Raw genomic sequence first — 55,139 nt, 5'->3', positions numbered from 1 at the left:
CTGCAGCCACGGTGACAGCACGTTGCCCTCGAGTTGCTGCACGGCGAGGATGATCGCCAACACGATCAACGCGGTGACGACCCCGTTGGAGACCAGCGCGATGAGCACCGCCAGGCCGCCGGCGACGAACGCCCCCACGATGGGTACGAAACCGGCGATGAAGGTGATCACCGCCAACGCGTACGCCAGTGGCACCCCGAGGATCACCAGCCCCAGCCCGATGAAGAACGCGTCGACCAGACTCACGAGCGCCTGCGTGCGGATGAAGCCACCCAGGGTCTTCCACACCCGGGTGAGCATCTCCGCGAGGTGCGGCGCAGCGGGATTGCCGACCGAACGCCGCAGCCACGGCAGGAACCGCGGACCGTCCTTGAGAAGGAAGAAGATGACCACCAGCATCGTGAAAACGGTCACCAGAGCTGAGGTGACCGCGCCGACGCCGGTGAACAGCCCCGATGCGATCTGCTCGCTGCTCGACTGCAGACGGTCGGTGAGAGCGCTGACCGCGGTGTTCAGTTGGTCGTCACTGATCCGCAGCGGCGGGCCCTGCAGCCAGTCCTGTACCTGCACCACACCCGCCGAGGCGCGGTCGCCCAACTCGGTGGTCTGCTCGACGATGGACGGTGCGATCGCGGCGATGACGCCGGCGATCACGAGCGCGGATGCCAGCAACACGAGGAGCACCGCCCCGGCGGGCGGGACGCCCTTGGAGCGCAACCACCGCACCGGCGGCCACAGCACGGTGCACGCGATGACCGCCAGCACCACCGGCAGAAGGATCACCCACAACTCGCCGATCGACCATCCGATCAGCCACAGTGCTGCAGCGACCGCGACGATCTGCACCCCCACCACGGCGGCGGAGCGGAGGTGTCGCGCGTACACCGATCCCCGAGTCGGACGAGCCCCTACCTCTGCGCCATGCGGCATGGGTCAATCGTCACATACCGCTCAGTTCGCCACCGATCGGATCTTCTCGATGAGGTCGGACTCGCAGACGGCGAGGAAGGCGTCGACATCGGGCCCGGCGTTGAGCAGGGTCAGATGGTCGAAACCGGCGTCGGCGAACTCCTTCGCCGACGCGACGTGGGCGTCGACGTCCGGTCCACAGGACATCGCATCGGCGACGTCGGACGGTCGCACCAGCGAGGTGGCCGCCTCGAAGTTGATCGGGTTGGGCAACTCCGACTGCACCTTCCAGCCCGTGAGACCGAACCGGAACTTCTCGTGCGCCGACGCCACGGCGGTGTCGACGTCGTCGGCCCACGACATCGGGACCTCGGTGTAGCGGGCCCCGGTTCCGCCGGCGTCGCGGTAGGCGGCGATCAGGTCGGCATCGGGTTCGGTGGTGAACAACCCGTCACCGGAACGACCGGCGATCTCGGCGGCGTTCGTCCCGCCGGCGGCCACCACGATCTCGGGCAACTCGTCGGGGAGATCGAAGACGCGGGCGTCGTCGAGGGTGATATGGGTGCCCTGATAGGTGTGATACCCGCCCGACCACAGCAGACGGATCACCTCGATCGCCTCGCGCAGCATCTCGTGGCGGATGTGCGCCGAGGGCCAGGTGGCCCCGGTGACGTGTTCGTTGAGACGTTCACCCGACCCGAGCCCGAGGGTGAACCGACCGTCGGACAACAGGGCCGTGGTCGCCGCGGCCTGCGCGATGATCGCCGGGTGGTACCGGATGAACGGACAGGTGACACCGGTTGCGAGACCGAGGGTCTCGGTCTGTACGGCGATCGCCGCGAGCATCGACCAGGCGAACCCGGAGTGCTTGTGGCTGTAGAGCCACGGGTGATAGTGGTCGCTGATCTCGACGAAGTCGAAACCCGCGCGCTCGGCGGCCACGGCCTGACGGACGATCTCCTTCGGATCGAACGTCTCGGCCATCAACTTGAACCCGATCCGGGTGGCCACGGGTGTCAGCCCGCCGAGACGACCGCGGTGAGGCGATCGCAGAACGCCGGGAGGTCATCGGGGTTACGGCTGGTGATCAACGTGTTGGGGCCCGCCGAGCACTCGACGACCTCCTGATCGACCCAGGTCGCGCCGGAGTTGCGGATGTCGGTCTGCAGGCTCGGCCACGAGGTCAGGGTGCGTCCGGCGAGGACGCCGGCCTCGATCAGCGTCCACGGCGCGTGGCAGATCGCGGCGACGGGCTTGCCGAGGTCGAAGAACTTCGAGGTGAACGCGACGGCGGACTCCACGGTGCGCAGGTAGTCGGGGTTGGCGACACCACCCGGCAGCACCAGGGCGTCGAAGTCGGCGGCGCTGACGTCGCCGACGGTGGCGTCGACGTCGAAGGTGTCGGCCTTGTCGAGGTGGTTGAACCCCTGCACGGTCCCGGGGTCGGTCGACACCAGCTTCGGGGTGCCCCCGGCCTGCTTCACCGCGTCCCACGGCTGGGTCAGCTCCACCTGCTCGATGCCCTCGGGGGCAACCAGGAACGCAATCGTCTTGCCGGTCAGGTCATTCGACATGTGTCGTCTCCTCTAGTGCGAACGGAGCAGATCGATGAGATCGCTCTTGTTCTTGTCTGAATAGTTGTGCAGGCCGAGCTCTTTGGCCCGGTCACGCAGTTGCGCCACGGTCCACTCGTCGTAGGCCGGCGATGTGCCGCCGGAGTGCCCGACGGCCGCCCGCCCTCGCTTCGCCGCGGCATTGGAGATCCGCGCGGCCTTCTCCTTCGAATTGCCCTCGTCACGCAATTCCTCGTACAGGTCAGGGTCTTTCAGCGACGGGTTGTCCTTCTCGGACTTCTTGTCGGCCATGACGGGCCACCTCCACGACGGGTGCGGTTCGACTTCGAGACAACGCTGCGCGCCGGGCGAGCCGGTCCGCGGACAGTTCTCAGCGCGGGTTCTCGGCTGCACGGCCGACGCTACACGACGGAGCCCGACGCCCGGGCCGGGTTCGCACCGCCCCGACAGGCGGTCGCGCGCGTGTACCTTCGAGGAGGTGATCGCGTATCGGACAAAGCCGACCGCCCCCTTCCGTCGGGCCCTGCCCATGGCCGTGACGGCCCTGTCTGCCGCTCTGCTCCTCGCCTCCTGCTCCGACGCCGACTCCACCTCCTCACAGACCTCGAGCGGGACACCGGTGGCCGGGTCGTCGACGCCCGCGGTCGACGGTCAGGTCCGGGTGACCGAACTGATGACCGGGCTCGACCATCCGTGGGACGTCGCGATCGATCGCGCGGGCAACGTCGTCACCGGCGAACGCGGCGGCCGTATCGTGGTGCGACACAACGACGGTCGTGTCGCGGAGGTCTCCGCCGACACCTCCGACGTCCGCGCGCGCGGTGAGGGCGGGTTGATGGCGCTCACCCTCGCCACCGACTTCGACACCTCCCGCACGGTGTACACGTGCGCGGCGAGCAGTGCCGGCGACGTCCGCGTGGTCCGCTGGAGCGCAGCGGCCGACTGGTCGTCGATGCGCCAGACCGGCACCGTGCTGACCGGTATCCCCCTGGGCGAGTCCGGCCGACACAGCGGATGCCGGATCCTGCCCGCACCCGACGGCACCCTGTACGTCTCCACCGGTGACACCGCCGACCCCACCGCGCCGCAGGATCTGGCGAACCTCGGCGGCAAGGTGCTCCACATCGACGCCGACGGACGCCCGGCGTCGGGAACCTTCCCCGGCACACCCGTCCACAGCCTCGGCCACCGCAACCCGCAGGGCCTCGCGTTCGCGCCCGGCACCGATCGGCTCTACACGACCGAACACGGTCCGACCGTCGACGATGAGCTGAATCTCGAACGCCCGCAGGCGAACTACGGATGGGATCCGAACACCGGCAGCGGGTCGTACGACGAGAACGTCCCCATGACCGACGAGACACGCCATCCGGGATCGGTTCCGGCGGTGTGGTCTTCGGGAGATCCCACGCTGGCCGTCGCCGATCTCGAGTTCCTCGGACCGTCGTGGCGGGAGTACAACGGGATGATCGCGGTCGCCGCCCTCAAGGCTCAGCGCCTGGTACTGCTCCGTCTCGACGGCGCGGGAACCTCGACCACCGAGCGCGTCGATCTCCTGCAGGGTTCGCAGGGACGACTCCGGTCGATCACCACCGCACCCGACGGTTCGCTGCTGATCACCACCGACAACGGTGACGACAAGGACAAGGTGCTGCGCGTCAGCCTCGCCTGAGGCGTCAGCGACGCCGCAGTCGGCGCACCCGCGCGAGCATCGAGGTGACCGCATCGAACTCGGTCGCCTCGGTCGAACCGCCCGGCGCCGCGTCGGCGGGCGCGGCCACGGCAGGATCGGACGGTCGCGCTGCGTCACCGGCGTTTTCGGCGGCGAGCGCATCGCGCACCTGTTGTTCGCCGTAGAGACCCATCATGATCTCCAGGCCCCACCCCGGGAACTCCGCGAGCGACCGCTCGTCCCTCTTCTTCCGTGTTACGCGCATGTTACGAGGATGACACGCACGTTCGTGGCTGTCCGCGATTTCGCCGCGGATGGTCGAATTGCCCGCCCCCGATAACCGCCACGACACCGTCGGTATAGTGACGCGCGCCACACAATGGCCCCGCGTCGATGCCTCGGCACCGACTGCGACATCGGAGAGGACCCACGGTGACAACCACCCGAGAACGCCCGCACGACCCCGACATCGAGCTCATCACCACCGACCCCGCGCTGCCGCCCGTCGCCATCGTCGACCGCTCCCCGATCACGGTCGGCAAGCGGATCCTCTTCGCGATCATCGGTCTCGTCGGCGCGGTGTCGTGGGCCGTGATCGCCATCGTCCGCGGTGAGAACGTCAACGCCGTCTGGTTCGTCCTCGCCGCGGTGTGCACCTATGTCATCGCCTACCGCTTCTACGCTCGACTCATCGAGACCAAGGTCATCAAGCCCCGCGACGACCACGCGACACCGGCGGAGATCCTCGACAACGCCAAGGACTACATGCCGACCGACCGGCGGGTCCTGTTCGGTCACCACTTCGCGGCCATCGCCGGCGCAGGTCCCCTCGTGGGCCCCGTGCTGGCCGCGCAGATGGGGTATCTGCCCGGGACCATCTGGATCGTCGTCGGCGTGGTGTTCGCCGGCGCCGTCCAGGACTACCTGGTGCTGTCGATCTCCACACGACGTCGCGGCCGCAGCCTCGGCCAGATGGCCCGCGACGAATTGGGCAACGTGGGCGGCATCGCGGCGATCGTCGCCGTCTTCGTCATCATGATCATCCTGATCGCCGTCCTCGGCCTCGTCGTCGTCAACGCCTTGGCCGAGAGTCCCTGGGGCGTCTTCTCGCTCGCGATGACACTGCCGATCGCGGTGTTCATGGGCGTCTACCTGCGCTACCTGCGGCCGGGGCGGATCTCCGAGGTCTCCGCGATCGGCTTCGTCCTGTTGATGCTGGCCATCGTCTCCGGCGGCTGGGTCGCCGAGACCAGCTGGGGTGAGGACTGGTTCACGCTCTCACCGGTGTTCCTGAGTTGGGCCATCATCATCTACGGGTTCGCCGCGGCGGTCCTCCCGGTGTGGCTCGTGCTGGCACCCCGCGACTACCTGTCGACGTTCATGAAGGTCGGCACCATCGCCGTGCTCGCGGTGGGCATCCTCATCGCTCGACCGGTGATGAACGCGCCCGCGGTCAGCGAGTTCGCCTCCAACGGTCAGGGTCCCGCCTTCGCCGGGTCACTGTTCCCGTTCCTGTTCATCACGATCGCGTGCGGAGCACTCTCGGGCTTCCACGCACTCATCGCCTCGGGCACCACCCCGAAGCTGCTCGAAAAGGAGAGCCAGGCGCGCATCATCGGCTACGGCGGCATGCTCGTCGAGTCGTTCGTGGCGATCATGGCCCTGATCACCGCCTGCATCCTCGACCAGCACCTCTACTTCGCGATGAACGCCCCCAAGGGCGTCACGGGCGGAACAGCCGAGACCGCAGCGCAATACACCAACACCAAGCTCGGGCTGTCCGGACCGCCGACCTCGGCCGAACAGCTGCAGGCGTTCGCCGACGGCGTCGAGGAACCGTCGCTGATCTCCCGCACCGGTGGTGCGCCGACCCTGGCGATGGGCATGTCGGAGACACTGCAACAGGCCTTCGGCGGGGCGTCGCTCAAAGCGTTCTGGTACCACTTCGCGATCATGTTCGAGGCGCTGTTCATCCTCACCACCGTCGACGCCGGCACCCGGGTCGCCCGGTTCATGCTCTCCGACGGCCTGTCGAACGTGAAGGGCGGCAAGCGGTTCGCCGATCCGTCGTGGCGGGTCGGGGCCTGGGTGTGCACGTTCATCGTGGTCGCCGGATGGGGTTCGATCCTGCTGATGGGTGTCACCGATCCGCTCGGTGGCATCAACACGCTGTTCCCGCTGTTCGGCATCGCCAACCAGTTGCTCGCCGCCGTCGCCCTCACCGTGGTGCTCGTGGTCGTGGTGAAGAAGGGCCTGTTCCGGTGGGCCTGGATCCCGGGCCTGCCCCTCGTCTGGGACCTCGCGGTCACGATGACCGCGTCGTACCAGAAGATCTTCTCCTCGAACCCGGCAATCGGGTACTGGGCGAACCACAATCTGTTCCAGAGCGCGAAAGACCGTGGGGAGCAGATGTTCAAGACCGCGACGACTCCCGCCGAGATCGACGCCGTCATCCGCAACACCTTCATCCAGGGCACGCTGTCCATCGTGTTCGCGGCGCTGGTCATCATCGTCGCGCTCGCCGGACTGTGGGTGTGCATCAAGGCGTTCCGCGCCGGGGGTCTGCCCACCACCGAGGACGAGCCGGTGCCCTCGAAGCTGTTCGCCCCCAGCGGCATGATCGCGACCCCCACCGAGAAGGCGATCGAGAAGGAGTGGGCCGAGCACCGCGCGGCATCGGCAGACAATGCCCACCCCACGGAGTCGCTGCGGTGACCGCACGGGGTGACGGCCAGGCGGCGCGCGCCGCCGGCAACGGGCAGGCGACCTTCGCCGCGGCGATGAAGGCGGCATGGTCCTACATCGGTGCGGTGATGGGCGATCACGACTACCGCCGCTACGTCGCCCATCACAGCGCGCGCCACCCGGACACTCCCCCGCTCTCCGAACGCGCCTACTGGCGCATGCGGCACGACGAGCAGGAGGCGAACCCGCAGGGACGGTGCTGCTGAACTGCATCGACATCGCCGTGTCCGAAACCCGCCAGTGAGTCACCGGGTGGGCTGACACAGTGGAGTCATGACACCCGCGGTGGCCACAGCGCCCGACCTCGACTTCGAACGCTGCTATCGCGCGGTCTCCGCCCGCGACAGCAGGTTCGACGGTCAGTTCTTCGTCGCGGTCCGCACCACGGGCATCTACTGCCGTCCGTCGTGCCCGGCCGTCACCCCGCATGCCGAGAACGTCGACTTCGTGGTCACCGCCGCCGCGGCCCAGCAGGGCGGATTTCGCGCCTGCCGGAGGTGCCTGCCCGACGCGGTCCCGGGTTCACCCCGCTGGAACCTCTCCGGCGACCTCGCCTCGCGGGCGATGCGGCTCATCGGCGACGGGCTCGTGGACCGCGACGGTGTCGACGGGTTGTCGGCCGCCCTGGGGTATTCACCGCGGCACCTCACCCGGGTGCTCACCGAGGAACTCGGCGCCGGCCCGCTCGCCCTTGCGCGCGCCAACCGCGCGACCAACGCCCGGATCCTCATCGAGTGCACCGCGATGTCGATGGCGGACATCGCCTTCGCCTCCGGGTTCGCGAGTGTGGGGCAGTTCAACGACACCGTGCGCGAGGTGTTCGCACGAACACCGAGCGAGATGCGACGCCGCCGGTCGGGCACCGCCCTGCGCCGGGACACGACCGCCGACGCCGACCGACCGGCGCTGCGCGTGCGACTGAAACTGTCGGTCCGACAGCCGTTCTCGCCGGAATGGCTGACCTGGTTCCTCGCCGGCCACGTGATCGAGGGCCTCGAACACTTCGACGGCACCACCTATCACCGGTCACTGGCACTGCCCGCCGGCGCCGCGACCGCGTCGCTGACCATGCACCCCGACCACGTGAGCGCGGACATCAGCGGCGTCGACGTCCGCGATCTCGGCACCGCGGTCCACAGGTTGCGACGACTGCTCGACCTCGACGCCGACATCGTCGCCGTCGACGAGAGCCTCGGCAACGACCCCGATCTCGCTCCGCTGGTGGCGCGCCGTCCCGGAATCCGGGTACCCGGTGCGGTCGACGGTTTCGAGACGCTGATGCGCACCATGCTCGGCCAGCAGATCAGCCTCGCCGCCGCGCGAACCCATGGTCGACGACTCGTGGCCGCCCTCGGCGAGCCCCTCGACCCGGACATCACCGGCGCCCCGGTCACGCACCAGTTCCCCACACCCGCCGCCGTCGCCGAGCGCGGTCACACCGTGCTGACCGGACCGAAACGACGCGTCGCGTCGATCATCGCCGTCGCCCGGACGGTGGCCGAGAACGAGATCTCCCTGCACACCGGGGTCGCGGCCGAGGAGATGCGCGAGCACCTCATGGCCCTGCCCGGTATCGGACGCTGGACCGCCGACTACGTGGCGATGCGCGTCCTCGGCGATCCCGACGTCCTGCTCGACACCGACCTCATCCTGCGACGGCGAGCCGAGCATCTCGGCCTCGATCTCGCCGACACGCGGCGATGGTCGCCGTGGCGGTCATACGTGTCGATGCACCTGTGGCACGACGCGCTACGGGAGACGGAACCGTTGCTGCACGGCGAACGTCCGAGTACGACCACGACACACGAGGAGACATCATGACCACAGCCCACTGGTCGACCACCACCCTGGACACCGGCGCGTTCACCACCATCGTCCGCGCAGGCACCGTCCTGGCCTCGGGATGGACCGAGGATCCCGAATACCTCCGCGCCCTGATCAACGTCGAACTCCGGCCCGAGGAACTGGTCCACGTCGACGATCTCGGCGTCGTCACCACCGCCCTGCTCCGCTACGACGAGGGCGATCTGGCCGCCATCGACGAGATCCCGGTCCGTCAGCAGTCGGGGCCGTTCGTGACCCACGCGTGGGATGTCCTACGGAAGGTCACGCCCGGCGGACAGGTGACCTACGCCGAGCTCGCCGAACGCGCGGGCAACGGCAGTGCACACCGCGCGGCCGCCGCCACCTGTGCGCGCAACGCCGCGGCGCTGTTCGTGCCGTGTCACCGTGTGCAACGCCGCGACGGCACCCTCGGTGGTTTCCGCTACGGACTCGACATCAAGACGGCACTCATCGCCCATGAGGCGACGTTCGCGGGTGCGGCCGCGGGGTCGCCGGCGGCCTGATCGGACATTCGTTCCCGATCGACGTACACAGCGGTCACCGATCGCGGTCGACGCGTGCACAGTGCACGTGCCGAGGGATATCGGTGTCATCTGTGTCGGGGCCGGCGAGGAGGACGGGCGACGACCGCCACCCCGCCGCCACACACGCCCCATCTGTAACGAGCCGCCGCTACCGGTGATCTGTCGGACACGAGGGGCACGATGGCGCCATGAGTGTCACCACGGTCATCGCCGCAGTCATCGGCATCGTCATCGGGTTCGCCGCCGGGTGGTGGGTGTACGCCGCGCGGTCGGCGGCGATCCGCGAGAGCCACGCGCTGCTGTCGCAGGCGCTGGCCGCCGCGAGCGAGGACGCGGCCCGCCGGCAGTCCGGGGCGATCGGGACGCAGGTCGCCTCGATCGTCGAACCGTTGCACGACACCCTCGGCCGACTCGCCGAGGAACTCGCGCGCACCGAACGGTCCCGCATCAGCTCGTTCGCCGGACTGAGTGAACAGGTGAGCGGCATGCGGACCGCGTCGGCACAGCTGGGGTCGTACACGCAGCGGCTGGCCAACGCCCTGCACACCCCGCAGCTGCGCGGCCGGTGGGGCGAGATGCACCTGCAGAAGGTCGTGGAGGCATCCGGGATGACGCGGTACTGCGACTTCTCGCCGCAGTTCACCACCGAATCAGGGCTGCGTCCCGATCTCGTGGTGCACCTTCCGTCGGACCGCGACATCGTCGTCGACGCGAAGGTCCCGCTGCAGGCCTACCTCGACGCGGTGGCCACCGACGACGTCAGTCGCGAGCGACGGCTGCTCACCGATCACGCCGGGGCATTGCGCGCCCACGTCACCGCCCTGGCGGGCAAGCAGTACTGGCGGGCGGTGGCCCGCACGCCCGAGATGGTGGTGCTCTTCGTCCCCGGCGACCCCATCCTGGAGGCCGCGTGCCGGATGGATCCCGACCTCGTCGAGTACGCCTTCGGACGCAACGTGGTGATCGCGACGCCGTCGAGCCTCATCGCCCTGCTCAAGACCGTCGCGCTGACCTGGCGCGACGACGCCATGGCCCGCGACGCCGAGCAGATCCACGCGCTCGGTCGTGAGCTGTACCACCGGCTGGGCACCCTGACCGGCCACCTCGACCGCCTCGGCACCTCCATCGGCAAGGCGGTCGAGTCCTTCAACGCGACGGTCGGCGCGATGGAGTCCCGAGTGCTGGTCACCGCACGCAAACTCGGTGACCTCGACGCCTTCTACGGCGCGGCCGACGACGCGCCGCACACCACCCCGGCCGTCGACGCGACCATCAGGGCGGTCCGGAGCAGCGACGCCGGCTGACGTCGTAGGGCGCCCGACGCCGCGGGACGGGCACGGCGCGCGGGTCGGCCGGGGCCGTGATCGGCGATCCACCCGGTACCGTCTACCTGTGTTCTCTGCCCAACAGACGCGTTCGGGGATCCCCACCGAACAGCAATCGGTACTGCCGACGGTCCGCGGCGTGCCCTGGTGGGGTGCAGTCCTGATCGCCGTGGTGCCGACCGTCGCCGGTGCGATCATCGACGCCTCGAACACCGACGGACTGTCGACCACCTATCGGATCCTGTACTTCGTCGGCTGTGTCGCCGCCGTTCTCGCCGTGCGCCGTCGCTCTCTGTTCACCGCGATCTCACAGCCCCCGCTGATCGCCTTCGGCGTCGCACTCGTCACCCTCTACCTCCTCAAGGCCGACTCCGGGTCGGGCCTGCGGCAGCTGATCCTCAACGTCATGCTGCCCATCGCGAAGACCTTCCCCCTGATGGCGTGGACCTTCGTCGCCGTCGCCGTGCTCGGCGTGGGACGTGCACTGCTGACCCGAGGCCGGCCGGAATCCACCCCCAGGCGTTCGGCCCGCCACCACGCGACGAAGGCGGCCGGACGCCGCCGGACGCGACCCGCCACCACCCCCGGCGGCGAGCGATCGACGACCGATCCCGCCTCCCGTACGACCCGCCGGCCCGGCGCCCGCGGAGCCGCGGCCCGCACCGACGAGCCCGAACGCGCGCGGTCGCGCCGCATCGCCGACGAACCCACCCGCGTCACCAACCGCAGGCCGAATGCCGAACGCCCCGTCACCTCCGACCGCACCCCGCCCGGTCGCACCCCGTCCGAGCGAGGCCGCCCGGGCGCCGCGTCGCCCTCGGACCGTCGACGCACCGACGCCGCCCCGACACCGGCGTCACGATGGGACGCACCCGCACCGCGTCGATCCGCCGCCGACGACGCCGCCGCGCGCCGGGACGACGAGGCAGCCCGCCGCCGTGATGACGAGGCGGCCCGCCGCCGGCCGCCGCCGCGGGGCGAACGCGATCTGCTCGTCCCCCGCAGCGAACGCGAGGTGCCGCCGCGCAGCGACGGCACCGGCCGTCGTCGCCCGCCGCCGAGCCGCGACGAGGCGCAGCGCCCCGGTGACCTGCCGCCGATCCCCCGTGCCCGATACCGCGGGGTCAATCCCTGATCGTGCTCACAATCTGAGCACCGCACGCGCCGCCTCACCCAGCGCACGCCCGTAACCCGGCCCGTGGCCGGCGGCATGGACCGCGAGTGGGTGCATCTGGTGCAGGGCCACCCGGTCGCGCCACCCGGCTCGGAGCGGATGGACCTCGCCGTAGGCCTCGAGAACCGTCTCCCACTGCGGGCACCCGAACAGCGCCAGCATCGCCAGATCGGTCTCCCGATGACCACCGTGTGCGGCGGGATCTATCAGGACGACCCCGTCGGGCGTCCACATCACGTTGCCGTTCCACAGATCGCCGTGCAGCCGCGCCGGGGGTTCGTCGTCGTCGAGGACGCCGGAGGCGATGCGGTCGCACGCCGCCCGCGCGTCCCGCTCGTCGGTGGCGGTGAGGTTCCCGGCCTCGACGGCGATGTCGAGGAAATCGGCCACCCGCTGCGTCGCGTAGAACCGGCCCCACGACGCCTCGGGCCGACACTCCATCGGTCGGCTCCCGATGAACACCTGACCGTCGAAATCGGCCGGCTTGGCGCCGAACGATCCGGCGCCGGCATCGTGCACGGCGGCCAGCACGCGGCCGAACTCCGCCGCCGAAGCACGGTCGGGTCGCGCCTGCGCCAGGCGCGACAGCACGATCCGGTCCCGCCCCACGTCGATGACCTCGACCACGGGCGCACCGGCGGCGGCGAGCCAACGCAGTCCCGCGGCCTCGGCGGCGAAGAAGTCGGGGTGGGCATCGGTGCGGGTCTTGGTGTGCACGGGAGCCCGGTGATCTGCGTTCACGACCTCAGCGTGCCACGGCAACACTGGCTACCATGAAGTGATGCGGCCTCTCCAGAAGTCCATCATCGCCGAACTCGAGGTACTCCCCGAGATCGACCCCGACACCGAGATCAGGCGTCGCGTCGACTTCCTCACGGGCTACCTCGCGGCGAGCGGCGCAGCCGGTTTCGTTCTGGGAATCAGTGGTGGACAGGACAGTTCACTCGCCGGGAAACTGTGCCAGCAGGCCGTCGAGGAGATCCGTGCCGGCGGTGGCGAGGCCACCTTCGTGGCGGTCCGTCTGCCCTACGGCGAGCAGGCCGACGAGTCCGACGCACAGATCGCGTTGCGGTTCATCGGCCCCGACCGCACGGTCGTCACCAACATCAAACCCGGCTCCGACGCCATCGGGTCGGTCGCGGGCGAGGCTCTGGGCGAACCGCTGCGAGACTTCGTGCGCGGCAACATCAAAGCGCGCGTACGGATGGTGACGCAGTACGCCCTCGCCGGGCAGGACTCGCTGCTGGTGGTGGGCACCGACCACGCCGCGGAGGCGGTGAGCGGGTTCTTCACCAAGTTCGGCGACGGGGGTGTCGACCTCACCCCGTTGACCGGACTCACGAAGCGGCAGGGCGCGCAGATCCTGCGCCACCTCGGTGCCCCGGACTCGGTGACGGCGAAGGTCCCGACCGCCGACCTCGAGGACGACCGTCCGGCCCTCCCCGACGAGGAGGCGCTGGGCGTGACGTATGCCCAGATCGACGACTACCTCGAGGGGCACGACGTGCCCGACGACGTCGCCGAGACCGTCGAGGGACTGTTCGTCCGCACACGCCACAAGCGGACAGTGCCGGTCACTCCGTTCGACACGTGGTGGTCAGCGCCGCACTGATCGGTCATCCCGCGGCGCCGACGTCGACGTGACACGAGCGAGTCGATCGAACTGGTCGTTGGCGATGCGCATGCCGATCTCATAGGGCCACGCGAACTTTCGAGACAACCAATACCCGAGACGAATGTCGGTCGAGGTGTAGACCATCCACCGGTTGCGGGTGACACCGGCGATGATCGACGCCGCCGCACGCTCCGGGGAGACGGCGCGCTTCTCGAAACGCCGCACCGCGGCGACGATCCGCGGATCGCTGGTGTCGACACCCGCGATGTCGACGGTGCCGACGAGCGGTGTGGCCACCGCGCCGGGGCACACCAGCGAGACGCCGATCCCGTGCCGGCGGAGATCGAAGCGCAGGACCTCCGAGACGCCGCGGATACCGAACTTGCTGGCGCTGTAGGCGGCGTGCCACGGCAGCGCCATCAGGCCCGCCGCCGAGGACACGTTGACCAGGTGCCCGCCGGATCCGCGTCGGACCATCTGCGGGACAAAGCATTCGATGATGTGGATGGGGCCCATCAGGTTGATGTCGACCATCTTGCGCCACGTCTCGTGACGAAGGTTCTCCACCGTTCCCCACGCTGACACACCGGCGATGTTCATCACCACGTCCATCGTCCCGTGGTCGGCCTCGACCGACTCGGCGAACTCGCTGACCCACGCGTGGTCGCTGACGTCACCGGCCCGCGAGAACAGGACCACCCCGCCGCGTCCGGTGATCTCGGTGACCGCCTCGGTCAGGCGGGGGCCGTCGATGTCGGTGAGGACCAGCCGTGCACCGGCATCGGCCGCCGCGATCGCGGTGGCCCGCCCGATCCCGCTCGCCGCACCGGTGACGAGAACGGCGCGCCCGGCGACGGTCGGGACGGGTGTGCGCATGACAAGCAGATCCCGGACGCTCATGAGCCCAGCCTATCGGCACCGATGCCCGTCAGAAGGGGAGCTTCCCGCCGAAGATCGAGTAGACCACCGACAGCAGCGACTTGAGGATCTGCGACGACGCGTCCTGCCCCTGTCCCTGCAGCAGGGTGAGGATCGCCGTCGGATCCTTGCTGTCGATGAGCTGACCGATGAGCGGCACGATCGCCTGCAGACCACTGAGATCGATGCCGTTCGTGTTCGGTGTGGCCGGGGTCTCCCCGGTGGCCGGCGAGTTCTGGCTGCCCTGCGGCAGACTCGGGCTCAGCCGGTTCGCCGACGGCGTCGACAGCAGGTACTTCACGATGCCGTCGATGATCGCCACCGCGTACTTCACCTGACCCGACTTCGCGGCGAGGGCATCGGCCTCCTGCGGGTTCGAGAGGTTACCCATCTCGATGAACACCGCCGGGACCTTCGTCAGGTTGACCGCGGCGATGTCGGCGCGGGTCTGGATGCCGTTGACGACCCCGGCGTAGTTCGCGCCGGGGAATCCGGCCTTGAGGAACGCGTCGCGCATGAGGTTCGCGGCGGTACGACCGGTCGTCGCCTGCACGGCGCTGACCGTGGGGTCGGGTACCGGCAGCTGCGGCACGATGATGTGGAAACCCTTCTTGGCCGGGTCGGCGGCAGCCGAGGTCGAATCGGCGTGCACGCTCACCGCGACATCGGCCTTCGACGCGTTGGCGGCCGCTGCGCGCTCGTCGACACAGCCGCCCCATCCGGTGTCGTCGGGGCGGCTGAGCACGACCTTCGCGCCCTGGCTCTCCAGGCCCGCCTTCACCAGCGACACGACGTCCCAGTTCACGGTGTGCTCGGCGGCCTTGTTCACACCGGTCGCGCCGGTGGTCTGGCAGTCCTTCTTGCCGCCGCGCCCGTCGGGGACCTGCTTGCGCAGGTCGTTCCCGGCGGCGGAGCCCTGGTGGCCAGGGTCGAGGAAGACGGTCTTACCGGCGAGCGCGTCCTTCTTCTCGGGCGCGGGCGCCGCGGGCGCTGCCGGCGCCGAGGGCGCGGGGGCGGGTGCGGCCGGAGCCGCCGATGCCAGCGAGGGCACGCAGAGCATGGTCGCGGTGATCACCACGGCGGCCGCACCGATCACCGGACGTCGCGTGCGGACGGACTGGAGGGGGGAAGAGATCATGGGCGGGTGCGCAGCGACTCGAGCACGGTCGACTGCGGCGCTCCTCTCGTCGATCACGGTTTCCGACGGCACGCGTGAGTCACACGTGCCACATCAGTAACAGTGAACCAGTAGTCGAGAGTCAGGCCGCCACCCGTTCGCCCGCAGCGGGCTTTCGTTGCCCGGACGTGACCGAGACGATGCACGATCGTTGATCGCGCCGAGCGGTCGGCGTCAGTCGCGTGGTCGGCGGATGCGGATCGGACCGCGTGCCGTCGTCGGGTCGACGACCTCACCACGCTGGGTGATCTGCACCTCGCCCGCCTCGGTGAGCCGCGCGGCCGCCTGCCGGACCGGTTCCATCAGCGGCCGCCAGTCGTCGGGTCGCACCGCGCGGGCGACGTCGGACGGGCAGATCGACGAGGTGACCGCCCGCCGGTCGAGCAGGTCACGAATGGCCTGCTCGAGGTCCGGTCCCCCGTCCGTGGAACTCACGAGGCCCGCCGACGCGGCGTGCGATAGCGGGTCACGGCGAGCATCGACTGCCGGTCGACCGCCTCGTCCCCGCGGATCACCGTCGCGAGTTCACGGCGCACGGCATCGACGTCGAGCCCGGACCCTATGACGATCAGGTCGGTCGACCGGGGGTGGTCGGCGGGCATGTCGCCCACGGTCACGTGGCCTCCGACCGCGTGCACCGAGTAGGCGCCACGATGACCCGCGACGTCGAAGTGCGTCACCCCCTTCACCCGGTAGGTCCCGGCCGGCGGACGCTCGAGGAAGGCCGCGAGCCGACGGGGATCGAGCGGGGCGTCGACGGTCAACGCGACGGACTGGTAGCCGTCGTGGAGGTGTCGGTGGTCGTGCGTGGTGTCGTCGAGGAGATCGGCGAGCTCCAGTTGGCGCGGAACGGTGTCGGCGACGGGGGCGATCGGATCGAACAGCATGGCGGCGTCGACGGCGGCGTGATCGGTGACGTGCAGTGCCGCGGTCGGGTTCAGGTGACGCAACGACGCCGTCACGTCGTCGAGTACCTCGGTCGCGACACGGTCGGACTTGTTGACCAGGACGAGGTCGGCGATCGCGATGTGTCGATCCATCTCGGGGTGAAGCGCCCGGGTCTGCTCGATGTGCTCGGCATCGACCAGATAGACCAGTCCGCCGTAGGCGATGCGGTGGCCGGCGGCGGCGGTCACCATCCGCACCAGCGTCGTCGGTTCGGCGAGTCCGCTCGCCTCGATGACGACTGCGTCGAGGCCTGCCGACGGTGCCACCAGTTGCGCGAGGACGGTCTCGAGCGAGTCGGCGTCGACCGTGCAGCAGATGCACCCGTTGCCCAACGTGACCGCGCCGTCGACTGCCCCGGCGACCAACAGGGCATCGATGGACACCGCGCCGAAGTCGTTGACCACCACACCGATTCGACGTCCCGAGGCGGTGCGCAGCACATGGTTGAGAAGAGTGGTCTTACCCGCGCCGAGGAATCCCGCGACCACGACCACCGGGACGGGCCGGTTCCTCTGCGTGCTCACAGGGTCGAGGATACAAACGCCATCGGCCGTATGCTCGCAGGCACCAGAGCACACACAGACGCCGCAAACCGTCATCCACGACGTCCGAGGAGGACGACATGACACAACCGCCCTCCGACCCCGGGTCCGACGACAGCACCTACCGCCCGTCGCTGGACAAGCGATCCGACCCCGGCCGCGACGACCCGGCCGGCGCTCAGTCCGGATTCGGCTATCCCCCACCCCCGGACACCGGATACGGGTATCCGCAGAATGCCGGCGTCGCGGATCCAAATCCGACCTATGGACAGCCCTCGTACGGTCAGCCGCCCTACGATCAGTCCCCGTATGGACAGCCCGCATATGAACAAGCGCAGTACGGCGCGGCCCCGTATCCGCAGGCGGGGAACGGCGCACCGGCGTACCTGAACCCGTACGGGGCCCCGGTCGCGGCGACGACCAACGGCAAGGCGATCGCCGCACTCGTCTGCGGCATCGCGTCGTTCCTGACGTGCCTGCTGTTCGTCGGCATCCCGGCGGTCATCCTCGGCAACATGGCCATCGCGGAGATCGACGCCGCCAACGGGTCGCAGGAGGGCCGCGGAATGGCCGTGGCCGGTCGCGTCCTGGGGTGGATCGCGATCGCGCTGACGATCATCGTCCTCGTCATCGTGTTGATCGCACTGATCGCGGCGTCGTCGAGCGCCTGACGTCACCGCACACCCAGACGCCGAACGCCCGGACCCTCATGGGGGCCGGGCGTTCGGCGTACTACCGAGGTGGTCGGTCAGGCGGTGCGGGCGTGATCAGGGCGACGTGCGCCCGATCCGCCGCCGTGCGATGACGCCGACCGGCGACCGCGGCCACCGGCCGAGGAACCGCCGCCACCGCGACGACCCGAACCACCACGAGAACCGTTGCGCGGTGCGCCGCCCTGACGGGGACCGCCGGGGCGTCCGCGACCGGCCGCGACCTGGGTGCGGATGGGCTCGGGGGTCGGGGCGATGCGCTCGGCGATGTCACCCACGAGGTCGGTGACCGCGGCCGAGGATGCGGTGACGCGACTCGGGGCGACGTCGATCGCGGCCTTCTTCAGCAGGCGACGCAGGTCGGCGCGCTGTTCGGGCAGGGCGATGGTGACCACGTCACCGGCGTTGCCGGCGCGCGCGGTGCGGCCCGAGCGGTGCAGGTACGCCTTGTGCTCGGCCGGCGGGTCGACGTGGATGACGAGTTCGACGTCGTCGACGTGCACGCCGCGGGCGGCGACGTCGGTGGCGACGAGCACCTTCACCGAACCCTCGCCGAACGCGGCGAGGTTCCGGTCGCGCTGCGGCTGTGAGAGGTTCCCGTGCAGGTCGACGGCCGGGATGCCGGCGCTGGTGAGCTTCTTCGCGAGCTTCTTGGCCTGATGCTTGGTGCGCATGAACAGGATCCGGCGGCCGGTACCCGACGCCAGCACCTCCACGAGGTCGTTCTTGGCGCCGGTGTCGGCGACCTCGAACACGTGGTGGGTCATCGCGGCGACGGGCGAGTTCGCCTCGTCGACCGAATGCATCACCTGGTTGTGCATGAAGCGCTTGACGAGCTTGTCGACCCCGTTGTCGAGGGTCGCCGAGAACAGCAGGCGCTGTCCGTTGGCCGGTGTCTTGGACAGGATGCGCGCCACCGCGGGCAGGAAGCCGAGATCGGCCATGTGGTCGGCCTCGTCGATGACGGTCAGCTCGACCTCGTCGAGGGTGAGGTGCCGCTGCTCGAGGAGATCCTCGAGGCGACCGGGGCAGGCGACGACGATGTCCACGCCGCCGTTGAGGGCATCGACCTGTCGCTTCTGGTTGATGCCGCCGAAGATCGTGGTCGCGCGCATGCCGTAGACGGCGGCGAGCGGCTCGACGACGGCCGAGATCTGCGTCGCCAGTTCGCGGGTCGGGGCCAGCACGAGTGCGCGCGGGCGACCGCGACGACGGGTGCCACCGGTGCCGTCGGCCGCGATCCGCGCGACGAGCGGGATCGAGAACGCGAGGGTCTTGCCCGAGCCGGTCTTGCCGCGGCCGAGGACATCGCGGCCGGCGAGGGTGTCCGGGAGGGTGTCGACCTGGATGGGGAATGCGGTGGTCTTCCCGTCGGCCGCGAGCGCGGCGACGATGGGGGCGGGCACGCCGAGCGTGCTGAATTCGGTGTTGCTCACAAAAAGCCTTTCGGGCAGTGGACTCCACGGCGGCGCAACGGTGCGCTGGTGCGCACATGAAGTCAGTGGCGAACACGCAGGTGTGCGCGCTCGTTCGCCGTACGAAGGAATCGACTCACCGAGATATCGGCGGTGAAGAAGCGTTCTACGACGCAAGTCGCCCGGTGACGGGCGAAGCTTTCCCCATCACACTAGCCGACGATGGTCGTGTGCAGTCATCACCGGGGAGTCGCGTGCGACACACCACGGGACCGCTTCGCTATTCGGGACAACTGAGCAATAGTCCAGTTTTCTCATCCGCTTCGTACCATTCGTACGCGCGACGATGAATTGTTGTCCGCGGTTCTCGCACACTTCTGCAGTGACATCTCGATCATCGGCGACGCGCGATAAAAGCAATTGATTGCCGAAATGATTGTGGTCATCTAATCTTTTGCCTGACAGACCGAAGAACTTCGAAGGGATCCACCCGAGCATGGCCAAGAAGCAGATAGTTCAGTTCATTGACGACATCGACGGCAAGGTTCTGGACGAATTCGAAACGGTGCGGTGGTCGCTCGATGGTCGCCAGTACGAATTCGACACATCCCCCAAGCATGCGCAGCAGTTCCGCGATTCCCTGGAGAAGTACGCCGAGGTGTCGCGTTCGGTCGCCGGCCGGCGCGGGCTGAAGCGTCCGACCGCCACCGGTGGTGCCGCACGGTCCAAAGAGCAGACACAGGCAATTCGCGACTGGGCCAACAGCAATGGCTACGAGGTCAGCAATCGCGGCCGCATCCCGATCGAGGTCGTCGAGGCCTTCGAAGCCGCGCACTGACCGCACTGCGACAGCGACACGACGGCGAGCGCCGGGTCGCGCACATCGGCCATCCGACATCGTCTCGCGACGATTCGGATGGCCTTTTTGTCGAGCGGTTGTCGTCGATGTGGACAGTGCGGTCGCCGATGTGTCGAGAATGACCAAGCGTCCCGCGAAATCGCGTCCGGATTCTCAACAGGTGATGAGTCAGTGCATCCGCAGAAGAGTGATGAGAACGCCGCCGTCAACCGCTGATCCTCTGCGGTGACGGGTGAGTGAATCCGACGAAGACACGTCGGAGGAAGTGGAGCTAAGGGGACTCGAACCCCTGACCCCCACACTGCCAGTGTGGTGCGCTACCAGCTGCGCCATAGCCCCGTGTTCAGTTGTGTACACGCACCGTTTCCATCGCCGTTGCGTCCGTGGAGAAATTACACCATCGCGAGTCGGGCGACCAAATCCCCGCCCGGCACGACCGGGTGCCCGCTGGGCTCTACGACTTCCCGCCGACGAGCTGCTGCACCCACTGCGGACCGTCGAGGATGCCGGAGACGGCCTGGCCGCCGGAGAGCACCGTCGGTGTGCCCGCCTGGCCGCCCAGGGCCTTGCTGAGCTGGGTGAGTGACTGCTGGGCGGAGGTGTTCGCCTCCGGTACCGCCGACCCGTTCGCGATGCACTGCTGGGTCTGCGTCGAGGCTCCCACCGCGGCCGCCTTCTGGGCGAGGGCCGCGTTGTCGGGGTCGTCACCACCTTCGGCGGGCTGCTCGTCGTAGAGCTTGGTGTGGTACTTCAGGAACGTGTCCTGATCGCCTGCGCGCGCCACACAGAGCGCCGCACCTGCCGCCCGCGACGAGTAGTCACCCGAGCCGGAGTTGCGGTTGAGGAAGGTGAGCAGGTGGTAACGGACCCGCAGGGTCCCCGCCTTCGCGGCGTCGACCATGGCCTGTCCCGACGACGCCTCGAACTGCTTGCAGTACGGGCACTGGAAGTCCTCGAAGACGTCGATCGTGTGCGGCGCATCGGCCCGTCCGATGATGAGGCTCGCGTTCTGGGCGAGCACGTTCTGATCGGCACTGCCCTTGTCGCGCTGGCTGTTCCAGATCACCCCGCCGATGACGACCACGGCGATCACCACCACTGCGACCGCGACCAGCAGGTATGTGCTGCGGCTCGAGGTCGCACTGGGCTTGTAGCTCGGCCCACGCTTGACCGGCGGCCGGTTCGGCTTGCTCATGCCCACACGATAGACAACCCCGACTGAGAGGAATCTGAGTCCTCGCCCGCAGCCGACCGGTACCCGGCCGCGGGGTCGTGCGGTGCGTCGCTCAGGCTTGCAGCACCGAATCGACGAGCGCCTGGGCCTCGGACTGGACGGTGGCCAGATGCTCGGGACCGGTGAAGGATTCGGCGTAGATCTTGTACAGGTCCTCGGTGCCCGACGGTCGTGCGGCGAACCAGGCGTTCTCCGTGACGACCTTCAGTCCGCCGATCGCGGCGCCGTTGCCGGGCGCCTCGGTGAGGATCGCGGTGATCGGTTCACCGGCGAGCGACGTCGCCGACACCTGCGAGGCCGACAACCCCGCGAGCACGGCCTTCTGCGCGCGACTCGCCGGCGCGTCGATCCGCGCGTAGGAGGGGCTGCCGAACTCCTCGACCATCTCGGCATAACGCTGCGAGGGCGTCTTCCCCGTCACCGCCAGGATCTCCGAGGCCAGCAGCGCCATGATGATGCCGTCCTTGTCGGTCGACCACACGCCGCCGTCGCGCTGCAGGAACGAGGCCCCGGCGCTCTCCTCACCACCGAACGCGATGTCACCGGAGATGAGTCCCGGGACGAACCACTTGAACCCGACCGGCACCTCCACGAGGCGCCGACCGATCGACGCGACGACGCGGTCGATCATCGACGAACTCACCAGGGTCTTGCCGACCGCCGCGGAGGGGTTCCAGTCGGGGCGGTGGGTGAACAGGTAGTCGATGGCCACGGCCAGGAAGTGGTTCGGGTTCATCAACCCGCCATCGGGGGTGACGATGCCATGGCGGTCGGCGTCGGCGTCGTTACCGGTGGCGATGTCGTAGGTGTCCCGCACGGCGATGAGCGAGGCCATCGCGTTCGGCGACGAACAGTCCATCCGGATCTTGCCGTCGGTGTCGAGGGTCATGAAACCGAACTGCGGGTCGACCGTCGGGTTGACGACCGTCAACTCGGCCAGGCTGTACATGAAACCGATCTCGGCCCAGTACCCCACCGAGGCGCCACCGAGCGGGTCGGCGCCGATCCGTACGCCCGCCGACCGGATCGCATCCATGTCGACGACCTTCTTGAGGTTGTCGACGTAGGTGGTGCTGTACGGGAACTTCACGACCAGGTCGCCCGCGACCGCGCGTTCGAAGGGCGTTCGTGCGACGGCACCCACCCCCGAGCGCAGCAGTTCGTTCGCGCGGGCGGCGATCTGCGAGGTGATCGTGGAGTCGGCCGGTCCACCGTCGGGCGGGTTGTACTTGAACCCGCCGTCGCGGGGCGGGTTGTGCGACGGCGTCACCACGATGCCGTCGGCGCGCGGACCGGTGCCCGCGTTGTGCACGATGATGGCGTGGCTCAGCGCCGGCGTCGGGGTGTAACGGTCGAGGTCGTCGACCATCACCGTCACCCCCGCCGCGACGAGGACCTCGATCGCGGTGCGCCACGCCGGCCGCGACAGGGCGTGGGTGTCGAGTCCGATGAACAGCGGGCCGTCGATACCCGCGCTGCGCCGGTAGTCGACGATGGCCGCGGTGGTCGCGATGATGTGCGACTCGGTGAACGCGGCGTCGAAACTTGATCCACGGTGACCTGAGGTGCCGAACACGACCTGCTGCAGCGGATCGTCCGGATCGGGCACCGTCGAGTAGTAGGCGTCCTCGAGCGCGTCGATGTCGACGAGATCTTCGGGAAGTGCCGGTGTGCCGGCCCGCTCGTGCGCCATGGGGAGTCTGGTTCCTTCGCTCGTCGTCCGCGCGCGAACACAGCTGCGCTGGCGAGGATTCTGCCAAAGATCGCCACTCGGTAGTGTCGGCACACGGATACTGTCCGGCCAACGACAACCGGTGATGGTTGTGACCGTTCACGGCCGGCGCGCACACGAGGGGGGCGGCGATGACGCCGGAGGCGATCGTCCTGGTGCTGCCGGGAGGCACCGACATCAGTTATGCGCCCTCGTCGTGGCGGTCGCCGTCGGCGCTGCGGATGTATCCCTTCACCGGCTCCGTCGCCGCGCGGTTCGGCCGCCGGGTCGCGGTGCACCAGGTGCGCTACCGGGTCTACGGGTGGAACGGCGGGCAGAACAGCCCCATGCCCTACGCCCGCGCCGCGCTCGAGCGGATGACGCAACGCCATCCGGGTGTCCCCGTCCATCTGATCGGACATTCGATGGGTGGCCGGGTGGGCGCGCAGCTCGCCGACGACGAGCGGGTCCACGGTCTGCTGGCGTTGGCACCGTGGTGGCAGTTCGCCGACTGGCGACGGATCCACGACGGGGTCCGGGTGGTCGCGATGCACGGCACCGCCGACACCCGCACCTATCCGCACCGCACCGAGCGCGGCATCGTCGAACTCCGCGAACGCGGGCTGGACGCGACCTTCATACCGGTTCCCGACGGCGGTCACGCGATGCTCGACCATCTGTTCTGGTGGCAGCGGACCGCCCTCGACTTCGTGTCGCAGGCCCTCGCCGGTCACGACCGCGGCGGGCTGTGATCAGCCCCACCTCGATCGCGGCGTTTCCTTCCCGGATTCACAGCATCCGGTCAGCTGACGGTTGCATCATCATCAGGTGAGTTCTCTTCTCACGGTCGGTGCCGACCGTACGTCGTCGAATGGCGAGGTGACGAGTGTCCTGGCGTGGTCGTACACGCCCCCAGGGCACAGTTCCGGCATCGTGATCCACCTCCTGTCGGGCTGGTTCCCGACCGTCGTCGAGGTCGTGACCGTGGCGGTGGTCCTCGCCGCCATCGGTTGGCGGACCCGTCGCTGGCGCGTGCTGTGGGTACCGGTCGCGGCCGCGGTCGGCGCGGTCGTGGCGGTCATCGTCTATGTCGTCCTCGACGCGCGCGGCCTCTCCCCGGATTCGGCCCCGACGCTGTTCTGGGTGTGGACGGTGGTCGGTTCGGCGGTGCTGATGTTGACCATCATCGGCATCCGCTCGGGCCGGTGGTGGCAGCACGTGTCGATGGCCTTCGCGATCCCGCTCGCCGTGTTCTGCCTGGCCCTGTCGGTCAACCAGTGGTCGGGCTACTACCCCACGCTCGATCGCGCGGTCGCCGGCCTCACCGCGCAGCCGCTGCCGAACGAGACGACGGTGGCCAAGCTCGTCACCTTCCGCAACAAACCGGAGACGGTGAAGACCGGGCGGGTCGTCGCGATCCGCACCCCGAGTTCTGTCAGCCATTTCCATCCGCGGACCGAGTACGTGTACCTGCCCCCGGCCTGGTTCACCGGTGCGACTCCCCCACCCCTGCCCGCGGTGATCATGATCGGCGGTGTGGTGAACACCCCGCAGGACTGGGTGCGCAGCGGCGACGCGCTCGCCATCTCCGATGCCTACGCGCGCGACCACGGCGGTCGCGCACCGATCCTGGTGTTGGTCGACCCGAGCGGCAATCTCACCACCGACACCGAGTGCGTCGACGGCCCGCGCGGCAACGTCGACACCCACATCACCGACGAGGTCCGCCCGTACGTGATCTCGCATTTCGGGGCGGCCTCGGCCGCGCGGAACTGGGCCGTCGTCGGATGGTCTATGGGCGGGACCTGCGCGATCGATCTCGTGGTGCGCCATCCCGAGAAGTTCGCGACCTTCGTCGACATCTCCGGCGACATCGGGCCCAACGTCGGCGACAAGCAGAGCACCATCAACGCTCTCTACGGCGGAGACAGTCGGGCGTGGGATCGCTTCGATCCGGCCACGGTCATGCGCGCCCACGGCCGCTACACCGACGTCGCCGGGTGGTTCCGCTCCGAAGGCCACCGCAGCAGCAAGGACGGCGCGGTTGTCTCGAGTCAGGCCGAGGCGGCGCGAGAACTGTCGGCCATCGCCCGGTCGGTGGGCATCAGCACCTCCGAGCGCTATGCCGTCGGGCCGCACACCTGGGCGTTCGGCGCCCAGTCGTTCGCCGAGGCCCTGCCCTGGCTGCACAACCGGATCGACCCCGGCACCGTCGGCTGACCACCGCTCGTCTGAACGAGAACAGCGCCCCGACGTCGTGACGTCGGGGCGCTGTCGTTCGAGATGGGTCAGTCGGGCATGGGTCAGTCCGGGATGTAGTCGAACGTGTCGGGGTTCGGGCCGGTGCGGCCGTCCTCACCCTTGTCGAGACCGTCGAGCTTCGCGACGTCGTCGGCGGTCAGCTCGAAGTCGAAGATGTCGAAGTTGTCCTTCACCCGCGACTCGGTGACCGACTTCGGGAACACGATGTTGTCGTGCTGCAGGTGCCACCCCAGCGTGACCTGCGCGGTCGACTTGCCGACGCGGTCGGCGATGGCGCTGATCGTCTCGTCGTCGAGGACCTTGCCCTGCGCGATCGGCGACCATGCCTCGGTCGCGATGTTGTGGTCGGCGCCGTACCTCCGTGCCTCGGTGTTGGCGAAGTACGGGTGCACCTCGATCTGGTTCACCGCGGGAACGACGTCGGTCTCGGCCGCGAGGCGGTCGAGGTGCGCGGGCTGGAAGTTGGAGACGCCGATCGACTTCGCGCGTCCCTCCTTCTGGAACTCGATCAGGGTCTTCCACGTGGTGACGAAGTCGCCGTCGTACTGCGTCGGCAGCGGCCAGTGGATGAGGAACAAGTCGACGTGGTCGAGCCCGAGCTTGGACAGGCTCTCGTCGAACGAGCGCTTCGCATCGTCGGGACGGTGGAAACCGTTGTTCAGCTTCGTCGTCACCCAGATGTCGTCGCGAGCGATGCCCGAATCCCGCATGCCCTCGCCGACCTGCTGCTCGTTGCCGTACATCTGCGCCGTGTCGATGTGGCGGTAGCCGGTCTCGAGTGCGAGACGGGTGGCCTTCGCGGTGTCATCCGGCTCGATCTGGAACACACCGAACCCGAGCTGCGGGATGCTGCGTCCGTCGTTGAGGGCAATGGTCGGAACCGAGGTCATGAAGCGTCCTCCTAGTGCGTGGAACTCGGGGATCGAATCTCGAACCCCATGGTTGTGCCAACACGTCGGAGGGGACGCACATTCCGCACCTGCGGGCCGTGGGGTTCCACGGTGGGTGCGACGGAACCGCTAATCCAGGTGGAGCATCATCAGCTCGCCGCCGGCCGGTGCGAACCCGGCCCGCCGGTACAGCGGGATCGACGGGATGGTCGGCGACAGCACCACCTTGCGATATCCCCGCACTCGGGCCGTCGACACGACGTGCCTCACCAGACCTTCCCCGCGGCTCGACCCCCGCGCGTGCGGTGCCACGTAGAGGTGCCCGAGGTAACCCCACCGACCGCCCGACTGCGGACTCGGCATCCGTGTGTACTCGGTGAGCGCCACCATCCCCACCACGTCGGGGCCGCCGGGGGCGTCGATCCGGGTGGTCCACACCGAGCGGATCGGGTCGGCCATCCAGTCGGCGACCGCCTTCACGAAGTCCGGTGAGACCACGGGTTCGAGCGTCGGGTCGGTTTCCCGGGCCCACTGCCAGCGCAGTCGCGCCACGTCCGGGGCCGTTGCGGCGGTGATCACCCAGGGAACTCTAGGCACGGCGACGGACTTCGTCCGGCAGCGAGGTCACCTCCGGCAATGTGCCCGAGGTGGGCCTGTGTTCGGACGATCTCGGTGCACGTGTGCCGGGAAATGCAGAACGGACCAGGACTGCTGTCCTGGTCCGTTCTGTTCGGTGGAGCTGCCGGGAATCGAACCCGGGTCCTTCGTCATGTCAGTAGGGCTTCTCCGTGTGCAGTTCGCTACGCCTCTACTCGGATCTCTCGGTCCCGCGAACAAGCCGAGATGACGATCCCAGTCGCTGTTGGTTGTCCCGTCCGACTCCGCGACCGAGCGCAGACGGTGAGCTCCCTTGATGATGCCGGTACCCGGGGCGGGAGCACACCCGGGCCGACAGACCAGCACTCGCTCAGGCGGCGAGGGCGTAGTCGCGCTGATTGGAATCGGCGCTTAATTGGTTGCGATGACGCTCACGGTGGTCTCTCGCCTGCACCGACACGCTTCCCCTACATAGATGAACCAAGTCGAAACCGTTCAGCCCCGTAGGTGTCCGCTCCTGACGCAGCGAACATCTCATCCTAACAACCGTCACCGACGAATTCATTCCGATTTCATCGCGGGCCGGGCCGCGCGTTCTAACCCGGCATGCCCTTCACGCGGCGGCCGAGTTCGCGGGTGACCTCGCGAGCGGCGGTGCGTTCGGCGATCGCGCGTCGCTTGTCGTGGGCCTGCTTGCCCTGCGCGAGCGCGAGTTCGACCTTCACCTTGCCGTCGTTGAAATACATCGACAGCGGCACGAGGGTGAGGTTCCCGGTCTGGATCTTCCCGGTCAGTCCGTCGATCTCGCGGCGGTGCAGGAGCAGTTTGCGGTTACGGCGCACCGCGTGGTTCGTCCACGACCCGTTGCCGTACTCGGCGATGTGCAGGCCACGCAGCCACACCTCACCGTTGTCGATGGTCGCGAAGGCGTCGACGAGCGATGCCTTGCCCTCACGCAGGCTCTTCACCTCGGTGCCGAGCAGTGCGACACCGGCCTCGTAGGTGTCGATGATGAGGTAGTTGTGGCGCGCCTTGCGGTTGGTCGCGATGGCCCTGCGGCCCTTCTCCTTCGCCATGTCCTCACCTCTTCCGCCGACATTTGGTACGTGCCGTGTCGCGTATGTCGTGGTCGCATCGACCGAGTAGCCAGCCTACGACTCTCCCCGTGCCGGGGGTAATCGTCATCGCACCGTCGTGGCTGGGCATGGGGACAACGCACACGGGCGACCGATCCTTCCCTCCCGGACCGCCGGTGCGACTCGTCGTCGCTGCAGTCGCCGAGAGTGATGCGGTCAACCCGCGTCGGGGCTACCCCTGTCTCCGACACGAGACCGATCGTCCCGGTCGCGGTCAGGCCTCCAGCCACGCCGACAGACGATCGAGGGCCGCGACGCACGTCTCGATCTGCGCGATCTCGATGTATTCGTCGACCGTGTGCGCCTGGTCGATGCTGCCCGGCCCCCACAGGACGGTGGGCACTCCGAGTCGCTGGAAGATCCCGGCTTCGGTCCCGTATCGAACCGACCCGGCCGTGGTCTCGTCTGGCGACAACACGGCGATCAGCTCCGACACCACCCTGTCCGATCGGTCGGGCGCGGCTGCGGTCAGCGGCGGGACCCGCACAACCGTGTGGATCTCGGCGCCCGCTTGCGGGTGTTGAGCCCGCAGATCGGTGTCGACGCACGCGACCGCCCGACTCACCATCGCCTCGATCTCGCTTTCGACCGAGGAGCTGTCGCAGCGGAGTTCCATCGCCATGGTGCACGCGTCAGGCACAACGTTCTCTGCGGTCCCGCCGTTGATCGACGTCACCGTGACCGTGGCCCGGTCGGCGTTCTCTCGCGCGATCGACGTCAGCGCAGACAGCAGTGCGACGGCACCGTGTACGGCGTTGACCCCCAGCGCCGGATCGGAGGTGTGTGCGCCGACGCCGCGCACCGTCGTCGACCATCGTGTGCACCCACGGTGACTTGTCGCCACCTCGCATCCCGTCGGCTCGCCGACCACGCAGACCCGCGGGGCCAACTGTTCGATGTGCGGCGCAATGGCATGTGCCCCTGCGCATCCCGTCTCCTCGTCGTGGGTCAGCAAGAAATGCACAGGCCATCGCGGCCTGACGTGTGCGAACCGGGTGAGCCAGGCTGCCACGATCCCGCAGAAGGCTTTCATGTCCGCGGCCCCGCGTCCGATGATCCGCCCGTCCGCGATCGAGGCATCAAAAGGAGTTGCGGTCCACACCGCCGGCGCCGCGGGCACGACGTCGACGTGTCCGGACAGGAGGATCCCGCCGGTGGTCGCGCCATCCCGCCCCGGCACCGTCGCGATCAGATTGGCCTTCTGCGGATCGGTCGGGAACACCGTTGCCGAGACGCCGTGTTCATCGAGATAGTCGTGCACGAAGTCGAGGCAGTCGAGGTTCGACCGGCTGCTCGTCGTGTCGAATCCGATGAGGGATCTGATGACGTCGATGCTCTCGGCCATGACAGTCGTCATAGTGCCAGCGCGGCCATGCCCGCTCCCACCGCCACGAACACCAGGCAGGCGACCGTGTCGACGACTGTTGCCATCCGGTCGTATCGCGCGGCGAAGCCGCGGAACGATGCGGCGACCGCGACCCCGGTGAACCATGCGATGGCCATGGCCACCATGACCGCGAGAACGATCACGTAGTCGACGAAAGACGTTCGTTCGCCTATGAACTGGGCGAACAGCGCACCGAAGAAGACCAGCGCCTTCGGGTTCGCGATGTTCGTGACGAGACCTCGCGTGAACGATCCACCCGCGCGGTTCGACATCGCGTCGGGGCTCGGCTCGGAGGTGTTCCCGCGACTGCGGAAGATCTGCCATCCACCGACGCATCCGATCGCGACGAGCAGACAGCCGCCGACGATCTCGAGCGCACGTGAGATCGACGGGTTGCCGGCAACAACTGCCGACAACCCGAGCATCGCGACGACGATCCACACCGAGATCCCCGCGACCACCCCGAAGGCGGTGATGATCCCTGCCCGCCGCGAGTCGACGATCGATTGGCGTACCACCATCACGACGTCGGGGCCGGGCGAGACCAGGGCAACCGCCCACAACCCGACGAGACCGATACTCATGTCGCCGAATCCGCGGGCGACACAGCCAGTCCCGGCAGAATCCTGGCTCCGAGGTGTTCGACGATCGCCCGCGGGGAGACCGCGATCTTCACATCGCGTACACCGCCGCCGACGATCACCCACTCCTGCGCGAGCAGCTCATCGGCGATGAAGACCGGCACATCGGCAGGCCGCCCCATCGGGGTGATGGCGCCGAATTCCATTCCGGTGACCGCCGCTGCCGCCTCCGGCCGCGCGAACGACGTCTTGCCGCCCATCTCACGCTGGATCACCTTGGTCACGAGCCGGAGCGTCGCAGGAACCAGGGCCATGGCATATCGCCGATTCTCACCCTTGCCCGACGCCGTCACCAGGCAGTTCGCACAGCACGAGAGCGGTACGTGATACCGCCGCGCGAACTCGTCGGTGTCCGACGAATCCGGATCCACGACAAAGGCTCGGGAGCCGGTACGCACCACGTCACGTTCGACTGCTGGTTCCAGCCGTCCGACGAAGTCGTCGGCGCCGAGTAGTTCAGCACCCGGCACGGTCACGGTCATCGATTCACCCTCCGTGTCGTCGGACATTCAGGACCACATGATCATTCGACCGACGGCAGTGATGCCCAGGAAGAAGGACAGCGTCACTCGCCTGCCACCGGTGGACGACTCGACGCGGTGATAGTTCCGCGGGTCGAACAGAACGGCGTCGCCGGGTGCGGGCAGCACCGAGACCGTCGGCTCTCCGTCGACGACGCTGGACGAGTACCCGTACCCCTCACGCGACCCCTCGTCCTCGGGGCGCCAGCGCCGTCGGTACACCGTCGCCTCGCCACCGGTCTCGGGCATGCTGAGGTGGCAGTTGAAGGCCAGCTGGATGATGGGTGTCTCATCGAGAACTCCAGGGAACTCGCGCACGACCTCGTCGAAATGGATTCGCGCGCCCTGGTTTATCTCGCGGAGCATGCCGGCGAACAACTGGCGGCCGTCGACGGTGGCGGCGGTGACGCCGCCCGGCCATGCGGCCCTGATCGACCTCGTCGCACGGTCGAGTGGGTCGTCGTCGGACAGTGAGCGTCGCGTGCGGTGCGACTCCGCGGCGTGCTCCCAATAGTCGTCGGACAGCCCGTCGTCGAAGTAGTAGTCGTACGCCGCCGGACCGAGTTTCGCGATCCGGGGCCGAACCACCGTCTCGTCGTAGGATCCCATGTCGCAGGTCGCGAGCCGGTCGAGCAGGGACGAGCAGTAATCGGCGGGAAAGAAGTCGCGCACGCGAAGGACCGCCGTCGTTCCCGAGGCCAGGTCGACGAGGTCGCGGTACGTCAACCGTGGGGCGGTGCGCGCCTCGAACAAGGTGTGCACGGGCGTGGCCACACCTTCGGCGGAGGTCGTGTCCGCGGTCGGCGCGCTCAATGTCGTTGTCACGATGGCTTCTCCTGGTGATCGGATGATCTGGATCTGACGGGTGATCGAGCGTTATCCGGCGTCGGAACGCCGCAGAGGATGATCGGAGCCCGGGAGCGCGTCGAGAGCGACGGAACGCCACTGCGACGTCGTCGCGGCGACGATCGCGGTGGCGTGATCCCAGATGGCCTCGGTGTCGCACTCGAGGTTCTCGACGAGCCCCAGGTCGGCGAGCTGAACGGCGATCGCGTGCAGCATGTCTTCGCCACGAGCGGCCTCCGACCATCGGAATTCGCGCCCGAGCGCCGCGAAGTTCCCGAATCCGGACACCAGGGCCCGCGCGATGTCGGTTCGACGGATCACGGTCGCCTCCGGAAGGCGCGAGCCGGTGCCCTGCCGCATGAACCCGACGACGGTTGCGCGGACCTGCCCCTCCAGCGCGAGCAGCGCCGCGTCCTTCGCCTCCGACGGCTGCGCCTCGCGCATGCGGTGGATCGTCGCGAGCTTCCAGATCACCGGATTGCTGATGCTGTGCTGGAGATACGCCGACAGGATCAAGATCTTTCGCGCATCGGCGCTCAGTTCCACCTCCGCACATGCACCGAAGTAGCTGAGCTGCATCGCGGAGTTGATGCACGCCACGGCACTCCAGAGCTCGTCCACCGACGCGAAGTGGTTGTACCAGGTCGCTTTCGAGTAGTCGCTGCGTTCGGCCAGGTTGGCCAGAGTTGCGTGCGCCGCCCCGTGATCGGCGACGTAGGCCAGGAATTGCTCGATGAAGTCGAGATGTCGTTCCCGGATGCGGAGCTGGATGCGCGGTACCCGTACACCCGATGCGTCCGTCTCGGATCCTTCGCGCACGGACTCTGTATCGCTGACTGAATCTGACACTCCGTCAGTTTCACCATGGGACGCCGACCTGTCAAGGAGTTACGCGATGAACTGCACAAAAGCCGCGGTCGAGCGTGCATGGGCGCAACCCGATGATCGCCTTTTCTGACGAAATGTCATATCCTGACGATCAGTCACATTTGTTGTGGGGACCAGTCGAAGGGATACACGGTGACGGTGCTGGTGATCGATGATTCGTCGAGTGGTGCAGATCTGGTGCGCGCGCTGACCGCCCGCGGCGAACCGGTACAGGTCTATCGGGTCAGCGATCCGTTCGTGCTCCGCACAGGGGACTCGTGCCCGCCGATTCCCGACGACCTGTCTCGGATGTGTGCACGGCAACCCCCGCGCCTGGTGGTGGCCGGATCAGAGCAGGGCGTGAGCCTCGCCGACGTTGTCGCTCACCGACTCGGTCTGCCGCACAACAGGATCGAGCTTGCACACGCTCGGCGAAACAAGACCGAGATGATGCGCGCGCTGGCACGGCGGTCGGTGCCCTGCCCGAGGTCGGTCGAGATCACGGCATCTGGTGGTGCGGCCGTGAGGGATGCGCTCACCGGGATCCCGTTCCCGATCGTCGTCAAGCCGTCCACGAGCGGCGGGTCGGACATGTGCGCGATCTGCGACGACCTCGACTCCGCCGTCGCACAGGTGAATCGGATCATCGGGGCCACCAGCCTCCTCGGGCACATCAACATCGGGGCCACCGCGCAGGAGTATCTCCGCGGGCCACAGCTGTTCGTCAACACCGTGTCCGCCGAAGGCCGCCACCTCGTGACAGAGGTGTTCGAGTACACGCTCGACGAGTCGACCACCACGCCGACCATCCGCGCCGCCCACACGATCGACCCACGATGCGACGACGCCGAACGCGCGGTCGAGTACGTGCTGTCATGCCTCGATGCTCTCGGTGTCAGATTCGGCGCGGGCCACACCGAGGTGCGGATGACGACGGCCGGGCCGCGGCTCGTCGAGTTCAACGGGCGCATGATGGGCCCGTCCATCCCGGCCGACATCTATGGCGAGATTCGCGGGTACAGCCAGGCCGACGTGTTCGCCGAGGTGATTCGATGCGGATCGGTCGAGGAGGTGACCATCCCAGCCGGCCGACACGACGAGTTGGGCTGGTACATGCTCAGTGCAGACGTCTCCGGGACCATCCGGTCGGTGGACGCAACCCCGATCAGGGCGGTACCGGGGGTGGTGGCCGTAGGGGGACTTCCCCCGGCCGGAGCCACCGTCAGCGTCGACAACAGAGTGACCACCGGCAGTCTCGGGATGGTCTGGTTCCGCGCCGCCGACGCCCGCGCCGCACGCGGGATCGTCGAGGAGATCGCCACGCTGGAAGCGGCGGGCACCGTCTTCGACATCGAGGCCGCGGCGTGACAGGTCGGTCGCGGACGCCGGGCCCGGCCACCGTGGTACTCGCCGCGGTCGTCGGTCAGGGCGTGGGGAATTCGGTGGTGGGCAACAGTGTGACGCCGCGCCTGTCGGTGTGCGTCGTCTTCATCGCGTTCGCGCTCGCAGCCATCGTCGGATGCATCACCCGCGCGTGCGGGCAGTCGTCGACCGGACGGGCGAGCCGGCGCGACGTCTTCCTGATCAACGTCTACTCCGCAGGCGCGTTCGGGCTGTTCTATGTCTCGACCACGATGGCACTCCCGACCGCGATGACCGTCGTCGAGACATCGATGGCGCCTGTGGTTCTCGGCCTGATGGCGCTGTCGAGAACCCGGACGGGCCGTCGTCGCCACAGCGCGCTCGCCGCCTACGTCATCGCCGTCGGCTCGGCCATGGTGGTGGCGGTGGTCGCCGACTCGCACCGAGGAGACGCGATTCTCGGATGCACCATGGCGGCGATCGCGGGCGGGTGCGCCCTCGGTGTGCTGACCACGACCACACGGATGACCCGGCACGGGGCGACGACCGCGTATGTGAACTCCGTACGCTTCCATGGCTGCTGGGCAACCGCGGCCGCGCTGCTCGTGGCTCGTCCGGGCGGCGTCCCGACCGATCTGCACGCAGGCGTTGCACTCGTCCTCACGTCCGCGCTCTGCGTCACCGTGCCGATAGTCGCTCTCCAATACGGCATCGCGCGCGCGCCGATACATGTCTCGGCCGGGTTGATCTCGGCGCTTCCCGCGGTCGTCCTCGCCACAGATGCCGGTTTCGGGGCCGCGGACATCCTGGCGACGGGACCGGTGGCCGCAGCCACCGTCGCGTCCGTTCTCGCCACCCGGGCGCAGCTCCGCACGCGCCGCGAGGAGCCGGGACGTCCCCGTGTCGACGATTCCGCCGGGAGCCGCTGACATGCGGACGCGGGTGGGGATCGCAGGAGCGGGAGCCGCGGCGACGGCGATCGCTGCCCGTCTGGTCGACCGGCTCGACGATGTGGCGATCCACTGTTTCGACTCCTGGCGCCTCGGCAGCAGCCTCGCCTTCTCCACGACGGGTGTCGGGACCACGTGCAACACCTCCACGGCCGCCAACTCCGGGTACCTCTCGGCGCTGGGCGGGGCCCCTCGGGACCCTGCGGTCACACCCATGTCACCGTCGCGCGACTTCGTCGGTCGCGATGTCATCGGTCACGCTGTCGCCGCCACCGCACAGCGGTTACGGGACCGCCACCGGGGGGAGCTCCACGAAGCCCTGGGACCCGTGGTGAGCATCCGACGTGACGGCCGATCGCTGACCGTGGAGTCCGAAGGATCACGAGTCGACGGCCTGCGCGCGATGTTCCTGTGCCGCGGCCTGACCGAACCGACGGTTCCGCCCGAACTCCTCGACACACTCGCCGGTCTGGGCATCGACTCCGACCGCATCATTCCTTCGCCCTATCCCCTCGACACCCGACTGCGCGATGTCCACGATCAGCGCGTGCTCGTCATCGGTTCCGGTCTCAGTGCTGTCGAAGCCGCACTCGCCCTCGCCGAGTGCGGGTGCCGGGTGACCATCGCGTCGCGCTCAGGTCGACTTCCCAGCGTTCGGGCAACCCTGCCCGACGACCCGGAACTCGCCCGGTGGTTCTCCAGCCGGATCCGCGCCGAAGTTCCGTGCAACCCCGAACACATGACCCGACTGCTGTTTTCGTGGTTCGCCGAACTCGGCTACCCACTCCCCGACGGTGCCCCGACGCGATCGCTCGCCCGTGAGATCGACGAGTGCACCGCCCCACGGCACTGGGCGGTGCCGATCGTCCCGTTGTGTCGGGCGGTCAACGCGCTGCCACGCTTCCGGACGGTCTCGCGCGCCGCGCTCGAGGCGTTCCCGTTCCGCCGCCACACGAATGCGTTGAACCTCCCCTCCGCACTGCGGTTGAACCACCACATGATGCGGGGCGCAATCGATGTGGCACGTCTGGGTGACGTCATCGGACCTTCCGAACAGTTCGGACCACGCCGTACCCGCCTCCGCGACATCGACACGACAGTGCTCGCATGCGGGTGGCAGACACAGCCCGCGCCGTGGGCAGACGCATCGATTCCGACCACGAGCAGTGTCGACGCGGTCTGGTACCCCGAGCCACACATCGTTCGCATCGGCGTCGAAGCCCACGCGGACATCGCCGTGCCGAATGCTCTGTTCGCGCTCGATCAACAGCTCGCCGACCTCGATGCCGGACGCCACCGAAACCGACTCGGCGCGTGAGCATGTCCGAGGCGAGTGTGAGGTCTCCGACGCCGGTCGGGTCAGCGCAGCCCGTCCTAGATACGAACGTAGAACCGCAGCGTCGCGTATCCGGTGATCGTCGCGAGCCCGATACCGGCGATGACCAACCACGGTGACACGAACACGACGTCACCCAGGGTGATGCGGGCGAGGATGTTCACGCCGTAGAGATCGCCGAGCGCCCGGTCGAAGAACAAGATCTTCGCGCCGAACAGTCCGGCGACGGCGAGCAACGACCCGACGAACGCCGATGCCACCGCCTCGAGGAGGAACGGCAATTGCGTGTACCAGCGGGTGGCGCCGACGAGTCTCATGATCCCGACCTCGGTGCGGCGGGTGTACGCCGCGACCTGCACGGTGTTGGCGATCAACAGGATCGCCGCGAGCGCGAGCACGAGCGCGATGGTGAAGGCGGCGTTGCGGGCACCGTCGAGCACGCTGAAGATCCGTTTGACGAGTTCGCGTTGGTCGAGGACCCCGTCGACCCCGTTGGCGGTGCGGTACTTGTCGAGTACCGCGCCGAACCGGTTGGGGTCGGACATGCGCACCTTGAACGACGCGGGCAGCGTGTTCTCGCGGATCATCGACGCGATGTCGGGGCTGTTGGCGAAGGTCTTGGTCTTCGCGTCGCGGAACGCCTCGGCTCGGTCGACATAGGACACCGACTCGACACCCTGCTCGTTCTCGATCTGCTTGCGCAGGCTCGCGCAGGGATCGGCCCGGCACTCCGGGTCAGCGTCGGCGACGGTGTCGGAGATGAAGAACTGCATCTCGACCCGGTCGAGGAAGATGTCCTGACTCTTGTCGGCCATCTGCACCACCAGCAGTCCCCCGCCGAACATCGCGAGGGTGATCGCGGTGGTGAGGACCATCGCCATCGTCATGGTGACGTTGCGGCGCAGACCGTTGAGTACCTCGCTGAGGATGAAACTGGCGCGCATCAGCCGACCCCGTAGACGCCGCGCTGGTCGTCGCGCACGAGCCGCCCCATGTCGAACTCGAGCACCCGTCGTCGCATGGCGTCGACGATGTGACGGTCGTGGGTCGCCATCACCACGGTGGTGCCGCGGCGGTTCACCCGGTCGAGCACGTCGACGATCTCCTCACTGGTGGTCGGGTCGAGGTTGCCGGTCGGTTCGTCGGCGAGCAGCAGCAGTGGCCGGTTGACGATGGCGCGGGCGATCGCCACGCGCTGCATCTCGCCGCCGGAGAGCTCGTAGGGCATGCGGTCGGCCTTGCCCGCGAGGCCCACGTACTCGAGCACCTCGGGGACCACACGCTCGATGGTCGAGCGCGGTTTCCCGATCACCTCGAGGGCGAACGCCACGTTCGCGGCGACCGACTTCTGCTGAAGCAACCGGAAATCCTGGAAGACGCAGCCGATCGACTGCCGCAGCAGCGGCACCCGGCGGCTGGGCAGCTTGTTCACGTGGAACTGACCGACCTGGATCTCACCGCTGGTGGGTTTGTCCTCCTTCAGCAGCAGCCGGAAGAAGGTCGACTTCCCCGAGCCGGACGGGCCGATCAGGAAGGCGAACTCGCCCTTGTCGACGTCGAGGGTCAGGCCCTGCAGAGCGGGTCGGCCGGAGGCCTTGTACTTCATCGTGACGTTGTCCAGGCTGATCACGGCGGCCAGTCTAGCCACAACAGTCACACCGGAGACGTGTCCCGCACCGACGGACGCCGCCGGATGCGTCTGCTCAGCGCGCCGGGGTGGTGGTGGGCGTCTGCCCGGGCAACACGAGGCCGGGGATGGTCGGCAGCTGCAGGCCGGGTGTGGTGGTCGCCGTGGTCGGTTGCGAGCCGTCGGTCGACGACGTCTCGGCGCCGGTGCTCGAGGTGGTCGACGGAGCACTCGACGACGATCGCGGCGTGCTGCGGGTGGTGGCCGGCTCGGTGTACTCCGGTGTGTCCTCGGTGGTGCGCGGCGCGGCGGTCCGGGTCGCCGAGGCCGCGGCGGCCTCCTCATCGATGGTCTTGTAGTGATCCGCCCGCTGGCCGTAGAGCATCAGGACCCCGGCGAATGCGATCAGGAGGACCGCGGTCGTCGTGCGGAGCCGACCGCCGAACAGGTGGCTCGGGATCCGCTCGCGGATCGTCTTCGTGTGCGGCGTCTCGGTGCTGTCCGACGACGATGCGTTCGGGGTGGTCATGAACTCGTCTCCGACTGCGCGGGGGCACCCATCGCCCCGGTTTGGATGGTCTCCCCCGGCGCCAGCGAGATACCCGCTCGACCGAACGCGCGGACGATCCGCGAGCGCAGGTCTCGGCTCACCTCGAACTGCTTACCCGGCAGGGTGCGGGCGACGATGCGGACGGTCACCTCGTCGATCTCCATGTCCGTCACGCCCATCGGCGTGGGTGCGTCGAGCAGGAGCGGCCGCATCCGCGGATCGGCGAAGGTCTGTTCACCGATCGTGCTCAGGATCTCGTTGACCCGACTGATGTCGGCGCCGGCGGGCAGCGGGATGTCGACCACCGACCGGGCCCAGTCCTTCGAGAGGTTGATCGCCTTGATGATCTGCCCGTTGGGCACCGTGATGACCTCGCCGTCGGACGAGCGGATCTTGGTGACCCGGAGGGTGACGTCCTCCACGGTGCCCTCCGCGGGCGGGATACCGCCCGCGACCGCCAACTCGACCACATCCCCGAAGCCGTACTGCTTCTCGGTGATGATGAAGAAGCCGGACAACAGATCCTGGACGATACGTTGAGCTCCGAAACCGAGCGCGGCACCCAGAACCGTTGCCGGCGCCACGAATCCGGTGATGGGGACGTTCAGAAGTCGGATGATGTTGAACCCGACCACCAGATAGACGATCACGATGGCCACCCATGAGATCACCTGTGCGACCGAGTGGCGGTGCTTCTCCGATTCCGACCGGACCAGTTCGTCGCTGTTCTTGAAGCCCTGGTCGATGCGGCCGGTGATGCGCGCGGTGGCCCACTGGATGGCGCGGGTCGCGATCAGCGCTGCGAGGATCAGCAGGATGATCGGGAGTCCGCGCAACGACAACGTGCGCACCAGGTCGTCGGTACCGGCCGGCGTCCATGCGGTGATGTAGACGGATTCGCGCATCGCCGGTTCCTAGCTGTCCGCCGAGGCCATCCGCCACCGGATGCCGGACTCGATGAAGCCGTCGAGATCGCCGTCGAGGACCGCGGTGGGGTTGTTCACCTCGTACTCGGTCCGGAGATCCTTGACCATCTGATACGGGTGGAGCACGTAGGAACGCATCTGGTTGCCCCAGCTCGAACCGCCGTCACCCTTGAGGGCGTCCATCTCGGCGCGCTCCTCCTTGCGCTTGACCTCGAGCAGCTTGGCCTGCAACACCTTCATGGCGGCGACCTTGTTCTGCAGCTGGCTCTTCTCGTTCTGACAGGTCACCACGATGCCGGTCGGGACGTGCGTCAGACGCACCGCCGAGTCGGTGGTGTTGACCGACTGCCCACCCGGACCCGACGACCGGTAGACGTCGACGCGCAGGTCGTTCTCATCGATGTCGATGTGATCGGTCGTCTCGACGACGGGCAGCACCTCGACCTCGGCGAAGGAGGTCTGACGGCGGCCCTGGTTGTCGAACGGGCTGATCCGCACGAGGCGGTGCGTGCCCATCTCGATCGAGAGGGTGCCGTACATGTAGGGCCCCTTCACCGCGAACGTGGCGCTCTTGAGACCGGCCTCCTCGGCGTAGGAGGTGTCGTAGACCTCGACGCCGTAGTCGTGCTTCTCTGCCCAGCGGATGTACATGCGCATCAGCATCTCGGCCCAGTCCGCGGCGTCGACACCGCCGGCACCGGAACGGATGTTGACCAGGGCGTCGCGGGCGTCGTACTCGCCGGCGAGCATGGTCTTGACCTCCATCGCCTCGATGTCGGCGCGCAGCGAGGCGCGCTCGGCGTCGGCGTCGGCGAGGCCGGTGGTGCGGTCATCACCCTCCTCGTCCTCGGCGAGTTCGTAGAGGACGGGGAGATCGTCGAGGCGACTGCGCAGGGCGGTGACCCGACGGAACTCACCCTGGGCATGCGACAGCTCGCTGGTCACCTGCTGGGCGTGTTCCTGGTTGTTCCACAGCTCGGGATCGGCCGCCTGGTGCTCGAGTTCGTCGATGCGGCGGGCGAGTTCCTCGAGATCGAGCACCTTCTCGACCGTGGTCAGGGTGGTGTCGAGGGAGTCGAGGTCAGTCTGTACGTCGGGTTGCACGGTTCACCAGGCTACGTGTTGCGGGGCGACGCGCCGCCCACAGCGGGGTGACGGTCGGGGTCGAGCAGGGCCTCAGACGGCGGGCGGGACCTCGAGGCTGCCGAAACGCCAGCTGGTGTCGGTCTTGCCGGGCTTGTAGACGACCGGCATGTCGGCGCCGATCTGCGGCCACGGCGTCTTGCCGGTGACGACCATGTGCCCGTAGACGTTCGTCGGCGCGGTGTCGGGGCCGATGATCGTGCCCGAGACGGTGCAGTACATCTGATCGTTCCGGTCGCCCTCGTCGGGCCGGTCGCTCACGCCGGTGACGGTCAGCGTGCCCTGGACGAAGCCGGCACCGGCCCCGCCACCGCCGAACAGACCGCCGGTTCCGCCGGCGCGTCCCCGTCGCCACTGGAGCACCATGAACGTCAGCAACGCCGCGAACATGACGAACAACACGACCGAGACCATCTCCGGCGTCCACCTCTCCCTCGTCCCGGCCGATGCACCGGCGGGGTTCGATTCGGACAATTCGCCTCGCCCGAACTGCCCAGTAGCCTACCGGGCATGGCATCGCACCCGTCTGATCTGCAGTTGGCCCTCGAGATGGCCGACCGCGCCGACGCGATCACCACGGCCCGCTTCGGGGCACTGGATCTGCAGGTCTCCGACAAGCCCGACCTGACGCCGGTGTCGGACGCCGATCTCGCGGTGGAGACCGACGTGCGCGGCGTGCTCGCCGAGCACCGACCCGACGACGCCGTGCTGGGCGAGGAGTTCGGCGGCGCGGTGAGCCTCGCGGGTCGCCAGTGGGTGGTCGATCCGATCGACGGGACGAAGAACTTCGTGCGCGGCGTCCCGGTGTGGGCGACGTTGATCAGCCTGCTCGTCGACGGTCGGCCGGTGCTCGGTGTGGTGTCTGCCCCGGCACTGCACCGCCGGTGGTGGGCGTCCGACGGCGAGGGCGCATTCGCATGTGTCGACGGCGGTGAGCCACGGCGACTGACGGTGTCGAAGGTGGCCGAGATGGGGTCCTCGAGTCTGGCGTTCTCGAGCCTGAGCGGGTGGGCCGATCGCGGCGCCCGCGACCGGTTCATCGCCCTCACCGACGCCGTCTGGCGGGTGCGCGGATACGGCGACTTCTACAACTACTGCCTGGTGGCCGAGGGTGCCGTCGACATCGCCGCCGAACCCGAGGTGTCGCTGTGGGATCTCGCGGCCCTCGACGTGCTGGTCCGCGAGGCGGGCGGGGTGTTCACCGACCTCACCGGGGCGCCGGGACCGCACGGCGGCAGCGCGGTGGCCACGAACGGCCTGCTCCACGACGCCGTCGTCGAGGGCCTCGGGATCATCGCGGGACTCAGGTGACGGGCGGGAACCACCCGGTGCCGACGGCCGAGTCGATCGCCCGCGCCACCCCGTAGGCGATCCAGGCCCCGGCGACGAGCCACACCAGCGGATGCCGCACGACACCGACGACCCGACCGATCCGCGCGGGGCCGGCGAGGGCGACCGCGAGGGTCAGCGCGACCATCGCGGCGACGAACGCCATGCTGATGGGCCCGAAGGCGTTGTAGGAGAACGCGATACCGACATCGCCGTGTCCCAGGGCGATCCAGCTGCGGGTGAGGCCGCACCCGGGACAGGGCAGACCGGTGACCATCCGGAAAGGACACAACACCGGACCCGACGTGCTCATCGACCGGGGCAGCGACACGGCCGCGGCGATCGCTCCCGCACCGACGGCGGCGGCGATCAGCACCGACGCCCGCGCACCGACACCGCCGTCGCGGTCGACGTCGTGCCCGGTGTTCGCGGTGGTCGGGGCCGGCGCGGACGTCACCGCAGCGGGACGCCGTTCGAGTCGGGCACCTTGCGCAGGATGATCAGGATGAAATCGATCAGCGACCACACGCCGAGTCCACCACAGGTGATGAGCTTGAGGATGCCCAGACCGGTGTAGCCCAGCCAGAAGCGGTCGATGCCCAGGGACCCGAGGAAGAAGGAGATGAGGACGGTGGTCAGCCAGTCCTTGTCGGAGAACAGCCCCGGCACCTGCGAGACGGGGAACCACGAACTCGTGGTGGTGCGCACCTGCATCTCGGGCTTGAGCTGACCGGTGCGGGTGAGGTTCTGCAGGTCGAAGTAGGTCATCGGACCCTGCTCCTGGCCCAGGATCGCGGCGTAGAAGGTGTCGTTCTGGGGACCCGACGGCGGCTGCATCGGCTTGCCCATGGGTGGTTGCGTCATGCGCAACAGATTAAGACACCGAACCCCGGCAAATCGGCCGAGACGACACATTGGATCCCACCCAGATCACCGCACGTCGTCGAAATGGGTGGTGACATCTTCCTTACCGGTCGGTAAGGTACATCTTACTGCCGAGTAAGATCGGCATCGGCGCAAGTCGGGAGCCTTCGGGCCCGCCGGCGCGGCGCCGTCCAGCCCAGAACATCGACCACGAAACTGTAGGTGCGAAATGTCTACTCACACTGAGCCGCGCGACACCTCCGCGGTCGGCAAGAACCCCCCGAAGACGAATGCGATCGGCGCCGCGATGCGGTTCCTGACCGTTCTCACCGGATCGGACATCGCCGACCGCTTCGGCCTCCGCGAGCCGATCAACCGTGTCGCCTACCAGGGCACCAAGAGCGGTTTCCAGACCCTCGGCGCCGCGAGCCGCGCCTTCAAGTCGGTGCAGGGCGGCGGATCGCCCAAGCGACTGTCGACCCCGGGCAAGGACTACTTCAACATCGCCCCGGATGACGAGCAGAAGATGATCGCCGACACCGCGCGGGAGTTCTCGGAGGAGATCCTGCGTCCGGCCGCGCACGACGCCGATGAGGCAGCCACCGCGCCGGCCGAGCTGCTCACCCGTTTCGCCGAGCTCGGCATCACCACCATCAACGTCCCCGAGGAGTTCGACGGTGCGGCGAGTGAGCGCGGAGTCGTCACCAATGGTCTCGTCGCCGAGGCGATGTCCTACGGCGACATGGGTCTGGCCATCCCCCTGCTCGCGCCGAGCGGTGTCGCGACCACCCTGACGCAGTACGGCAGCGACGCACAGCAGAAGACCTACCTCCCCGACTACGCCGGGGAGAACGTCCCGCAGTCCTCGGTGATCATCGCCGAGCCCCGCGCCCTGTTCGACGCCTTCGACATCAAGACCAAGGCGACCCGTGCGCCCAGCGGTTACAAGCTCGACGGCGTGAAGTCGTTCGTTCCCGCCGCGGGCTCGTCGGAGCTGTTCGTCATCGGCGCCAACCTCGACGGCCGCCCGGCGCTCTTCCTCGTCGAGGCCGACACCGAGGGCCTCATCATCGAGGCGGACCCCGGCATGGGTGTGCGCGCGGCCGGGATGGGGCGCGTGGTGCTCAACAACGTGTCGGTCCCCAAGTCGGCTCTGCTCGGCGAGGAGGAGGGTGACGCGGCGTTCGCGGCCTACCGCGACGTGGTCCGTCTCGCCCGGCTCGGCTGGTCGTCGCTGGCCGTCGGCACCTCTCAGGCCGTGCTCGACTACGTGGTCCCCTACGTCAACGACCGTGTGGCCTTCGGCGAGCCGGTCTCCAACCGCCAGGGTGTCGCGTTCCCCGTCGCCGTGATGGCCACCGAACTCGACGCGCTGCGACTGGTCACCCAGCGCGGCACCTCGCGCGCCGAGCAGGGGCTGTCGTACGCCCGCGAGGCGGCGCTGGCCCGGAAGCTGGTGTCCGACAAGGGCATGCAGATCGGTTCCGACGGTGTGCAGCTGCTCGGTGGCCACGGCTTCACCAAGGAGCACCCGGTGGAGCGCTGGTACCGCGACCTGCGTGCGGCCTCCATCGGTGAAGGCATCGTCGTCCTGTAACCGTCCCGACTCCCCCAACGACTTCTTCCTCGAAAAGAGAAAACAATGGCAATCAATCTCGAGCTGCCCAAGAAGCTCCTGGTGACCGTCGATCAGGCACACCAGGCGGCGGCGAACATCTTCCGCCCCGTGTCGCGCAAGTACGACCTGCGCGAACACGACTACCCCATCGAGCTCGACACGCTGGCAAGCCTGTACGACGGCCTCACCGAGACCGGTCAGGCCGGCGCAGGCGCCGACGGCGGCCGCAAACAGCCGCAGAAAGAACTGCCCGAGGGTGCCGTCGCCAACGGCGGCAACATGGCGGCCTGCCTCAACGTCCTCGAGACGTCCTGGGGCGACGTGGGTCTGGTGTTGAGCATGCCGTTCCAGGGTCTCGGCAACGCCGCGATCTCGGCGGTCGCGACCGACGAGCAGCTCGAGAGCTTCGGCAAGGTGTGGGCCGCGATGGCCATCACCGAGCCCGGCTTCGGCTCCGACTCGGCGGCGGTGTCGACCACCGCCGTACTCGACGGTGACGAGTACGTCATCAACGGCGAGAAGATCTACGTCACCGCCGGTTCGCGCGCCACCCACATCGTCGTGTGGGCGACGGTGGACAAGAGCGCCGGCCGCGCCGCCATCAAGAGCTTCGTCGTGCCCCGTGAGCACCCCGGCGTCACCATCGAGCGGCTCGAGCACAAGCTGGGCATCAAGGTGTCCGACACCGCGCAGATCCGCTTCGAGAACTGCCGCATCCCGAAGGAGAACCTGCTCGGTTCCCCCGAGGTGGACACCAAGAAGGGGTTCGGCGGCGTCATGCAGACGTTCGACAACACCCGTCCGATGGTGGCCGCGATGGCCGTGGGCGTCACCCGTGCCGCCCTCGAGGAGATCCGTCGCCTGCTCGAGGAGGCCGGTGTCGAGATCGACTACGACAAGCCCGCTCAGTCCCAGCACGCCGCGGCCGCGGAGTTCATCCGCCTCGAGTCCGACTTCGAGGGCGCGTACCTGCTGATGCTGCGCGCCGCCTGGATGGCCGACAACAAGGAGCCGAACTCCAAGGAGGCGTCGATGTCGAAGGCCAAGGCCGGACGCACCGTCGTCGACGTCACCACCCGCGCGGTGGAGCTGGCCGGCACATTGGGCTACTCCGAGCACCTGCTCCTGGAGAAGTGGGCCCGCGACTCGAAGATCCTCGACATCTTCGAGGGCACCCAGCAGATCCAGAACCTGGTGATCGCTCGCCGCGTGCTCAACAAGACCAGCTCCGAACTGAAGTGAGGTCGTGCTGCCACCGCCGTCGGTGACAGCAGCAGAGGGGCCCGGACACACCGAGGGGTGCGTCCGGGCCCTTCTTCGTCTCTCCATGGGGCGGTGGTCGCCCGGCGCCTCCTGTCAGCCGACCTCGACCGGTGTCGCGACCGGTTCGGGAGCGTTCCCGGCGGACCGTCGGCGCTTCTCACCCTGCGTGAGCGCCATCAGCACCATCCCGACGCCCAGCAGGATCGCCGAGGCCCAGAACGTCTGCTGCACACCGGCGGTGAAGGCATGCAACGGCGTTCCCCCGGCCGCCGCACTCGCCGACCCGAACACCGTCACGAGAACGGCGAGTCCCAGCGTCCCGCCGAGCTGCTGCATCGCGTTGACCATCCCCGAGGCCGCGCCGGCGTCGGCCGGGGCCACCCCGCGCAACGCCGCGGTGGTCAGCGACAGGAACGACGTCCCACCGCCGAGACCGATGAGGATCATCGGGCCGATCAACTCGAGGTAGCTCGAGCCCTGGTGGATCTGGGTGAGCCACAGCATCCCGGCGATGGCCAGCCCGAAGCCGACCATGAGCAGAGCCCGGGCGGAGAACCGCACCGACGCGTAGCGCGCCGAGAACTGGGTCGCGGCGAACGTCGACGCGGTCATCGGCAGGTAGGCCAGACCGGTCTGCAGCGGGCCGTAGTGCAACACGTCCTGCAGGAACTGCGTGAGGAAGAACATCATCCCCATGAAGCCCGCGACCATCACCAGGCGTCCGGCGTACGACGCCGACCGTGGCACGCTGGCGAAGAGCCGCAGTGGCGTGATCGGTTGTGCCGCCTGCCGTTCGGCGACGACGAAGGCGGCCAGCAGCACGACACCCACGATCAGCGAGACGAGGGTGACCGCATCCGACCACCCCTTCTCGGCGGCGTTGACGAGGCCGTAGACGACCATGCCGATGCCGACCGTCGAGTAGAGCGCACCCTGCAGGTCGAACGGCTTGCGCGAGCGCTCGGTGGCGGGCAGCGACAGGGCTCCGGCGATGAGGACGACGATGCCGATGGGCACGTTGACGAACAGCACCCAGCGCCAGTTCAACCACTGCGTGAGCGCCCCGCCGAGCACGAGGCCGATCGAGAAGCCGCCGATGGAGACGGCGGTGAACAACCCGAGGGCTCGATTGCGTTCCCGCCCTTCGGGAAAACGCGTCATGAGCAGCGCGAGGGCCGCGGGCGCGGCGACCGCGGCGCCCACACCCTGCGCGGCACGGGCCGCCAGAAGCGCGACACCGTCGACGGCGAACCCGCCGGCCATCGAGGCGACGACGAACAATCCGAGTCCACCGAGGAACGTGCGACGGCGGCCGAGGATGTCGCCCATGCGCGCCCCCAGCAGCAGCAACCCGCCGAAGGTCAGGGTGTAGGCGTTGAGCACCCACGACAACGATGTGGACGAGAAGCCCAGTGCGCGTTGGATGTCGGGGAGAGCGACGTTCACGATGGTCGCGTCGACGACCACCATCAGTTGGCACCCCAGGACGCTGATGAGCACCAGCGTCCCGAGGTGGCGGGACAGTGCGCCGGGCACCCGGCCGGACATGGCCGGGGAACGGCGGATGGAGGGAATGGACATGTGTGGTCTCCCTAGGAGGTCGGAGTACACTCGAGCGCGAAACGGAAGCTTCCTCCGGATACAATACGGAGGCTCCCTCCGTTTGGCAACACCTCGCGTTGCCCGCATCGACAAGGAGGTCGGAGTGACGAAGGCGACCCCGGCCGTGCGCGCGCCCCGCGCCGACGCCGTCCGCAACCGCGACAAGCTGGTCGCGACGGCCCGTGCACTGTTCGCCGAGGGTGGCGTCGACACCCCGCTCGAGCGTGTCGCCGCCGAGGCCGGTGTCGGGATCGGCACCCTCTACCGCAACTTCCCCAGTCGCCAGTCCCTCATCGAGGCCGTCTATCGCAGCCAGTCCGAGGAGATCGTCGCCAACGGCAGACAGTTCGGCGAGACCATGGCCCCCGACGACGCGATGGTCGCCGTCTTCGACGAGTACCTCCGCACGGCGGCGTCCAAGCGCGGCATGAAAGAGGTCATCCTCGCCGAACTCGGCGCCGACGCGCCCGTGTTCGTCGACTCACGCGAGAACTCCCGCGCGATGATCGAGACGATCCTCGTGGCCGGGCAGCAGCAGGGTCTGTTCCGCGACGACGTGACCGCCGACCAGGTGTTCCGTCTCATCGGCGGACTGTCGATGACGTGTCAGGTGAACGGCGACCTCGCCGACAGTCGCCCGCTCGTCCGCGTGGTCATCGACGGGCTGCGCCGCACGGGCTGAGCCGTCGACGGGACGTGTCCCCGTTCACATGAACACGGTGTTCCTCGTCACGGAAACACCCGACCGGCCACCTGTCCATCGGACTGCCGACTCGCCGTGACGACCTGCCGCGGAGCCGATCCGACGCCGTCGCGAGGCCCGCCCCACCGGTTGCCCATCGGCCGGTTTCTCGATGTGACCGCACGCCGTGTCGGTTTGTAGCGTCGCCTCCGGTTCGAGATCGAGTGCATTCGTCGCCCCGCGCCGATGGTCTGCCGAGCAGGCCCGCACCCGGTCTCGACGACCGCCCGAGAGAGTCCACGGGCGGGAGAAGAACGTGAGCGCCGCGCACACCGACATCTCGACCGCGGCGCGTTGAGGAGGAACCCATGAGCACGACCATCCGCACCCTGACCCTGCGTGCAGGAGTCACCGGCGTCCTGGCCGCTGCGTCGTTGGGCCTGATGGCCGGCACCGCGTCCGCCGAGGGCGGGCACAACTGGGACGCCGTCGCCGCCTGCGAGAGCGGCGGCAACTGGGCGATCGACACCGGCAACGGCTTCTCCGGAGGCCTGCAGTTCACCCAGAGCACCTGGGAGGCCAACGGCGGCGCCGGCAGCCCCGCGGCCGCCAGCCGCGAAGAGCAGATCCGCGTCGCGGAGAACGTGCTCGCCTCGCAGGGACCCGGCGCGTGGCCGGTCTGCGGCAGCAACCTCTGACGAGTATTCGACGCCCGAACGGGCGACACGGGAACCCGGCTCCGCGAGCGGAGCCGGGTTTCGGCGTGTGTGGGGCAGAATGTGTGCATGTGAGCAGTTCCCGGCGCACACTGTGGATCAATAGTGATTCATTAGATATTGTCAACGTGGACCGCAGTCCACATCGGATTGCGTGAGGGTGAGGGATCGACAGATGAACACAGGCCGTGCCACGGTCGCGCGGGGTACCGGACGCGATGTACTACTCGATGCGACCCTGCGGCTGATCGGTGAGCGGGGACTCCACGCGATCACGCTGCGCGAGGTCGCAGCAGCGGCGGGACTGTCGCTGGGGTCGACGACCTACCACTTCGCCGACCGCGACGCCCTGCTGATCGCAGCCCTGTCGCGGTTCGCCGACTCGGTCGTCGAACAGTGCGACACCGCGTTGGCCCGGCCCGAGCTCGACACCATGACCCCGCGCGAACTGATGGCGGCGGTGTTCGCCGATTTCAGTGCGTCGTACTGCGAGCCGACCCGGATGCTGGCGCAGTTGGAGATGTACACCGAGTCGGCACGCAACCCGATCGTCGCCGCGATCTCCGACCGCTGCATGGCCGCCTACCGGCGCCTGCTGGTCCGTGCGTTCGCTGCAGCCGGTCTGCCCGACGCCGAGACCGACGCGCGGATCGCCCACGTGATGGTCTACGCCGACGGTCTCGCGTTGCAGAGCGCCGCGAAGGGCACCCCCTGCGAACTGCAGGCGGATGCACCGGCTGTCATCTGGGCGCTGGCCACCGCCTCGATCTGATCGGCGAGCCGCGTCAGAAGGCGACGCGGGTGATGGTCTCGGCGACCAACGAGGGTTTCGGGGCGTCGCGGACGGTGAGCGTCTGCGTGACCACCATCTCGACCATCCCGTCCTTCGTGGTCTGCGCCGAGGTCAGCACCGCGGTCAGCGCGACCTCGGAGCCGACGGGCACCGGCGCCGGGAATCGCACCTTGTTCGAGCCGTAGTTGATGCCCAGCTTGGCGTTTTCGATGCTGTAGAGCTGCCACGCGAGCATCGGCACCAGCGACAGCGTGAGGTATCCGTGGGCGATGGGCCCGCCGAACGGGCTCTCCGCCTTCGCCCGTTCGACGTCGACGTGGATCCACTGGTGGTCGCCGGTCGCCTCGGCGAACTGGTTCACCCGTTCCTGGGTGACGGTCAACCAGTCGGTGGTACCCAGGGTCTCCCCCGCCGCACCGAGGATGTCGTCTGCTGATGTGAACACTCGCATGGGCCAAACCTACCGCCGCCGGGCACGACGGCGACCCCGGTCAGCTGTTCGCGTAGGCGCGCAGTGGGCCCTGCGAACCGCTGTAGCGGTTCATGTCGGTGCGTCCGGGGATGCCGGGAACCGACGCACTGCTCGTGTACTGCCAGAACGCCCACCGGGTCCAGCCGCCGGGCAGAGGGCCCGGTGCCGACCGACCGTTGTAGTCGGCGATCCAGAGCGGGTAGCCGCGGAAGGCGTTCGTGTTCGCCATCGCCGTACGCCAGAAGTTCGGATACGTGTAGATGATCGGCATCCTGCCGGTGAGCAGTCGGACGGTGTCGAGGTACTGCTGCGTCCACGCGATCAGCGCGGCGGGCCCCAGACCACCGGTCTTCTCCAGGTCGAGAACGGGTGGCAGATCGCCGTAACCGTTGATGCCGAGGGTCACGGTGGAGAACAGCGCCGCCTGCGGCGCCGCCGGAAGCGCCGGGTCGGCGTAGTGGTACGAACCGCGGGCGACCCCGGCCAGCCGCATGCCGATCGAATCGGGCACGAAGTACGGGTTCACGTAGCTCAGTCCCTCGGTGGCCTTCACCATGGCCATGTCCTGACCCGACGCCTTCACCGCGAACCAGTTGATGAGCGTGCCGTTCACGTGCTGCCACGACGAGACATCGGGCCCGGTGTCGGCAGCCGCCTGCACCGCCGGTGCCGCCGCGACCATCGCCATCACCGCGGAAAAGGTGGCGACACACCGCCGCAGTCGTTGACTTCGCATCACTCGCATGCTGTGACGGTAGGGCATGAAGTGGCTTGAGGTACAGGTGTGATCCTGTCCGGGCGGCCACGACCGCTCAGTAGGCTGGTCCCATGGACGAGGATTTCTGGAACGCCCGGTACGACGAGGACGACCGGGTGTGGAGCGGCGATCCGAACGGCGCGCTGGTCGACGAGATGGGCGCGGTGACACCCGGGCGGGCACTCGATCTGGGCAGCGGCGAGGGTGACGACGCGCGGTGGCTGGCCGCCCAGGGGTGGCAGGTGACGGCCGTCGACATCTCGAGCGTCGCGATCGACCGGGCTCGCGCGCTCGGTGCGCAGGACTCGATCACCTGGGAGCAGCGCGACGTCGCCGCCGACGGTCCCCCCGCCGGCACCTTCGACCTGGTCTCGATGCAGTACTTCCCGATGATCCGCGTCGAGGGGGACGCCCCGATGCGTGCGCTGCTCGACATCGTCGCCCCCGGCGGCACGCTACTGTGGGTCGCCCACGACATGACCGACATCCACCGCCACCAGGCCGAACACGCCGAGACGGCGTCGGGTGACGACAACCGTTGGCGAGGGCCTGATCTCGACAGCATCTACCACACCGACCACGTCGCGGCCCTCCTCGGCGACGGGTGGACGGTGGTGCGCAACGAGTTGCGGCCGCGACGCCACAGTGGTGTCGGCGGCGGGGCCCATCACGTCAACGACGTCGTCCTGCGGGCCGTGCGCGCCTGACGCGGCGCGCAGCCGATCAGCCCAGCGGGTTGGAACCCGGTGTCGCGGCGGTCATGTCGGTGACCGTCGACCACTGAGCACGGAGGTCGTCGACCGATGGCGGGGTGTCGAAGTGGACGCCGGCGTTGTGGAAGATCTGGGCGCGGGCGACCTGCCCACCGCCGACCTCGAAGATCGAGCCGGTGTCGGCGCATTCCTCGCTCATGAGTTGCGCGACGACCGGTGCGACGAACGCGGGCGAGAGCTTCTCGAGCATCTCCGCGGGGGCGATGTCCTCGGTCATACGCGTGGCGGCGAGCGGCGCGACGGCGTTGGCCGTGATGGAGTACTTCGCCCCCTCGACGGCGAGGGTGTTGATGAGCCCGACCAGGCCGAGCTTCGCCGCGCCGTAGTTGGCCTGACCGAAGTTGCCGTACAGACCGCTGGTCGAGGTGGCGACCACCACGCGACCGAAACGTTGCTCGCGGAAGTGCGGCCACGCCGCGCGGGTGACGTTGTATCCGCCGTAGAGGTGCACCTTGATGACGGCGTCGAAGTTCTCGTCACTCATCTTGTGGAAGGACCCGTCACGCAGGATGCCCGCGTTGTTCACGACACCGTGGATCGCGCCGAAGGTGTCGAGGGCGGTCTGCACCAGTGCCTGTGCGCCTTCCGCGGTGGCGACGGAGTCGTAGTTGGCGACCGCACGGCCACCGGCGTCGGTGATCTCACCGACCACGGTGTCGGCCATCGTCGATCCCGATCCGGATCCGTCGCGGGCTCCGCCGAGGTCGTTGACCACCACGAGCGCACCCTCGGCCGCGAGCAGCTTCGCGTACTCGCGTCCCAGTCCACCGCCGGCGCCGGTCACCACGACCACCCGGTCCTCGACTCCACTCATCGCTGCGCTCCTCCTCGTACCCGGACCCATCTGTCCCGATGCTGTCGCTCCCGTGTCTACCGCAACGCCCGTCGGTGTCACCGCGCGGCTCGCCTCGGCGAACTACATTCGTCGACATGCGCCTGTTCCTGACGTGTCTCGGCGTCGACGGTCACGACGATCTGCTGGTGTCGGTGACCGGGCGCGGGGCGCGGGTCGGCGTGGTGCTCAACGCGATCGACGACCGGCCGTCCGATCGTGTGCTCGCCGGGGAGATCGAGCGGGGCGAGATCGGGCGCCTCGGGCTCCGGCCGGTCGAACTCGACCTGCGCGACGCCGCCGACGTCGCATGCCTCGCCGCTGTCGACGCGCTGTGGGTGCGTGGCGGCAACACGTTCGCGCTGCGGTCGGCGATGGCGACACATGGCGCCGACGCCGTGATCGCCCGCCGGATCGACGACGGTTCGCTCGGGTACGCCGGGTACAGCGCGGGCGCCGCCGTGCTGGCGCCGGACCTCGATGCCGTCGCCGAGGTGGACGACCCCGGCGTGGTCGACGTCCCGATCATGAGCGGGCTCGGCATTCTGGACCGGCCGCTCGTCCCCCACGTCGGCGGGACCTATGGCGAGGGCGCCGCCTGTACCGAGCTGAGCCGACGTCTCACCGCCGACGGCGTCGCACATCACGCACTGCGCGACGGCGACGCCCTGGTGACCCTCGGCGGTGACCTCCGCCTGGTTCCCCGCCGCTGATCGCCGCTCACGCCTCGAACAGGTCGACGAGGTCGTCGTGGCCCAGGTGACGCGCCCATTGCGCCGGCGTCGAGTCGAAACGGGCGTCGGCGATCGAGGGATCGGCGCCGAGGTCGAGAAGACGGGCCACCATCGAGGCGTCGTCGCGTTCGACCGCGGTGTGCAGCGCAGTCTGCCACGGCTGATCGACCTCGACGTCCGACCTGCCCATCGCGTCGATGTCGAACCCGTTGTCGCAGAGCATGTTCGCGGCGTCGACCCGACCGTGCGCGGCAGCCCACACCATCAGGGCCGGTCGCGCGGCACGAACCGCGGACACCACCTCCGCCGACGTGTCGGCCACGGCGGCCGTGTCGCCGGCCAACACCGCCGCGACGAAGGCCTCCTCCGGTGTCAGCGTCGGCATCGCGGCACCGAGCGCGGTGAGGCGATGAGCGAGCGCCGCATGTCCGTTGCCGACGGCCACGTCGATCGGACGTCGTCCGTCGGGCAGCGGAGCTGCGACATCGATGCCGTGGGACGCCAGCAGCTCGACGCGGTCGCGTTGATCGTGGGTCACCGCCCACGCGAGCAACCCGCCGACGATGTCCGCGGGTGCGGGCAGGACGTCGGGAAGTGCTGCGCGCCAGGGGCCGCCGTCGCCGCGGCCGAGTCCGTGGTCGAGCAGCAGTGCGTACACCGTGTCGTCGGTGTCGAACATGCGGTTGTAGACGGCCTGACCGTCGTTGGCGTCGGCTCCCGCCTCGAGAAGCAGTCGCGCGAGGTGCAGGACGTGTGGGTGGGGTGGCTGGTCTCGCTCTCCCCCGCCGCAGACTCCGGTGAGAACGGTGAACGGGGTGGCCAGGCCCGCGAAGAACCGACCGTCGTTCACCTCCGCGCCGGCGGCGAGCAGCAGGCGCGCGGACTCGAGGCAGTCGCCGAGGTCGGTGTCGAGACGGCCGTAGGCGAGATACATCAGCGGCGTCCAGCCGAAAGGTCCCACCGTCTTCCGTGCGGCAGAGGGATCGCGCGCCAACAACTCTCGGAGGGCGGGCACGTCGGCGGTGACGGCGGCCGTCGCCACGTTCGCGGCGCGCAGGTGCGGCGCCGACGCGAGCATCTCGTGTGCACGGTGGGCATTGCCCGACTCGTCGCGTTGGTAGGTGAGGCAGGCGAGGTCGAGGAAGGTGTCCGCCGCGGTGTCGGCGGGACGAGTCTCGTCGAGTGTCCATCGGCGGGCCACGACGGTCTGCACGTGTCGCACGAGGCGCGGCCAACTGGCGAAGCCGTGCTCGCGGGCCAGGTCCCGCTGTGCGCTCGTCAACGCGTAACCGGGGTCGTCGCGGCGGATGGCTCGTTGCAGTTCGCGTGCGCGCGTGCGCAGTTGATCGAGATCGGGATTGTCGGGAAGGTGTGCCACGGCAGGCTCCTCTCGTCGCCTGCGGTCCGCGGGGCAGGCCGAAAGGAGTGGGCGTGTGGGTACTCCGGTGGCGCACACCGAGTGGGCTCAGCCCTGTCCGCGAACCCGGAGGCGCCTCGGCGAGCGCCTGCCGACGATGGTAGCGGCTGCGCGCGGAGTTATCGAGAGCGTGCGGCGGGTTGGCTGCCGGCGAGCAGGATTGACGCGATCAGCCCCGGATTGTCCGACATGGGAACGTGTCCCACGCCGGGCACCGAGATGATGCGGGCGTGGGGGAAGTGGGCGGACACATTGTGGCGGTCGCGGTGCGGGAGGATCAGGTCGCGTGTTCCCCACGCAACGGTCACCGGCACCGGCGGCGAGGTCAGCGGCGGCAGATCGAACGGCGCGTCGACGCCGCCGGCGAGTGTCGTGTTGGTGAGCAGCGAACCGACGTCGATCACCGCGTTCTCGTACGAGATGCGGCTGGGGTGGGCGAAGAACGGCGCCAGCGACGGGTAGCGAATAAGCTTGCTGCGGAATGCTTTCGGCGCCTGATCGCCCATCGCGCCCGCGGCTGCGCGCAGCGCACGGAACTTGACGAGGCTGCGGGCCTGGGCGGCGTGGTTCTTCCAGAAACCGGCCGGTGACAGCGCCGTCGCCGAGGCGACGTCGCCGCGGGCTGCGAGCGCCAGTGCCAGGTATCCACCGAGCGAGTTGCCCGCGATGTGGACCGGCCCGTTCGAATTCTGCTCGGTGACCAACTCCGAGAGTCGTTCGATGAACACCGGCAGCCGTTCCGCGGCGAGGACGTCGACGTCGTCGGACTCCCCGTGGCCGGGGAGGTCGACGGCCACCACCCGTCGGTACGGGGTCAGCAGGTCGAGCACCGGATCCCACGCCTGCCTGCGGTGAACGACGCCGTGGACCAGGACAAGTGTCGGGCCCTCGCCGGCCACGTCGTATCGCAGACTCATGCGCAGAAGAGTAGACGCACGATTGCGCTCCCCCTCGTCGCGTGTCAGAACGGCGGTGGGTCGTCTGCTTCCGCCTCGCGCGCGGCCTGCTGTTCGGCGTCGCGGATGCGGCGGTTGTGTTCGCGTTCGGTCTGTCGGTGGGCGTGTTTGTCGGCCAGGCGTGGTCGGCGTCTGGTGGGTGCAGGTTCTGCTTCGTGGGAAGTGGTGGGTGGTGCGTGTTCGGGGGCGGTGAACTGGATGTCTTTGAGTGCGGGGAACAGGTCGGTGCCGTCGAACGCGGGACCGGGCACGGTGCGGCCTTCGGGAGTGATGATGACCCGTTCGGTGCGTCCGTCGCGGCCGGTGGTCTGGTCGTCAAGGAACGTCGTGTGGGTTTTGAGGTTGTGGTGGAACCGGCATTTCGATCCGGTGTTCCCCGGGCAGGTCTGTCCA

At 68.5% G+C, this 55,139-nt stretch carries 58 protein-coding genes, 1 tRNA gene, 1 other RNA gene and 1 pseudogene (1 of these 61 running past the window's edge); 23 read left to right on the top strand and 38 right to left on the bottom strand.

Going from position 1 to position 55,139, the window contains the following annotated elements; translation table 11 throughout:
- The 4 genes in view from ACQ7HM_RS14830 to ACQ7HM_RS14815 are tightly spaced (at most 21 nt apart) and all read right to left on the bottom strand, a layout consistent with a single transcriptional unit that may run on beyond the window.
- Positions 1–930, bottom strand: the 5' portion of a protein-coding gene (locus ACQ7HM_RS14830) for an AI-2E family transporter (protein ID WP_434217023.1). It extends 315 nt beyond the left edge of the window; 930 of the gene's 1,245 nt are visible here — the first part of the coding sequence; it begins with the start codon at positions 928–930; the stop codon falls past the left edge of the window.
- Positions 931–951: 21 nt separating this feature from the next.
- The gene (locus ACQ7HM_RS14825) at positions 952–1,920 is read right to left on the bottom strand and encodes a TIGR03557 family F420-dependent LLM class oxidoreductase (protein WP_434217022.1); all 969 of its coding nucleotides are present in this window, start codon (positions 1,918–1,920) and stop codon (positions 952–954) included.
- A gap of 5 nt (positions 1,921–1,925) precedes the next feature.
- Positions 1,926–2,483 (bottom strand): type 1 glutamine amidotransferase domain-containing protein, encoded by a 558-nt coding sequence (locus tag ACQ7HM_RS14820; protein WP_434217021.1) that lies wholly within the window; start codon positions 2,481–2,483, stop codon positions 1,926–1,928.
- 12 nt (positions 2,484–2,495) lie between these two features.
- Positions 2,496–2,774 carry a DUF7218 family protein gene (locus tag ACQ7HM_RS14815; RefSeq protein ID WP_434217020.1) on the bottom strand — a complete coding sequence of 93 codons (279 nt, stop codon included), beginning with the start codon at positions 2,772–2,774 and terminating at the stop codon, positions 2,496–2,498.
- A 187-nt stretch (positions 2,775–2,961) separates the two neighbouring features.
- Between ACQ7HM_RS14815 and ACQ7HM_RS14810 the strand changes: the two genes are divergently transcribed.
- Positions 2,962–4,155, top strand: coding sequence for a PQQ-dependent sugar dehydrogenase (locus tag ACQ7HM_RS14810; protein ID WP_434217019.1), 1,194 nt, complete (start codon positions 2,962–2,964; stop codon positions 4,153–4,155).
- A gap of 4 nt (positions 4,156–4,159) precedes the next feature.
- On the opposite strand, the gene ACQ7HM_RS14805 is transcribed toward ACQ7HM_RS14810, so the two are convergent.
- A complete protein-coding gene (locus ACQ7HM_RS14805) occupies positions 4,160–4,420 on the bottom strand; it encodes a hypothetical protein (RefSeq protein WP_434217018.1) in 261 nt (86 codons plus the stop codon).
- Between the two features lie 128 nt (positions 4,421–4,548).
- Here ACQ7HM_RS14805 and ACQ7HM_RS14800 point away from each other — a divergent pair, with 128 nt between their 5' ends.
- From ACQ7HM_RS14800 to ACQ7HM_RS14775, 6 genes are all read left to right on the top strand, one after another.
- Positions 4,549–6,870, top strand: coding sequence for a carbon starvation CstA family protein (locus ACQ7HM_RS14800; RefSeq protein ID WP_434217017.1), 2,322 nt, complete (start codon positions 4,549–4,551; stop codon positions 6,868–6,870).
- Complete coding sequence (locus ACQ7HM_RS14795) at positions 6,867–7,106, top strand: YbdD/YjiX family protein (protein ID WP_434217016.1); 240 nt, start codon at positions 6,867–6,869, stop codon at positions 7,104–7,106. Before ACQ7HM_RS14800 ends, ACQ7HM_RS14795 begins: the two co-directional genes overlap by 4 nt.
- Before the next feature lie 67 nt (positions 7,107–7,173).
- Positions 7,174–8,721: an AlkA N-terminal domain-containing protein gene (locus ACQ7HM_RS14790; RefSeq protein ID WP_434217015.1), complete on the top strand. Its 1,548-nt coding sequence runs from the start codon at positions 7,174–7,176 to the stop codon at positions 8,719–8,721.
- Complete coding sequence (locus ACQ7HM_RS14785) at positions 8,718–9,248, top strand: methylated-DNA--[protein]-cysteine S-methyltransferase (RefSeq protein ID WP_434217014.1); 531 nt, start codon at positions 8,718–8,720, stop codon at positions 9,246–9,248. The genes ACQ7HM_RS14790 and ACQ7HM_RS14785 overlap by 4 nt, the downstream gene beginning before the upstream one ends.
- Positions 9,249–9,457: 209 nt before the next feature.
- Positions 9,458–10,573 carry a DNA recombination protein RmuC gene (locus tag ACQ7HM_RS14780; RefSeq protein ID WP_434217013.1) on the top strand — a complete coding sequence of 372 codons (1,116 nt, stop codon included), beginning with the start codon at positions 9,458–9,460 and terminating at the stop codon, positions 10,571–10,573.
- Positions 10,574–10,661: 88 nt separating this feature from the next.
- Positions 10,662–11,729 carry a DUF6542 domain-containing protein gene (locus ACQ7HM_RS14775; RefSeq protein WP_434217012.1) on the top strand — a complete coding sequence of 356 codons (1,068 nt, stop codon included), beginning with the start codon at positions 10,662–10,664 and terminating at the stop codon, positions 11,727–11,729.
- 6 nt (positions 11,730–11,735) lie between these two features.
- Here the strand turns inward: ACQ7HM_RS14775 and ACQ7HM_RS14770 are convergent, their stop codons facing one another.
- Positions 11,736–12,509, bottom strand: a complete 774-nt coding sequence (locus ACQ7HM_RS14770) for a fructosamine kinase family protein (RefSeq protein WP_434217011.1) — start codon at positions 12,507–12,509, stop codon at positions 11,736–11,738.
- A gap of 40 nt (positions 12,510–12,549) precedes the next feature.
- Here ACQ7HM_RS14770 and nadE point away from each other — a divergent pair, with 40 nt between their 5' ends.
- Entirely contained in the window at positions 12,550–13,380 is an 831-nt protein-coding gene (nadE, locus tag ACQ7HM_RS14765) for an ammonia-dependent NAD(+) synthetase (RefSeq protein ID WP_434217010.1), read from the top strand.
- On the opposite strand, the gene ACQ7HM_RS14760 is transcribed toward nadE, so the two are convergent.
- The 4 genes from ACQ7HM_RS14760 to ACQ7HM_RS14745 form a co-directional block, all read right to left on the bottom strand.
- The gene (locus tag ACQ7HM_RS14760) at positions 13,366–14,283 is read right to left on the bottom strand and encodes an SDR family oxidoreductase (protein ID WP_434217009.1); all 918 of its coding nucleotides are present in this window, start codon (positions 14,281–14,283) and stop codon (positions 13,366–13,368) included. The genes nadE and ACQ7HM_RS14760 overlap by 15 nt on opposite strands.
- Before the next feature lie 28 nt (positions 14,284–14,311).
- Positions 14,312–15,361: an N-acetylmuramoyl-L-alanine amidase gene (locus ACQ7HM_RS14755; protein ID WP_434217475.1), complete on the bottom strand. Its 1,050-nt coding sequence runs from the start codon at positions 15,359–15,361 to the stop codon at positions 14,312–14,314.
- A 291-nt stretch (positions 15,362–15,652) separates the two neighbouring features.
- The gene (locus tag ACQ7HM_RS14750) at positions 15,653–15,913 is read right to left on the bottom strand and encodes a DUF3253 domain-containing protein (protein ID WP_434217008.1); all 261 of its coding nucleotides are present in this window, start codon (positions 15,911–15,913) and stop codon (positions 15,653–15,655) included.
- Complete coding sequence (locus tag ACQ7HM_RS14745) at positions 15,910–16,950, bottom strand: CobW family GTP-binding protein (RefSeq protein ID WP_434217007.1); 1,041 nt, start codon at positions 16,948–16,950, stop codon at positions 15,910–15,912. Before ACQ7HM_RS14745 ends, ACQ7HM_RS14750 begins: the two co-directional genes overlap by 4 nt.
- A gap of 98 nt (positions 16,951–17,048) precedes the next feature.
- On the opposite strand from ACQ7HM_RS14745, the gene ACQ7HM_RS14740 reads away from it, so the two are divergent.
- Complete coding sequence (locus tag ACQ7HM_RS14740; protein WP_434217006.1) at positions 17,049–17,639, top strand: DUF4190 domain-containing protein; 591 nt, start codon at positions 17,049–17,051, stop codon at positions 17,637–17,639.
- Between the two features lie 77 nt (positions 17,640–17,716).
- Here ACQ7HM_RS14740 and ACQ7HM_RS14735 read toward each other — a convergent pair whose 3' ends face one another.
- Positions 17,717–19,114 carry a DEAD/DEAH box helicase gene (locus ACQ7HM_RS14735; RefSeq protein WP_434217005.1) on the bottom strand — a complete coding sequence of 466 codons (1,398 nt, stop codon included), beginning with the start codon at positions 19,112–19,114 and terminating at the stop codon, positions 17,717–17,719.
- Positions 19,115–19,589: 475 nt separating this feature from the next.
- On the opposite strand from ACQ7HM_RS14735, the gene ACQ7HM_RS14730 reads away from it, so the two are divergent.
- Complete coding sequence (locus ACQ7HM_RS14730; RefSeq protein ID WP_434217004.1) at positions 19,590–19,931, top strand: histone-like nucleoid-structuring protein Lsr2; 342 nt, start codon at positions 19,590–19,592, stop codon at positions 19,929–19,931.
- Between the two features lie 287 nt (positions 19,932–20,218).
- On the opposite strand, the gene ACQ7HM_RS14725 is transcribed toward ACQ7HM_RS14730, so the two are convergent.
- From ACQ7HM_RS14725 to pgm, 3 genes are all read right to left on the bottom strand, one after another.
- Positions 20,219–20,291: transfer RNA gene (locus ACQ7HM_RS14725), tRNA-Ala, on the bottom strand.
- A gap of 115 nt (positions 20,292–20,406) precedes the next feature.
- Entirely contained in the window at positions 20,407–21,147 is a 741-nt protein-coding gene (locus tag ACQ7HM_RS14720; RefSeq protein WP_434217003.1) for a DsbA family protein, read from the bottom strand.
- 91 nt (positions 21,148–21,238) lie between these two features.
- Positions 21,239–22,879 carry a phosphoglucomutase (alpha-D-glucose-1,6-bisphosphate-dependent) gene (gene pgm, locus ACQ7HM_RS14715; protein ID WP_434217002.1) on the bottom strand — a complete coding sequence of 547 codons (1,641 nt, stop codon included), beginning with the start codon at positions 22,877–22,879 and terminating at the stop codon, positions 21,239–21,241.
- Between the two features lie 170 nt (positions 22,880–23,049).
- Between pgm and ACQ7HM_RS14710 the strand changes: the two genes are divergently transcribed.
- Both ACQ7HM_RS14710 and ACQ7HM_RS14705 read left to right on the top strand, forming a co-directional pair.
- A complete protein-coding gene (locus tag ACQ7HM_RS14710; RefSeq protein ID WP_434217001.1) occupies positions 23,050–23,649 on the top strand; it encodes an alpha/beta hydrolase in 600 nt (199 codons plus the stop codon).
- A 76-nt stretch (positions 23,650–23,725) separates the two neighbouring features.
- Entirely contained in the window at positions 23,726–25,117 is a 1,392-nt protein-coding gene (locus ACQ7HM_RS14705) for an alpha/beta hydrolase (RefSeq protein ID WP_434217000.1), read from the top strand.
- 83 nt (positions 25,118–25,200) lie between these two features.
- Here ACQ7HM_RS14705 and ACQ7HM_RS14700 read toward each other — a convergent pair whose 3' ends face one another.
- The 9 genes from ACQ7HM_RS14700 to ACQ7HM_RS14660 all read right to left on the bottom strand — a co-directional run bounded on the left by ACQ7HM_RS14700 (position 25,201) and on the right by ACQ7HM_RS14660 (position 31,996).
- Complete coding sequence (locus ACQ7HM_RS14700) at positions 25,201–26,049, bottom strand: aldo/keto reductase (protein ID WP_434216999.1); 849 nt, start codon at positions 26,047–26,049, stop codon at positions 25,201–25,203.
- A 129-nt stretch (positions 26,050–26,178) separates the two neighbouring features.
- Complete coding sequence (locus ACQ7HM_RS14695; RefSeq protein ID WP_434216998.1) at positions 26,179–26,628, bottom strand: GNAT family N-acetyltransferase; 450 nt, start codon at positions 26,626–26,628, stop codon at positions 26,179–26,181.
- A gap of 152 nt (positions 26,629–26,780) precedes the next feature.
- Positions 26,781–27,149: a transfer-messenger RNA gene (ssrA, locus tag ACQ7HM_RS14690) on the bottom strand.
- Between the two features lie 93 nt (positions 27,150–27,242).
- Positions 27,243–27,722: an SsrA-binding protein SmpB gene (smpB, locus tag ACQ7HM_RS14685; RefSeq protein ID WP_434216997.1), complete on the bottom strand. Its 480-nt coding sequence runs from the start codon at positions 27,720–27,722 to the stop codon at positions 27,243–27,245.
- A gap of 274 nt (positions 27,723–27,996) precedes the next feature.
- Positions 27,997–29,127, bottom strand: a complete 1,131-nt coding sequence (locus ACQ7HM_RS14680; RefSeq protein ID WP_434216996.1) for a M20/M25/M40 family metallo-hydrolase — start codon at positions 29,125–29,127, stop codon at positions 27,997–27,999.
- 8 nt (positions 29,128–29,135) lie between these two features.
- Entirely contained in the window at positions 29,136–29,753 is a 618-nt protein-coding gene (locus ACQ7HM_RS14675) for a LysE family translocator (protein WP_434216995.1), read from the bottom strand.
- The gene (locus tag ACQ7HM_RS14670) at positions 29,750–30,292 is read right to left on the bottom strand and encodes a YbaK/EbsC family protein (RefSeq protein WP_434216994.1); all 543 of its coding nucleotides are present in this window, start codon (positions 30,290–30,292) and stop codon (positions 29,750–29,752) included. The genes ACQ7HM_RS14675 and ACQ7HM_RS14670 overlap by 4 nt, the downstream gene beginning before the upstream one ends.
- 27 nt (positions 30,293–30,319) lie before the next feature.
- Positions 30,320–31,156 (bottom strand): 2OG-Fe(II) oxygenase, encoded by an 837-nt coding sequence (locus ACQ7HM_RS14665; RefSeq protein WP_434216993.1) that lies wholly within the window; start codon positions 31,154–31,156, stop codon positions 30,320–30,322.
- Between the two features lie 51 nt (positions 31,157–31,207).
- Positions 31,208–31,996: a TetR/AcrR family transcriptional regulator gene (locus ACQ7HM_RS14660; RefSeq protein ID WP_434216992.1), complete on the bottom strand. Its 789-nt coding sequence runs from the start codon at positions 31,994–31,996 to the stop codon at positions 31,208–31,210.
- A gap of 570 nt (positions 31,997–32,566) precedes the next feature.
- On the opposite strand from ACQ7HM_RS14660, the gene ACQ7HM_RS14655 reads away from it, so the two are divergent.
- From ACQ7HM_RS14655 to ACQ7HM_RS14645, 3 genes are read left to right on the top strand one after another with little or no spacing between them, the layout of a single operon-like run.
- Positions 32,567–33,412, top strand: a complete 846-nt coding sequence (locus ACQ7HM_RS14655; RefSeq protein ID WP_434216991.1) for a hypothetical protein — start codon at positions 32,567–32,569, stop codon at positions 33,410–33,412.
- Complete coding sequence (locus tag ACQ7HM_RS14650) at positions 33,409–34,335, top strand: hypothetical protein (RefSeq protein WP_434216990.1); 927 nt, start codon at positions 33,409–33,411, stop codon at positions 34,333–34,335. Before ACQ7HM_RS14655 ends, ACQ7HM_RS14650 begins: the two co-directional genes overlap by 4 nt.
- A 1-nt stretch (position 34,336) precedes the next feature.
- A complete protein-coding gene (locus ACQ7HM_RS14645; protein WP_434216989.1) occupies positions 34,337–35,674 on the top strand; it encodes an FAD-dependent oxidoreductase in 1,338 nt (445 codons plus the stop codon).
- Positions 35,675–35,730: 56 nt separating this feature from the next.
- On the opposite strand, the gene ftsX is transcribed toward ACQ7HM_RS14645, so the two are convergent.
- The 6 genes from ftsX to ACQ7HM_RS14615 form a co-directional block, all read right to left on the bottom strand.
- A complete protein-coding gene (gene ftsX / locus ACQ7HM_RS14640; RefSeq protein WP_434216988.1) occupies positions 35,731–36,636 on the bottom strand; it encodes a permease-like cell division protein FtsX in 906 nt (301 codons plus the stop codon).
- Complete coding sequence (gene ftsE / locus ACQ7HM_RS14635) at positions 36,636–37,322, bottom strand: cell division ATP-binding protein FtsE (RefSeq protein WP_434216987.1); 687 nt, start codon at positions 37,320–37,322, stop codon at positions 36,636–36,638. Before ftsE ends, ftsX begins: the two co-directional genes overlap by 1 nt.
- 73 nt (positions 37,323–37,395) lie before the next feature.
- A complete protein-coding gene (locus ACQ7HM_RS14630; protein ID WP_434216986.1) occupies positions 37,396–37,848 on the bottom strand; it encodes a hypothetical protein in 453 nt (150 codons plus the stop codon).
- Entirely contained in the window at positions 37,845–38,774 is a 930-nt protein-coding gene (locus tag ACQ7HM_RS14625; protein WP_434216985.1) for a mechanosensitive ion channel family protein, read from the bottom strand. The genes ACQ7HM_RS14630 and ACQ7HM_RS14625 overlap by 4 nt, the downstream gene beginning before the upstream one ends.
- A gap of 9 nt (positions 38,775–38,783) precedes the next feature.
- Positions 38,784–39,899: a peptide chain release factor 2 gene (prfB, locus tag ACQ7HM_RS14620; RefSeq protein WP_045823529.1), complete on the bottom strand. Its 1,116-nt coding sequence runs from the start codon at positions 39,897–39,899 to the stop codon at positions 38,784–38,786.
- A 72-nt stretch (positions 39,900–39,971) separates the two neighbouring features.
- Positions 39,972–40,352 carry a hypothetical protein gene (locus tag ACQ7HM_RS14615; protein ID WP_434216984.1) on the bottom strand — a complete coding sequence of 127 codons (381 nt, stop codon included), beginning with the start codon at positions 40,350–40,352 and terminating at the stop codon, positions 39,972–39,974.
- Between the two features lie 96 nt (positions 40,353–40,448).
- Here ACQ7HM_RS14615 and hisN point away from each other — a divergent pair, with 96 nt between their 5' ends.
- On the top strand, positions 40,449–41,249 hold the full coding sequence (gene hisN, locus ACQ7HM_RS14610) for a histidinol-phosphatase (protein WP_434216983.1): 801 nt from the start codon (positions 40,449–40,451) through the stop codon (positions 41,247–41,249).
- On the opposite strand, the gene ACQ7HM_RS14605 is transcribed toward hisN, so the two are convergent.
- Together ACQ7HM_RS14605 and ACQ7HM_RS14600 are read right to left on the bottom strand one after the other, a co-directional pair.
- Complete coding sequence (locus ACQ7HM_RS14605) at positions 41,242–41,724, bottom strand: DUF2752 domain-containing protein (RefSeq protein ID WP_434216982.1); 483 nt, start codon at positions 41,722–41,724, stop codon at positions 41,242–41,244. The two genes, hisN and ACQ7HM_RS14605, sit on opposite strands and share 8 nt — an antisense overlap.
- Entirely contained in the window at positions 41,721–42,131 is a 411-nt protein-coding gene (locus ACQ7HM_RS14600; protein ID WP_434216981.1) for an NINE protein, read from the bottom strand. The genes ACQ7HM_RS14605 and ACQ7HM_RS14600 overlap by 4 nt, the downstream gene beginning before the upstream one ends.
- Before the next feature lie 229 nt (positions 42,132–42,360).
- Between ACQ7HM_RS14600 and ACQ7HM_RS14595 the strand changes: the two genes are divergently transcribed.
- Together ACQ7HM_RS14595 and ACQ7HM_RS14590 are read left to right on the top strand one after the other, a co-directional pair.
- A complete protein-coding gene (locus ACQ7HM_RS14595; protein ID WP_434216980.1) occupies positions 42,361–43,728 on the top strand; it encodes an acyl-CoA dehydrogenase family protein in 1,368 nt (455 codons plus the stop codon).
- A 45-nt stretch (positions 43,729–43,773) separates the two neighbouring features.
- Complete coding sequence (locus ACQ7HM_RS14590; protein WP_434216979.1) at positions 43,774–44,991, top strand: acyl-CoA dehydrogenase family protein; 1,218 nt, start codon at positions 43,774–43,776, stop codon at positions 44,989–44,991.
- A 114-nt stretch (positions 44,992–45,105) separates the two neighbouring features.
- Here the strand turns inward: ACQ7HM_RS14590 and ACQ7HM_RS14585 are convergent, their stop codons facing one another.
- Positions 45,106–46,593, bottom strand: coding sequence for an MFS transporter (locus ACQ7HM_RS14585; RefSeq protein ID WP_434216978.1), 1,488 nt, complete (start codon positions 46,591–46,593; stop codon positions 45,106–45,108).
- 124 nt (positions 46,594–46,717) lie between these two features.
- Between ACQ7HM_RS14585 and ACQ7HM_RS14580 the strand changes: the two genes are divergently transcribed.
- The 3 genes from ACQ7HM_RS14580 to ACQ7HM_RS14570 all read left to right on the top strand — a co-directional run bounded on the left by ACQ7HM_RS14580 (position 46,718) and on the right by ACQ7HM_RS14570 (position 48,784).
- Positions 46,718–47,296 carry a TetR/AcrR family transcriptional regulator gene (locus ACQ7HM_RS14580; protein ID WP_434216977.1) on the top strand — a complete coding sequence of 193 codons (579 nt, stop codon included), beginning with the start codon at positions 46,718–46,720 and terminating at the stop codon, positions 47,294–47,296.
- Positions 47,297–47,664: 368 nt separating this feature from the next.
- Complete coding sequence (locus ACQ7HM_RS14575) at positions 47,665–47,994, top strand: transglycosylase family protein (RefSeq protein ID WP_434216976.1); 330 nt, start codon at positions 47,665–47,667, stop codon at positions 47,992–47,994.
- Between the two features lie 193 nt (positions 47,995–48,187).
- A complete protein-coding gene (locus ACQ7HM_RS14570) occupies positions 48,188–48,784 on the top strand; it encodes a TetR/AcrR family transcriptional regulator (RefSeq protein WP_434216975.1) in 597 nt (198 codons plus the stop codon).
- Between the two features lie 13 nt (positions 48,785–48,797).
- On the opposite strand, the gene ACQ7HM_RS14565 is transcribed toward ACQ7HM_RS14570, so the two are convergent.
- Both ACQ7HM_RS14565 and ACQ7HM_RS14560 read right to left on the bottom strand, forming a co-directional pair.
- Positions 48,798–49,256 (bottom strand): MaoC family dehydratase, encoded by a 459-nt coding sequence (locus tag ACQ7HM_RS14565; RefSeq protein WP_434216974.1) that lies wholly within the window; start codon positions 49,254–49,256, stop codon positions 48,798–48,800.
- Positions 49,257–49,296: 40 nt separating this feature from the next.
- On the bottom strand, positions 49,297–50,013 hold the full coding sequence (locus ACQ7HM_RS14560) for a glycoside hydrolase family 25 protein (protein ID WP_434217474.1): 717 nt from the start codon (positions 50,011–50,013) through the stop codon (positions 49,297–49,299).
- A gap of 92 nt (positions 50,014–50,105) precedes the next feature.
- Between ACQ7HM_RS14560 and ACQ7HM_RS14555 the strand changes: the two genes are divergently transcribed.
- On the top strand, positions 50,106–50,741 hold the full coding sequence (locus ACQ7HM_RS14555; protein WP_434216973.1) for a class I SAM-dependent methyltransferase: 636 nt from the start codon (positions 50,106–50,108) through the stop codon (positions 50,739–50,741).
- Positions 50,742–50,757: 16 nt separating this feature from the next.
- On the opposite strand, the gene ACQ7HM_RS14550 is transcribed toward ACQ7HM_RS14555, so the two are convergent.
- On the bottom strand, positions 50,758–51,621 hold the full coding sequence (locus tag ACQ7HM_RS14550; RefSeq protein WP_434216972.1) for an SDR family NAD(P)-dependent oxidoreductase: 864 nt from the start codon (positions 51,619–51,621) through the stop codon (positions 50,758–50,760).
- 116 nt (positions 51,622–51,737) lie between these two features.
- Between ACQ7HM_RS14550 and ACQ7HM_RS14545 the strand changes: the two genes are divergently transcribed.
- Entirely contained in the window at positions 51,738–52,352 is a 615-nt protein-coding gene (locus tag ACQ7HM_RS14545; RefSeq protein WP_434216971.1) for a Type 1 glutamine amidotransferase-like domain-containing protein, read from the top strand.
- Between the two features lie 7 nt (positions 52,353–52,359).
- On the opposite strand, the gene ACQ7HM_RS14540 is transcribed toward ACQ7HM_RS14545, so the two are convergent.
- From ACQ7HM_RS14540 to ACQ7HM_RS14530, 3 genes and pseudogenes are all read right to left on the bottom strand, one after another.
- Complete coding sequence (locus tag ACQ7HM_RS14540) at positions 52,360–53,751, bottom strand: hypothetical protein (RefSeq protein ID WP_434216970.1); 1,392 nt, start codon at positions 53,749–53,751, stop codon at positions 52,360–52,362.
- 158 nt (positions 53,752–53,909) lie between these two features.
- The gene (locus ACQ7HM_RS14535; protein WP_434216969.1) at positions 53,910–54,707 is read right to left on the bottom strand and encodes an alpha/beta fold hydrolase; all 798 of its coding nucleotides are present in this window, start codon (positions 54,705–54,707) and stop codon (positions 53,910–53,912) included.
- A gap of 44 nt (positions 54,708–54,751) precedes the next feature.
- Positions 54,752–55,139: pseudogene (locus tag ACQ7HM_RS14530) on the bottom strand (HNH endonuclease); the annotation flags it as partial.

The sequence above is a fragment of the Williamsia sp. MIQD14 genome (genome assembly GCF_051025635.1).
Classification (GTDB): domain Bacteria; phylum Actinomycetota; class Actinomycetes; order Mycobacteriales; family Mycobacteriaceae; genus Williamsia_A.
Note: the sequence above shows the minus strand (reverse complement) of the source record. Positions and strands in the feature narration are given on the sequence as shown.

Excerpts from the sequence above, each read along its gene's own strand:
- ACQ7HM_RS14820 (WP_434217021.1), bottom strand. The coding sequence starts at position 2,483 with ATGTCGAATGACCTGACCGGCAAGACGATTGCGTTCCTGGTTGCCCCC.
- ACQ7HM_RS14815 (WP_434217020.1), bottom strand. The coding sequence starts at position 2,774 with ATGGCCGACAAGAAGTCCGAGAAGGACAACCCGTCGCTGAAAGACCCT.
- ACQ7HM_RS14805 (WP_434217018.1), bottom strand. The coding sequence starts at position 4,420 with ATGCGCGTAACACGGAAGAAGAGGGACGAGCGGTCGCTCGCGGAGTTC.
- ACQ7HM_RS14800 (WP_434217017.1), top strand. The coding sequence starts at position 4,549 with ATGCCTCGGCACCGACTGCGACATCGGAGAGGACCCACGGTGACAACC.
- ACQ7HM_RS14790 (WP_434217015.1), top strand. The coding sequence starts at position 7,174 with ATGACACCCGCGGTGGCCACAGCGCCCGACCTCGACTTCGAACGCTGC.
- ACQ7HM_RS14785 (WP_434217014.1), top strand. The coding sequence starts at position 8,718 with ATGACCACAGCCCACTGGTCGACCACCACCCTGGACACCGGCGCGTTC.
- ACQ7HM_RS14780 (WP_434217013.1), top strand. The coding sequence starts at position 9,458 with ATGAGTGTCACCACGGTCATCGCCGCAGTCATCGGCATCGTCATCGGG.
- nadE (WP_434217010.1), top strand. The coding sequence starts at position 12,550 with ATGCGGCCTCTCCAGAAGTCCATCATCGCCGAACTCGAGGTACTCCCC.
- ACQ7HM_RS14760 (WP_434217009.1), bottom strand. The coding sequence starts at position 14,283 with ATGAGCGTCCGGGATCTGCTTGTCATGCGCACACCCGTCCCGACCGTC.
- ACQ7HM_RS14755 (WP_434217475.1), bottom strand. The coding sequence starts at position 15,361 with ATGCTCTGCGTGCCCTCGCTGGCATCGGCGGCTCCGGCCGCACCCGCC.
- ACQ7HM_RS14740 (WP_434217006.1), top strand. The coding sequence starts at position 17,049 with ATGACACAACCGCCCTCCGACCCCGGGTCCGACGACAGCACCTACCGC.
- ACQ7HM_RS14730 (WP_434217004.1), top strand. The coding sequence starts at position 19,590 with ATGGCCAAGAAGCAGATAGTTCAGTTCATTGACGACATCGACGGCAAG.
- ACQ7HM_RS14720 (WP_434217003.1), bottom strand. The coding sequence starts at position 21,147 with ATGAGCAAGCCGAACCGGCCGCCGGTCAAGCGTGGGCCGAGCTACAAG.
- pgm (WP_434217002.1), bottom strand. The coding sequence starts at position 22,879 with ATGGCGCACGAGCGGGCCGGCACACCGGCACTTCCCGAAGATCTCGTC.
- ACQ7HM_RS14710 (WP_434217001.1), top strand. The coding sequence starts at position 23,050 with ATGACGCCGGAGGCGATCGTCCTGGTGCTGCCGGGAGGCACCGACATC.
- ACQ7HM_RS14700 (WP_434216999.1), bottom strand. The coding sequence starts at position 26,049 with ATGACCTCGGTTCCGACCATTGCCCTCAACGACGGACGCAGCATCCCG.
- smpB (WP_434216997.1), bottom strand. The coding sequence starts at position 27,722 with ATGGCGAAGGAGAAGGGCCGCAGGGCCATCGCGACCAACCGCAAGGCG.
- ACQ7HM_RS14680 (WP_434216996.1), bottom strand. The coding sequence starts at position 29,127 with ATGGCCGAGAGCATCGACGTCATCAGATCCCTCATCGGATTCGACACG.
- ACQ7HM_RS14675 (WP_434216995.1), bottom strand. The coding sequence starts at position 29,753 with ATGAGTATCGGTCTCGTCGGGTTGTGGGCGGTTGCCCTGGTCTCGCCC.
- ACQ7HM_RS14670 (WP_434216994.1), bottom strand. The coding sequence starts at position 30,292 with ATGACCGTGACCGTGCCGGGTGCTGAACTACTCGGCGCCGACGACTTC.
- ACQ7HM_RS14645 (WP_434216989.1), top strand. The coding sequence starts at position 34,337 with ATGCGGACGCGGGTGGGGATCGCAGGAGCGGGAGCCGCGGCGACGGCG.
- ftsX (WP_434216988.1), bottom strand. The coding sequence starts at position 36,636 with ATGCGCGCCAGTTTCATCCTCAGCGAGGTACTCAACGGTCTGCGCCGC.
- ACQ7HM_RS14630 (WP_434216986.1), bottom strand. The coding sequence starts at position 37,848 with ATGACCACCCCGAACGCATCGTCGTCGGACAGCACCGAGACGCCGCAC.
- ACQ7HM_RS14625 (WP_434216985.1), bottom strand. The coding sequence starts at position 38,774 with ATGCGCGAATCCGTCTACATCACCGCATGGACGCCGGCCGGTACCGAC.
- ACQ7HM_RS14615 (WP_434216984.1), bottom strand. The coding sequence starts at position 40,352 with ATGGTCTCGGTCGTGTTGTTCGTCATGTTCGCGGCGTTGCTGACGTTC.
- hisN (WP_434216983.1), top strand. The coding sequence starts at position 40,449 with ATGGCATCGCACCCGTCTGATCTGCAGTTGGCCCTCGAGATGGCCGAC.
- ACQ7HM_RS14600 (WP_434216981.1), bottom strand. The coding sequence starts at position 42,131 with ATGACGCAACCACCCATGGGCAAGCCGATGCAGCCGCCGTCGGGTCCC.
- ACQ7HM_RS14595 (WP_434216980.1), top strand. The coding sequence starts at position 42,361 with ATGTCTACTCACACTGAGCCGCGCGACACCTCCGCGGTCGGCAAGAAC.
- ACQ7HM_RS14590 (WP_434216979.1), top strand. The coding sequence starts at position 43,774 with ATGGCAATCAATCTCGAGCTGCCCAAGAAGCTCCTGGTGACCGTCGAT.
- ACQ7HM_RS14585 (WP_434216978.1), bottom strand. The coding sequence starts at position 46,593 with ATGTCCATTCCCTCCATCCGCCGTTCCCCGGCCATGTCCGGCCGGGTG.
- ACQ7HM_RS14575 (WP_434216976.1), top strand. The coding sequence starts at position 47,665 with ATGAGCACGACCATCCGCACCCTGACCCTGCGTGCAGGAGTCACCGGC.
- ACQ7HM_RS14570 (WP_434216975.1), top strand. The coding sequence starts at position 48,188 with ATGAACACAGGCCGTGCCACGGTCGCGCGGGGTACCGGACGCGATGTA.
- ACQ7HM_RS14565 (WP_434216974.1), bottom strand. The coding sequence starts at position 49,256 with ATGCGAGTGTTCACATCAGCAGACGACATCCTCGGTGCGGCGGGGGAG.
- ACQ7HM_RS14560 (WP_434217474.1), bottom strand. The coding sequence starts at position 50,013 with ATGCGAAGTCAACGACTGCGGCGGTGTGTCGCCACCTTTTCCGCGGTG.
- ACQ7HM_RS14555 (WP_434216973.1), top strand. The coding sequence starts at position 50,106 with ATGGACGAGGATTTCTGGAACGCCCGGTACGACGAGGACGACCGGGTG.
- ACQ7HM_RS14550 (WP_434216972.1), bottom strand. The coding sequence starts at position 51,621 with ATGAGTGGAGTCGAGGACCGGGTGGTCGTGGTGACCGGCGCCGGCGGT.
- ACQ7HM_RS14545 (WP_434216971.1), top strand. The coding sequence starts at position 51,738 with ATGCGCCTGTTCCTGACGTGTCTCGGCGTCGACGGTCACGACGATCTG.
- ACQ7HM_RS14535 (WP_434216969.1), bottom strand. The coding sequence starts at position 54,707 with ATGAGTCTGCGATACGACGTGGCCGGCGAGGGCCCGACACTTGTCCTG.